Below are 55603 nucleotides of genomic sequence, written 5' to 3'. Positions count from 1 at the left end.
CGAACCTGCTGGGCTGCTGGATGACCGCGGCCAGGTAGGCGCCCTCCGACACCGACAGCTTGGCGACGTCCTTGCCGAAGTAGGCCTGGGCCGCGGCCTGGACGCCGTTGGCGCCCCTGCCGAAGTAGATGGTGTTGAGGTACTGCTCCAGCACCCAGTCCTTCGACTTGGACTGGTCGACCTTGATGGAGATCAGGATCTCCTTGAACTTCCTGGTGATCGAGCGTTCCTGGCTGAGGCCGCTGTAGTAGTTGCGGACCATCTGCTGAGTGATGGTGGAGCCGCCCTGCAGCTGCTTTCCCGTGACGGTGGACCAGACGGCGCGGGCCGTTCCCTTGAAGGACACGCCGCTGTCGGTGTAGAAGGACCGGTTCTCGGCGGCGATCACCGCGTCGCGCACGTGCTCGGGGACCTGCTCCAGCTTGACGTTCCTGCGGTTGACGCCCTGCTTGGCCAGCACGCTCTTGCCGTCGCGGTAGTAGATCACAGAGCCCTGGGCGGTGGCGTCCTTCTGGGTGCTGTCGGGGATGGGGGTCATCGCCCACGCCACCCCGAACAGGCCGATCATCGCGACGAGGCCGACCCCGAACGCGATGCCCACGTAGCGAAGGATCCGTCGCTTCCGCATGCCCTTGTCCCCACCGATCCGCACAAGCGCCCCCGATCGCAAGCTCAGCAAACCCCCGTCAGCTGGGCGGAAGGCCAAGAATAAACGATCGGTAACGATGCTAGGGCTTTCGGGCGCTCCGCCGCGGGACATCGGCGACCAATGGCAGAACTCGGTATGGGACGGGTGTGTCGAGCACGATGACCGACGAGGTTCGCAGAACACCCTGAACGTCAACGATCTGGTCGATGACCCGCTGCAGGTCGGAGTTGCTCCGCGCGACGACCCTGCACAGCAGGTCGCTGCCGCCGGTGATGGTATGGACCTCCAGCACCTCGGGGATGTGCGCGAGGCGGTCGGCGACCGGATCGTGCCCGCTGACCTGTCTGATCTCCATCGTCACGAACGCGGTCACGTCGTAGCCCAGCGCGGTCGGCGACACGTCGGGCCCGAACCCGGTGATGACCCCTCTGGCGATCATGCGGTCGAGCCTCGCCTGGACCGTGCCGCGGGCGACGCCGAGCCTCCGGGAGTACTCCAGCACGCCGAGGCGCGGCTCGGTGGCGAGCAGACTGAGCAGTTTGGCGTCCAGTTCATCGATGGTCATGGACAAATTGTCCACTGTTTCAAGTGACAGTTGCGCAGACCGTCCATGCAAATCAACAGTTACCTGTATGAGCGACGTGTTTCCGGTCAAAGGCATGGATGCCGTGGTGTTCGCCGTGGGCAACGCCAAGCAGGCGGCCCACTACTACTCCACCGCTTTCGGGATGAGGCTGGTGGCCTACCGCGGCCCAGAGAACGGCAGCAGGGACGAGGTGGCCTACGTCCTGGCCTCGGGCGGGGCGCGGTTCGAGCTCCGCTCGTCGGTGCGCCCTGGCACGGACATGGCCCGCCATGTCGCCGAGCACGGCGACGGCGTGATCGACCTGGCCATCGAGGTGCCCGACGTCGAGGCGGCCTATGAGCACGCCGTCGCGCAGGGGGCCCGCGGGCTCGCCGCGCCGTACACGATGGAGGACGAGGACGGCAAGGTGGTGATCGCGGCCATCGCCACCTACGGCGAGACCAGGCACACCCTCGTCGACCGCTCCAACTACTCGGGCGTCTACCTGCCCGGCTACCGCGCGGCCGAGCCGATCACACAGCCGCCCGCCAAGCGCTTCTTCCAGGCGGTCGACCACTGCGTGGGCAACGTCGAGCTCGGCAAGATGGACGAGTGGGTGGAGTTCTACAAGCGCGTGATGGGCTTCACCAACATGGCGGAGTTCGTCGGCGACGACATCGCCACCGAGTACTCCGCGCTGATGTCGAAGGTCGTCGCGGACGGCACGCGCAAGGTGAAGTTCCCGCTCAACGAGCCGGCCATCAGCCGGAAGAAGTCGCAGATCGACGAGTACCTGGAGTTCTACGGCGGCCCGGGCGTGCAGCACATCGCCCTGGCCACCAACGACATCCTCACCACCGTCGACAACATGAGGGCGGCCGGCGTCGACTTCCTCGACACCCCCGACTCCTACTACGACGACCCCGAGCTGCGCGCCAGGATCGGCAAGGTACGGGCTCCGATCGAGGAGCTGAAGAAGCGCAAGATCCTCGTCGACCGCGACGAGGACGGTTACCTGCTGCAGATCTTCACCAAGCCCGTGCAGGACCGCCCGACGGTCTTCTTCGAGCTGATCGAGCGGCACGGCTCGCTCGGATTCGGCAAGGGCAACTTCAAGGCGCTGTTCGAGGCGATCGAGCGCGAGCAGGAGCGCCGCGGCAACCTGTAGAGGTTCGCCTGGGCTGCACGCCCACTGGCACGGGCAGACGCTGGGCAGGAAGCAGTTCGGAATGCAGGTGGTCACCGACAGGGGCCGGCCGATCACGGTCGGGCAGGCGGCGGTCAGGCAGCTGGTCGCCGCCGTCTGACCGCCCTGTGCCGCTTGAGCCTCGTTGACGATGGTTGGATCCTGTTCGACCGGCGCAAGCAGGCCCTGCGCGACAAGGCGGCCAAGACGCTTGCTGTAGATGCCTGACCAGCGACGATTGCTCGCGTAGGCTTGTTACCCATGCGTTCCGCTCTGCTCGTACTGCTCCTGGGCGCGGTCGCCTGCGCCCCCTCCAACGTGGATGCGCTTCTTTCCGCCAACGCCGACGGAGACGCGACTCCCACTGCCACCGCCCCGACTCCCGCTCCCACGCGGTCGGGCCAGGAGTGGGGCGCGCGGGGCATCGGCGACCCCGACTTCCCTCTCGACGGCAACGGCGGTTACGACGTCTCGCGCTACCTGCTGAAGATGGGTTACAACCCCGCCACCAAGACCCTGACGGGGAACGTCTCGATCGAGGCGAAGGCCACGCAGTCCCTGCGGCGCTTCAACCTCGATCTGAAGGGCTTCGACGTGGGGAAGGTGAGCGTCGCGGGCAAGCCGGCGACGTTCACGCGCAGCGGCGACGAGCTGTCGGTGACGCCGGCCGCGCCCCTGGCGAAGGGCGGCTCCTTCACCGTCACGGTCACCTACGAGGGCGTTCCCCAGCCGGTCAAGGACTCCTCCAACCTGGGCACCTACGGGTTCATCCCCACCGCCGACGGCGCCTACGTCGTCTGCCAGCCCAACGGCGCCAAGACGTGGTTCCCCTCCAACGACCATCCCGCCGACAAGGCCCGCTTCGATTTCGAGCTGACCGTGCCCGAGGGCCTGACCGCCCTGGCCAACGGAGAGCTGACCAAGAAGCCGGTCACCAGCGGGGGCAGGACCACCTTCACCTGGTCGGAACGGCATCCGATGGTGACCTACCTGGCGACGATGACGCTCGGCAAGTTCGAACTGCGTGAGGGCAGGACGGCGAAGGGCGTTCCCAACCTGGCCGCCGTCGATCCGAAGTACCGGAGCACGCTCGACAACCTCCACACCGTCACGGGCGAGATCACCGACTACTGGAGCACAGTCTTCGGCCCCTACCCCTTCTCCTCCACCGGTGGCGTGGTCGACGACTTCGCCGCGGGCTACGCGCTGGAGAACCAGACCAAGCCGATGTACGGGGGCTTCAAGCCCGACGAGAGCATCATCGCCCACGAGCTGGCCCACCAGTGGTACGGCGACAGCCTGTCCATCAGGCGGTGGGAGGACCTGTGGCTCAACGAGGGCTTCGCGACCTACGCCGAGTGGCTGTGGTCGGAGCACAAGGGCGGGGCGAGCGCGCAGAGCCTGTTCGACGACTACTACGCCAAGCCGGCCGGCAACCCGATGTGGGCCTATCCGCCGGGCGACGCGAAGCCGAACGACCTGTTCAACGACTCGGTCTACACCCGCGGCGCCATGACGCTGCACGCGCTGCGCACGGCCGTCGGAGACACCTCCTTCTTCGCGCTGCTCAAGAAGTGGGCCCAGGACCACAAGTACGGACACGTCACCACCCCCCAGTTCGTCGCGCTGGCGGAGAAGACGTCGGGCAAGCAGCTCGACCAGCTCTTCGACGCCTGGCTCTTCAAGAAGGGGAAGCCGGCCCTGTAAGGGCTCCGTTGGACGGAGTATCTCGTCCGGCATGCCACGACGCGTTCCTCGCCGAGTCGGACGAGCTGGGCACCAAGGAGATCCCGCAGGCACGTCGGCAGGTGAACCGTCTGGATCGGCCCTTCAGCCGACGAAGACCTTGTAGCCCTCGTTCCCCAGCGCGCCGAGCACCTCGTCGGAGTGCGCCTGGCCGCGCGTCTCGACCTGCAGCTTGACCTCGACCTCGTCGACGTGCAGGCGCGCGTTGACCCGCTCGTGGGCGATGTCGATCACGTTGGCGCGCAGCTCGCCGAGCGTGCCGAGCAGCCGCGCGAGCGCGCCGGGACGGTCGGACATCCTGATCCGCACGGTCAGGTAGCGCCCCGCGGCGGCCAGGCCGTGCCTGAGCACCTTCGACAGCAGCAGCGGGTCGATGTTGCCGCCCGACAGCACGGCCACCACGGGCGGCTCGAAGGCGTGCGGGTGGGCCAGCAGGGCCGCCACGCCCACCACGCCCGCGGGCTCGACCACGAGCTTGGCGCGCTCGACGCACAGGACGAGCGCCCTGGAGATCTCCTCCTCCGACACCGTCACCACGCTGTCGACCAGGTAGTGGATCATCTCGAAGGGCAGCTCGCCGGGGCGGCCCACCGCGATGCCGTCGGCCATCGTGCCCGAAGGGTCCACGACGACGGGCTCGCCCATGGCCAGTGAGGCGGGGTAGGCGGCGGCCTGCTCCGCCTGGACCCCCACGATGCGCACGCCCGGGCGCAGCGACTTGACCGCCAGCGCCACCCCTGCGGCCAGCCCTCCCCCTCCGATGCCGAGCACGATCGTGCCCGCCTCGGGGAGCTGCTCGACGATCTCGAGCCCGATCGTGCCCTGACCGGCGATGACGTCGGGGTGGTCGAACGGATGGATGAACACCGCGCCGGTCCGCTCGGCGTGCTCCTTCGCCCTCGCGAGCGCCACGTCGACGCTCTCGCCGCCGAGCACGACCTCGGCCCCGTAGGCCTGCGTCGCCTCGACCTTGGGCAGCGGCGCCGCCTCCGGCATGTAGACCGTCGCCCGCGTGCCGACCAGGCCTGAGGCCAGCGCCACGCCCTGCGCGTGGTTGCCCGCGCTGGCGGCGACCACGCCCCTCCGCCTGTCGTCGTCGGTCAGCTTGGCGATGCGGACGTAGGCGCCGCGGACCTTGAACGAGCCGGCCCGCTGGAGGTTCTCGCACTTGAGATGCACGGGGCCGCCGACGATCTCCGACAGGATCCGCGACCGCAGCACAGGGGTCGGCACGACCACCCCGGCGAGCAGCTCACGTGCGGCCACCACGTCGTCGAGGGTCACCTGCGCGAACACCATGCGGCAAGTCTCCCACCACCGCTCCACCGCCCGATCCTGGCGAGCCCGAAGGCAGGCGTCGCGGATGTCCCGCTTGACCATACTTCGTCGGCCGAAGTATGGTCCTTCCCGTGCCAAGCGATCAGTCCGCTTTGCGATCGCCCCGCACGAGGTGATCCGGATCGCAGTATGCACCCCTGACCGGAAGCGCGCTCGACCACCTCGAGCGCGGTAAGGAGTTCTCCCTCATGTTCATCCCGAAGCGGACCTCCCTCCTGGCCGTGATCGACACGGAGCCCGGCCAGTGAGGCGCGCGACGGCGTTGCTCGCCCTCGCCCTGGCGGCCGGCTGCGGCGGCACCGCCACGCAGACGGCGGCGCCCAGGCCAGAGGCCCAGGGAGTCGAGCAGCGCAAGGAGGCCGAGATGGCCACCTGCATGAAGCAGAAGGGCTTCAAGTACGTCGCGTACGTCAGCCCGCCGACCCAGCTCAGCGACCAGCGGAAGAAGGCGTTCTCCGGCGACTACGAGTCCATGAGGGCCGAGCGCGCCAAGTACGGGTTCGGGCACTTCTCGTTCTACGTCTATCCCAAGGAGTACGAGAACAACCCGATGGTCAAGCCCGACAACCCAGACATCAACCCGAACTGGGCCATTCAGAGCTCACTCTCCGCGGAGCAGCGCAAGTCCTACCAGAGCGCTTCGGAAGCCTGCTACGCGACCATCATGAAGAAGATCACAGGGAAGGAGGTGAAGTCGATGATGGACCACTTCGAACAGGCCGACAAGGCGAAGACCCAGGCGCTGGCGCGCGAGCTCGACAGCGATCCCGCGCTGGCCGAGAAGGCCAAGGCCATGGCCGACTGCCTGATGGGCAAGGGCTACAGGGTGAGCAAGTCCAACCCCACCGCGATCGCCCAGCGGGGCTCGGCCGAGATCCGCGCCCAGGTGGTCCATCTGGGCAAGACCGACGACATGGACGACAGCAAGCTCGAACCCGGCAATTTCTACGAGCCGACGCTCACGGCCGAGCAGGCCAGGCCGTACCTCACAAAGGAGATCAAGGTCGCGCTCGACGACCTCGAGTGCGGCAGGGACTTCTACGCCGCCTACCTGCCCAGGGAGCAGGAGATCCACAGGAGGATCGACCTGGAGTACGGCATGGAGGGCACATCTTGACGATACTTCGCCGAACGAAGTACGTTTTGCGCTATGTCTAAGGGATCATCCGGTTTGAGTGAGCAGACCTACTTTGTCCTCGCCGCACTCCTGGACGGCCCGCTCCACGGACACGCGATCATCAAGAAGGTCGTGGACCTCTCGCAGGGAAGGATCACCCTGGCCGTAGGCACGCTCTACGGCGCGCTCGACAGGCTGGCCGCCAACGGCGTCATCACCGTCGAGCGCGAGGAGGTCGTCAACGGCCGCAAACGGCGCTACTTCAGGATCACCGACGAGGGCAGCGGCATGGTCGAGGCGGAGGCCAGGCGCATGCAGCAGGCGGCAGCCGTGGTCACGGGCCGCCGCAGCCTGGGGGCGACGTTCGGATGACCTCTCTCGAGCGGCGCTACCGCTGGCTGCTCAGGGCCTATCCCTGCGGCTATCGGGCCGACTACGGGGACGAGCTCCTCGACGTCCTGATGGACAACGCGAAGCCGGGCCAGGCGCTGCCACCTCTTCGCGAGGCCGTCGCGCTGGTCGTCGGCGGGCTGCGCACCCGCATCATCACGGCGGCACAGGGGCCCGCCTGGGTGGACGGGTTGCACCTGGCCGTCGTGGCGCTGACTCTGGTCAACCTCGCGGTGCTCATCCCCTACGCCACGAGCGTGCCGCTGTGGCTGGGGCTGTCGGCCGTCAGCCTCCTGCTGGTCCTGCGCGGCCTGCCGCGCCTGGCCCTGCCCTTCGCCGGGCTGGTCGCCTTCAAGATCACTGGGATCACCATGGGTCAGCCGTGGCTGGACGCGACGCTGCTGCCCGTCTTCCCCGACGGGCTGTGGCGGGGGCCGGCGCTGTACGGCAACGGCGGTCCCGTGGCCCCGCTGACCGCCAACCTCCTGATCGTCCTCGGCCTGGTGCTCCTGGCCACCAGGGGTGAGCGGCCGAAGAGCCGTTCGTGGTGGTGGCTGGCCGCCGTACCGCTGGTGGCGGGCGCCGACCCCGCGGGGCTCGACATCGTCGCGGGCTCGCCCATGGCGATGACGAGAGTCTTCCTCGAGGTCGCGCTGCTGAGCGTCGCGGCCTACGCGGGCCACCTCACCGCCGATCCCCGCTGGGCGATCGCGGCGGGGGCCTACCTGCTGCCCGCCAGCGCCGTCCTCGCCGAGAACCACCAGCTCCTCCAGCGACAGGATCTCGCTCACTGGGGACTCCTGATCGTCCTCACCGCCCTCGCGGCCGCCGTGCCGTTCCGAGCCAGGCGCCGCATTCTTCTCTGATCCCCGTCAGCGCCACGAGCTCTCTTCGCCATGCCCGAAAACAAGGAGTTCTGTCGTGAAGTCCCCCCGCAAGGTGCTGATCGGCACCGTGGCCTGCGTGATCGCGACCGCGGGCGTCGGCTGGGGCGTCAGCACCCGGCTGCGCTCACCCGCCGACGAGGCGGCGCTGCGCACGCCGCCGAAAGCCTCGCTGATCACCGCCCCGGTGGAGCGCACCAAGCTGGTCAGCACGGTCGTGGTCAGCGGCACCCTGGAGTACGGCTCACCGCTGCCCGTCACGCTGGCGGGCGTGGTCGGCGGCTCCGACACCACCCAGCGCGCCACCCGTGCGCCCCGCCCCGGCAAGGTCGTGGAGGGCGGGGTCCTCATGGAGGTCAACGGCAGGCCGGTCTTCGCCATGTCGGGCAAGGTGCCCATGCACCGCACGATCGGGCCTGGCGCCAAGGGCGCGGACGTCAAGCAGTTGCAGAGGGCGTTGCGCGGTCTCGGCCACGGCGCCAGGGTGACCGGCGTGTTCGACCGGGCGACCGTGGCGGCCGTCACGAAGTTCTACGCCAGGAAGGGCTACGAGGCCCAGCAGCCCACCCTCGAGTCGCGGCAGCAGCTCGACTCGTTGCGCAAGGCCGTACAGACGGCACAGGAGACGCTGGCCACCGAACAGAAGGCCCTCGACCAGGGAGGCGACGTCCGGCCGCTGAAGCTGAAGCTCGGCAACACCAGGGCCGACCTCAAGGCCGCCCAGCGCGCCTACGACGAGGCGAAGGAGCGCAGGTACACCACCGAGGACGACGCCAAGATCGAGGCCGCGGACGTCGCGGTGCGCACGGCGGAGGAGAAGGTCCTGCAGGCCGAGAACGACCTGGCCGCCGCGGTGAGGGAGAACAACACGCCTGACACCAGCTACCCCACGACCACGACCTCGCCGTCCGCCACGCCCGCGCCCGCGCCCTCACCGAAGGCCTCCGTCGACACGACCCTGCTTGAGCTGCGCGTGTCCAACGCGCGGGCCGACCTGGAAACCGCGCGCAGGGCCTACGGGCGGATCGAGGAGGAGGCGCGGCTGGCCAGGGAGAAGCGGCTGACCGAGCTGAGCAAGACGGTGCGCGACGCCAAGGAGGCCGTGGCCACCGCCGAGCAGGCGCTGCGACAGGCCCGCGCGCTGTCGCCGGTCAAGCTGAAGGTCGCCAACGCCCGGAAGGATCTCGCCGCCGCCAGGTCGCTGATGGCGGAGTACCAGAGGACGTTCGGCACCACGATCCCGCCCGGCGAGCTGGTCTTCCTGCCCAAGCTGCCCGCCCGCCTGCACAAGGCGGGGGTCAAGGCCGGCGAGAACGTGGACAAGGCGGTCGCCACCGTCACCAGCTCGTCCTTCGTGGTCACGGGCTCGGTGGAGTCCACCGAGACCGACCTGCTGAAGGAGGGGCTCGACGCCGTCATCGAGACCTCCTCGGGCAAGACCTACCCGGCCACGCTGACCGCGTTCGGCGAGAAGGCCGCGCTGTCCACCGACGAGGCCAAGCCCGCGGAGGGCGAGGAGGGGATGAGCTCGGAGCCCGTGCTGATCAGCCCTGTGTCGGAGAAGGGGCTCAAGGGCCTGGCGGGCACGGCCGTCACCGCGAAGGTGACGGTCGGCGCGACCGACACCGAGGTGCTGGTGGTGCCCGTGGCCGCCGTCATCACCTCGGCCGACGGCAAGGCCAGGGTGCGGGTCGAGATCTCGCCCGACAGGACGAAGGACGTGGAGGTGCGCACGGGACTGACCGCCGACGGCAAGGTCGAGGTGACCGGCGACCTCAAGGAGGGCGACAGGGTGGTGGTCAGCGGTGCCTGAGCCCGTCATCGCCCTCGAGGGCCTCAGCAGGGAGTTCCCGGCCGACCCTCCGGTGCGCGCGCTGTCCGACGTCTTCCTCGAGGTGCTGCCGAAGGACTACCTCGCGATCGTCGGCCCTTCGGGATCGGGAAAGTCCACGCTGCTCAACGTGCTCGGCCTGCTCGACACGCCCACCTCGGGCAGCTACCGCATCGACGGCATCGAGACCACGACCCTGCGCGACGGCGAACGCACCAAGCTGCGCGGAAGCAGGATCGGCTTCGTCTTCCAGTCCTTCCACCTGCTCGCGCACAGGAGCGTCGCGGAGAACGTGATGCTCGCCGAGGTCTACCGGAGCAGAGGAGCTCGGGAGCGCAGGAACCGCAGGGCCAGTGCGCTCGAGGCGCTGGAGCGCGTCGGGCTCTCCCATCGGGTGGACTTCCTGCCCGACCGGCTGTCGGGCGGCGAGCGGCAGCGCGCCGCGATCGCCAGGGCGCTGGTGGGCGGCCCCTCCCTGCTCCTGTGCGACGAGCCCACCGGCAATCTCGACAGCCGCAACACCGGCGCCGTCCTCGACCTGTTCGACGAGCTGAGAGAGCAGGGGCTGACGATCGTGGTCATCACGCACGAGACCGAGGTGAGCGACCGTGCCGAGCGCAGGGTCAGGATCACCGACGGCGTCCTGGTGGAGGAGTAGTGGACCTCCGTGACCTGCTGAACGAGGCCATGGCCGGCATGCTGGCCCGCCCCGTCAGGACCGCTCTCACCACGCTGGGCACCGTGCTCGGCATCACCACGCTCGTCATCACCCTCGGCGTCGCCGCCACCGCGGGCAACCAGATCGTCGGCAGGTTCGACGAGCTGACCGCCACGACCGTCACCGTCGAGGTGGCGGAGAACGCCAAGACCCCCGTCGAGTGGGACGCCGTCGACCAGGTCACCAGGTTGCGCGGCGTCACCTCGGCCGCCGCCGTCGCGGAGACCAAGAAGAGCGCCAACCTGAGCGTGCGCTCCAACAGGATCATCGACCCCACGCGGGTCACCGACCAGACGCTGACCGTCGTGGCCACCAGCACCGGCCTGCCGGGCGCGGTCAAGGGCAGCATGATCCAGGGCCGCTACTTCGACGCCGGCCATCTCGCCAGGCAGGACAAGGTCGTGGTGGTCGGCGAGCAGGCGGCGAAGATGCTCGGCATCACCCGGCTGGACAGGGCGCCCGCCGTCTTCATCGGCAAGCACGCCTACACCGTGATCGGCGTGCTCGGCGCGATGAAGCGCGAGAAGAACCTCGGCACCGCTGTCATGGTCCCTCCCACGATCGGCAAGCGGTTCGGGATCAAGGACGTCACGAGAGTGCTGATCAACACCAGTCTGGGCGCCGCCGACCTGATCGCCAGGCAGGCGCCGACCGCGCTCAGCCCCGGCAACGAGGCCGAGCTGCAGGTCATCGCGCCCCCCAGCCCGACCAGGGCGCGTGACGCCGTGCAGAACGACGTCAACGCGCTGTTCCTCATCCTGGGGCTGGTGTCGCTCGTCGTGGGCGCCGTGGGCATCGCCAACGTCACCCTCGTCACCGTCATGGAGCGCGTCGCCGAGATCGGCCTGCGCCGCTCCCTCGGAGCCGCGCGCCGGCACATCGCCGCGCAGTTCCTGCTGGAGTCGACGCTCACAGGGCTGACCGGCGGAGTGATCGGCGCCAGCCTCGGCATCCTCGCCATCGTCGCCGTCTCGGCGGCCAAGCAGTGGACACCCGTGCTCGACCTGCGGCTGGCCCTGATCGCTCCCCTCGCGGGGGCCTTGGTCGGCCTGCTGGCCGGGCTCTACCCCGCCCTGCGCGCCGCCAGGATGGAGCCGGTCGACGCGCTCCGGTAGCCTCGGCCACACCGAGCCAGGCCCAGTGGGCTCAACTACCCGGCGCTCCAGTAGCGTTCCTCGGCCAGGACGAGAGCCGCCGCTCCGGCGAGGCCGGCGTCCTGCCCGAGCTCGGCGGGGCAGACCCTGACCCTGCGCGCGAAGTCGAGGCGCGCGTGCCCGCGCAGCGCCTCCTCCAGCGGGCCGAACAGCAGCTCGCCCGCCTGCGACAGGCCGCCGCCGATGGTGACGAGGTCGAGGTCGCACAGCGCCGTGGCGGAGGCGATCGCCACGCCGAGGGCCGTGCCCGCCCTGCGCATCGCGGCCATCGCCACCTCGTCGCCCGCCGCGGCGTCGCGGGCGAGGTCACGCGCCGTCACCTCGCGATCCTCCCTGTACGGCCCCGCGTCGTGCGCGTCGCCGTAGGTGGCGGGCTTCCAGCCCTGCGCCAGCGCCCACGCGGTGAGCCCGGGGCCACGGGCGACGGCCTCCAGGCAGCCGTGGCCGCCGCACCCGCACGGCGGGCCCTCGGGATCGACCACGACGTGCCCGATGTGCCCCGCGTTGCCGGTGCCGCCGTCGATCAGCCGGTCGCCGAGGATGAGCCCGCCACCCACACCTGTGGACACGACCATCCCCAGCATGTTCGCGCTGCCCCTGCCCGCTCCCCGCCAGTGTTCGGCCACGGCGAGGCAGACGGCGTCGTTGTGCAGGCGCACGGGCACCGAGGGGAAGCGCTCGGCGAGCCTGGCGCGCAGCGGGAACCCGCGCCAGGCCGGCATGTTGAGCGGCGACACCTCGCCCTCGGGCCAGGCCATCGGCCCTCCGCAGCCGACGCCGACGCCCTTGACCTCTGCGGAGAAGGGCTCGACGAGGCCGGCCAGCATCTCCCACAGCGTCTCAGCCCCGCCGTCCCTCGGGGTGGCCGCCCGCTCGGCCGCGACCACCTCGCCGGCTGCGGAGACGAGCCCGGCGGCGAACTTCGTCCCGCCGATGTCGATCGCGAGGATCACGAGGAGAAGACCAGGATCGAGGCGGTGAAGCCGTGCACGTGGTTGTGGCCTGCCACGGGGCCCACCTCGCCCGCCGCGAAGAAGCCCGCCATGCCGATCGAACCGAGTGTGTCGCGCAGCGCGACCGCGTCGTGGTCGGCGCTGCCGAACATCGCCGAGCCCCTGCCGTTGCAGGCGAACAGCAGGGCGCCGTCGATCCTGCCGAGCTCCTCGCGGTGCGCGTCGAGCAGGTCGTAGAGGTCCTCGTCAGCGGTCGCCGCGTCGCGCACCTGGAAGCGCACGGTCCTGCCGATGTCGACCACGTCGCCGATGGCCACCGCCTCCCGTTCGGGGTCGATCCCGATGACCCCGCGGATGAGGAAGTCGCCCCGCTCGTGGTGCTCGGCGTACTCGTCCATCGCCACGCCGATCTGCAGCCCCGCAGCGACCAGCTCGCGGTCGTCCTCGTCCAGATCGCTGACGATGTCCTCCAGCCGCGCCAGCGCGGGCTGGCCTGCCAGCTCCAGCAGCAGGTTCTCCTCCGCGCTGGTGACCACCATGGTCGGCCCGATAGGCCTGCAGCCCTGACTGACCACGGTGCTGACCTTGACCCCGCCGCCCAGCAGCACCCCGATGGCGCCCTCGGTGTAGACCTCGCCCCCTGCGAACAGCCGCACGGAACCTCTGCCCTCGAGCCCGTTGGCCAGGCCGCCGATCAGCGGAAGGTCGCCGAGCACCTCGGAGGAGCGCTCGACGAAGGCGTCGGTGGGGAAGGTGTACGGATCGGCCAGCAGGATCGCCACCTGGTCGTCGGCCTGGCGCTCGGGCAGCCCGACGACCACGAACTTGTCCTCGGCGGTCAGCGTCTCCAGCTGGAACGTGGTCAGCCGCCCGCCGTCGAGCGTCGCCGCCCAGGCGCTCACCGACGGCGTCAGCTCCACGCCCTGGCCGTCGCCGATCACGCCTGTCGCGCTGCAGCCGATCACGTGCGCCGACGAGGCGACCGCCATGGCCCGCTGTCCCGCCCTCGCCACGTCGTCGGGGTCCTCACCGCAGATGAAGAAGCAGACCAGGTCGGCGGGTCCGCTCAGTCCTGCGAGCGCCTGGCGCACGGCCGTCTCAGCGGCCGCGCCGAGGTCGGATCCCACGGCGAGGCCGTCAGCGAATCGGCTCGTCAACAGCGCCACGTGTCTCGCCTCCCTTACACGTCGGTGGTGTCCCTCGGGCGGATTCTCCCCACTGCGAGCACAAGCACGCGCCCTTATCGTCACGCATCAGTCAAATCCGAAAGACATTCCCGCATTCCCCCAAGGCGACGTAGTCTCGAACCCGTGCATCAGCCTCGTATTCTCCGTGAGCTGCGAGAGAGCGGTCACGCTCATCGCAGCGTCAAGACCGAGGTCCGCGAGAACCTGCTCGCCAGGCTCCGCGCGGGCGAGCCGCGCTTTCCCGGCATCGTGGGCTTCGACGAGACCGTCCTGCCCCACCTCGAGCGCGCCCTGCTGGCCGGCCACGACCTGGTCCTGCTGGGCGAACGCGGCCAGGGCAAGACCCGGCTCATCCGTACGGTCACCGGCCTGCTCGACGAGTGGACCCCCGTGGTCGAGGGATGCGAGATCAACGACCATCCCTACGCTCCGGTCTGCGCCCGTTGCAGGCGCCTGGCCGACGAGCTGGGAGAGTCCCTGCCCGTGGCGTGGAAGCACCGCGACGAGCGCTACGGCGAGAAGCTCGCCACGCCCGACACCTCCGTCGGCGACCTCATCGGCGACGTCGACCCCATCAAGATCGCCGAGGGGCGCACGCTCGGCGACCCCGAGACCGTCCACTACGGCCTCGTCCCGCGCACCAACCGCGGCGTCTTCTCCGTCAACGAGCTGCCCGACCTGGCCGAACGCATCCAGGTCTCGCTGCTCAACGTGCTGGAGGAGCGCGACATCCAGGTGCGCGGCTACAACCTGCGCCTGCCGCTCGACATCCTGCTCATCGCCAGCGCGAACCCCGAGGACTACACCAACCGCGGCCGCATCATCACCCCGCTGAAGGACCGCTTCGGCGCCGAGATCCGCACCCACTACCCGCTGACCATCGAGGACGAGCTCACGCTCATCCGCCAGGAGTCGACGCCGGGCATCGGCGCGGACGTGCCCGAGCACCTGATCGAGGTCATCGCCCGCTTCACCCGCCTGGTGCGCGAGTCGACCGCCGTCGACGCCCGTTCGGGCGTGTCGGCGCGCTTCTCCATCGCCGCCTCCGAGACCGCCGCGGCCTCGGCCGTACGGCGGGCCGCCATCACCGGCGAGGAGCGGGCCGTGACCCGCGTCTGCGACCTGGCCACGGTCGTGCCCAGCCTGCGCGGCAAGGTGGAGTTCGAGGTCAGCGAGGAGGGTCGGGAGACCGAGATCCTGGCCCACCTGCTGCGCCGCGCCACCGCGGAGACCTTCCGCGGCAGGCTCGGCGGCATGGACCTCACGCCGCTGCTCGACAAGTTCGCGGCGGGCACCCAGGTGGAGTCCGGCGAACTGGTCCCCGCCGGTGAGCTGCTGCGCCGCATCGGCCCCGTCGAGGGGCTGGCGAAGGTGATGTCCAAGCTCGGCATGGGCACCGGCGAGGAGTCACCCGGCCACGCGGCGGCCGCGCTGGAGTTCGCGCTCGAGGGGCTCTATCTCATGCGCCGGCTGTCGAAGGACGACGTCGACGGAGTCGCCACCTATCGGACGTAAACATTCGCGCGATCTCCCGCGTCCTACTCGGTGACACCTAAATCCCGGGGGAGATCATGCGTCTGCTCGCACTGACCGCCAGCGCCTGTCTTTGTGCCGCCCTCAGCGCCACCGGCGCCGCCTCGGCCGCCGCCGTCCCTGCCGGCGCGCCCGGCACCGTGCCTGCCGCGGCGCCTGCCACCGTGCCTGCCACCGTGCCTGCCGACGTGCCAGCCGCCGCAGGCGCGTCCGCCGCCGCCAAGGTGGCGTACGGCTTCGCCTGGTCCGACGGCAAGGGCGTCCTGCGCGTCACGCCCGCCAAGGCGACGCTCGTCAAGGAGCACGGCATCCTGCGCTACAAGCTCAAGGCCGTCGCCGGCGCCAAGGAGGTCAGGCTCAACTACACCAAGTCCGCCTACAGCCGCGTCACGGTCGCCTGCGACCTGGTGGAGACCGAGGGCCGCGTGGCGCTCGACGCCAAGGGCCTGGGCAGGACGAAGTGCACGCCTGCCGACCTCGCCTTCACGCTGCAGCGCGGGCCCGCGCCCTTCAAGGTCGAGTACTCAGGCGCCAAGGCCGTCAAGGTCAGCGAGTTCCTGACCGACTGGGGCAACCCCAGAAGCGCGTTCGGCACCATCAAGCGGGTCAACGACACCACGGTCTCCTTCAAGGGGATCAAGCTGGGCTACACCCACGCCACCGGCTTCTACCGGGTCACCGCGAAGTGCTCCAGCGGCTGGCTGACCGGCAAGCCGGTCAACGCCTCCCGCGACGGCCTCGGGCAGAAGCCCTGCACGGCCGCCGACTTCACCAAGGTGCTGAAGGCGCAGAAGCATCCCGTGCTGGTCAAGGCCGACTACAACCCGCTCAGCGGCGAGCTGATCGAGGTGTGGGAGGTCTACGGCGACGCATAAGGGGCGATCCCGGGTTAGCGTGGGCGCATGGGCTACCGCTATGGCGAGTATCACGACGGGCCTGACCCGCTTGCTCCGCCGTACGACGTGCGGGCGGCGCTCGACGAGATGGGCGACGCCATCCTGTCGGGGTCGACGCCCGTCCACGCGCTGCGCGACCTGCTGAAGCGCGGGCTGCCCGGCGCCGAGGACCGTCGCGGCCTCGACGACATGCTCAGGGAGGTCAGGCGACGCCGGCGCGAGCTGCGCGAGCGCGGCAGGCTCGACGGCACGCTCGACAGGGCCCGCTCCCTGCTCGACAAGGCGATCGGGCAGGAGCGCGCCGAGCTGTTCCCCGACCCTTCCGACGACGCGCGGCTGCGCGAGGCCACGCTCGACAACCTGCCCGACGACACCGCGAGCGCCATCCAGGAGCTGGGCTCCTACGAGTGGCGCTCGGCGGCGGCCAGGCAGACCTTCGAGGAGCTGCGCGGCCTGTTGCGGCGGGAGGTGCTCGACGCGCAGTTCAAGGGGATGCGCGACGCGCTGGCCAACCCCGATCCCGCCGCGATGGAGCGGGTCAGGCAGATGATGTCGGACCTGAACGACATGCTGGAGCGCGACGCCCAGGGCGCCCACACCCAGAGCGATTTCGACTCCTTCATGTCGAAGTACGAGGACATGTTCCCTGAGCGGCCACGCACGCTCGAGGAGCTCGTCGACATCCTCGCCCGCAGGGCCGCCGCCACCCAGCGGATGCTCGCCTCGCTCACGCCGCGCCAGCGCGAGGAGCTCAACAACCTCATCAACCAGACGCTCGACCAGGCGGGGCTGTCGGAGCAGATGCGCCGCCTGGGCGACTCGCTCTACGCCCGCCGTCCCGATCTGGGGTGGGGCACCCCCGAACGGCTGACGGGCGAGGACCCCATGGGCATGGGCGACGCCGTGACAGCCCTGGAGGAGCTGGCCGACCTCACCCAGTTGGAGGCCGCCCTTCGCCAGGACTACCCTGGCGCGCGCCTCGACGACGTCGACGAGGCCGCGGTACGGCGTGCCCTCGGCCGCTCGGCCGTCGACGACCTGGAGGCGCTCAAGCGGATCGAGCGCGAGCTGGAGGAGCAGGGCTACCTGCTGAGGCGGCGCGGCAAGCTCGAACTCACGCCCAAGGCGGTGCGCAGGCTCGGCGAGACGGCGCTGCGCCGCGTCTTCGCCTCTCTCGACGCCGGGCGCAGGGGCGACCACGACCAGCGCGACGCGGGCTCGGCGGGCGAGCTCACCGGCTCGTCCAGGCCATGGCGTTTCGGCGACGAGCAACCGATCGACGTCGTCCGCACCCTCGTCAACGGCATCCGCCGAGGCGACGCCTCCCCCCGCGCGCACGAAGGCAGGGCCGCGCCGTCCTCCCGGGGGACCCTGGCCCGCGGGAGCGGCGCGAGGCCGCATTCGAGGGTGCGGCTCTCGGTGGACGACTTCGAGGTCAGCGAGACCGAGCGGCGCAGCGCGGCCGCCGTGTGCCTGCTCGTCGACCTGTCGTACTCGATGGCGCTGCGAGGCACCTGGGCCGCCGCCAAGCAGACCGCACTGGCCCTGCAGGCCCTGGTCGCATCGAAGTTCCCGCAGGACGCCGTCCAGATCGTCGGCTTCTCCAACTACGCGAGGGTGCTGCAGCCCGACGAGCTCGCCGGCCTCGACTGGGACATGGTGCAGGGCACGAACCTGCACCATGCCCTGCTCATCGCGGGCAGGCACCTCGACAGGCATCCCGACTTCGAGCCTGTCGTGCTGGTCGTCACCGACGGTGAGCCGACCGCGCACCTGATGCGCAACGGCCGCTCCGCCTTCGAGTGGCCGCCCTCGCCCGAGACGCTGGAGCTCACGCTCTCCGAGGTCGACAAGATGACCAGGCGGCGAGCGACGATCAACGTGTTCATGCTCGCCGCCGACGACCGCTTGAAGGAGTTCGTCGACGAGGTCGCCAGGCGCAACGGAGGCAGGGTCTTCTCCCCCAGCGCCGACCGCCTCGGTGAGTACGTCGTCAGCGACTTCCTGCGGCTGCGCAGGGCCCGCTAGACGATCGCCGGGATCGTGTAGGTGGCCAGCCGCTCGTCGAGGCCGTCGCCGTAGTCGCGGAAGGATCGGTAGTGGGGTCGGAGGTGACTGCCGCCCATGGCCTGCAGCACGGGCACGTCAGCGGGCTTGGGCAGCACGCCGCCGCCCAGGTAGCGGGGGTCGGCGAGCACCGTGCGCACGCCCTTCTCCCCTGACAGGAACCGGCCGTGGCGCCAGCCGCTCTCCTCGTCCCAGACCAGGGCGGCCCCTGAGACCAGCAGGATGGTGGCGTCGCGGGGATCGAACGGGTCGTCCCACCACTCGACGGCATCGACGGCGAGGGCTACTTCGGCGACGTAGGCGACAGGCATCGAGAGCCATTCGGGCGTGTACGGCCGCATGCTCATCCCTTCGATGGGGGAGGCTTTACCCCACTGTAACCATCTTCCTGTGGAAGAGGGCCGCCGAGGGATACCCGGACAGGCGCGACATGCCCACGAACTCGAACCCCTGCCGCAGGTAGTACTTGTGCAGCGACTCGTTCGTCTTCCAGACGTCGATGCGCAGCAGGCCGGGCCCGCGCGCCTCCGCCCAGTCGATGATCTCGGCGCCCATGCCGTGGCCCGCGTGGTCGCGGTGGACGACGAGCCTGTGCAGGTAGAGGGCGGGGGCGTCGGGCTCGTGCTCGGCCCACAGCTCCCTCTGCACCGCCGTGGTGAGGGTGACGGTGGCCGCGACACGGCCGCCGCGCTCCTCCACCCAGGTCAGGCGCTGCTCGATGCCGCCCATGACCCTGGCGTCCCTGGCCGCCCTGTCGGGCCACGGCCGCTGCCACTGGTCGGTGTCCTTGTCCGCGAGCCAGGCCGCGGCGTTCTCGATCAGGCCGATGATCGCCGGGAAGTCGTCCGGCGTGGCCTGGCGCAGGTGGATCATTCAGCTCCGGTCTCGATACTTCGCCGGGACGGACCCGATGTGGTAGACGAGGCGGTTGCGGTCGGCCGGATAGACGGTCACGGTGAGCCTGATGGGCCGCTCGGCGTCGAACGCGGTGCGCCACAGCACCTGGACCGACACCCCCGCCCCCGTCACGGCGAAGAAGGCGCTCTCGTCGGGGTAGGACATGCGGGCGGTCAGCTCGTCGGTGTAGCCGACCTGTGGGTGCCCGAGATCCTCGAGCAGCCTGATCGTGCCCCGCTCGATGTCACCCGGCCTGATGAGGTCGGTGCCGTCGGCGATGTCCATCGGGTAGTAGGAGGTCTGCAGCGACCACGGCGTGCCGTCCACGAAGCGCTGCTGGACCCTGGTGACCACCTTGGCGCCGACCTTGACGTCGAGCCTGAGGGCCACGTCGGCGCGGGCCTCCACGACGTCCACGTGCGGCCTGCCCACCTCGGGGCGGCGCCCGCGCAGCAGGACGGAGGAGACGTAGGCGTCGCCCGGCAGGTCGGCGGCGCGCCTGCCCTCCTCGTCCGACAGCAGCACGGGGAAGGTGTCGGGCCTGCGGCGCACGAAGGTGCCCTCGCCCTGGCGCTTCTCCAGCAGCTCCTGGTTCACCAGCTGGCGGATGGCCTCGCGCACGGTGTTGACCGAGAAGCCCGAGGAGTCCCGCAGCTCGATCTCGGTCGGGATCTGGTCGCCCGGGGCCCACCGTCCGTCCTCGATGGCCTTGCGCAGGCGGTCGGCCAGCTGCTGGTACTTCGGAGGCACCGGATCGCTCCTCTTTGAGTTCCGATGGTTTGGATGACACCAATCATTGGTATGACTGGGTTTACCCAACTGAATCCTACACCAAGGATTCCCTGCGAGAACGGACGCGGCAAGGAGGCCGCATCTCGGGACCGCGACCCCCGATATCCACCCCATACCGAGGGGAGGCCTCCATGTTGGAAGCAGCCATCATCCTGGCGCTGATCATCGCGAGCGGGGCGGCGGGCGTGTTCGTCGTCGTGGTGATAGGGATCCACCACGAGGACGGCAGGAGCTCGGCCACCGGCGCGCCACCAGGCCCGATCCACGCGGGCACCAGACGCATCCTCGGGTTCACCGTCGATCACACGGGATGCAGGTACGCGACCAATGACCAGCACGCACCCTTCGACTGCCCGACCTGCGACACGAAGGAACGAGCGACCTGACGCTCAGGCGTTGAGCACCGCGCAGTAGTAGCTGAGCGCGACGTCGAATCCGTCGCGGCAGTTGCGGTGGGAGCGGTAGCAGGGACGCCATGCCGAGCTGGCGCCGACCCCGGCGCGCGCGTCGGCCAGCGCTCCCGGCACCCGCTCCGGCCTGGGCAGCAGGCCGTGGCCGAGGTAACGCACCCCCGCCAGCTCGGTGTGCAGGCCGTGGCCGCCGGAGACGAAGGCTCCGAGGCGCCAGCCGCTCTCCTCGTCCCAGACCAGGGCACTGCCGTCACGCAGGCGAAGGGTGGCGTCACGCGGGTCGCAAGGACCCTCCCACCAGTCGGCCACCTCGTCGCCGAGCAGGTCGACGACCTGACGGACGTAGGAGAACGGCTGGCGCACCCATTCCTGTGAGTACGGCTCGACGTGCCTCACGGCCACGACGGCACCCCCTTGTGCCTGGAGAACAGAATGCCAACCATACCGGCGCTGAACTTATTCCATTGCCAGAGCGTCTAGTCATTACGGACGATATTCGGGGAAGGAGGAAGCCATGCTCGCCATGATTGTGCTGCTCGTCGTGATGGCCGTCGGCATCGCGGCTTTCGAGCTGTGCATGAGCTGCCCTCACGACCGCGAGGAGCCCCAGAAGGCGGGTCGTGAGTAATACCGGTGCGATCACCGGACGACTAATGTCAGCCCCATGAATAGCACGTTGCTCTGGCTGCACATCGCATTCGCGATCTTCGCCATCGGCCCGCTCACCGCGGTGATCATGGCCGCGCCGCGCGCGATCCGCGCCAAGAACGCCGCCGTCCTGCAGACCCTGCAGCGGATGACCCGAATCTACGGGATCGGCTCGCTCGGCGTGCTGGTCTTCGGCGTCTGGCTCGGCGCGAGCCTCGGCGTGCTGGGCCGCTGGTACATGTCCGCCTCGATGACCCTGTTCGTCGTCGCGCTCGTCCTGCTCTTCCTCGTCGAACGCGACCTTCGCGCCGCCGTCAGGGTCTTCGCCACCGAGACCCCCGCCGACGACGCGAAGGTCCAGAACGCGCGCATCGCGATGATCAGCGGCGTGATCGGCCTGATCTACCTCGTGATCCTGTTCTTGATGATCTTCCCCGGCGAGGGCTAGGACGCCACGAGGCCCTGCTCCTCGTCCTTCGGGCCGATCCGGAGGGGCAGGTGCTCTCATACGATGATGGGGTGCTCCCCCTTCTTCGTTCCCTGTGGGACGAGCCCCGCCCTGCCCGTCCCCCGCGGCGAGGCCGGCGCGACTGGGCCCTGGTGGGGCTGCTCGTGGCGCTCGCGGTGCTCGAAGGGGTGCTGCGGCCCGACCTGCCGTGGCGGACCGTCTCGGTGATCCTCACCGTGGCGCTGGTGCCCACCCTGTTGTGGCGCCGGAGCAGACCGCTGCCGATGGTCGCGATCGCCTTCGGCGCCATGAGCCTCGCGCCGCTCCTGACGGGCGGCGACTCCCCCGAGACCTACACCATGGTCTGCCTGCTGCTCCTGCCGTACTCACTGTTTCGCTGGGGGGCGGGGCGGGAGGCCGTGATCGGGTTGGCGATCATCCTCGGCAGGGCCTGCCTCTCGGCGGTCGTCGACCATCCGGGCGCCGGCGACCTGATCGGCGGGCTCGCCATCCTGTTCTCGGCCGTCGCGCTGGGGCTGGCGTTCCGGTACCGGGCCAGGGCGCGGAGACGCGAGCTCGATCACGTCAAACTGCTCGAACGTGAGCAGCTGGCCCGCGACCTGCACGACACCGTCGCTCATCACGTCTCGGCCATGGCCATCCGCGCCCAGGCGGGCATCGCCACCTCGGCGACGCGGCCGAGCGCCGCGACCGAGGCGCTCGTCCTGATCGAGTCGGAGGCCTCGCGCGCCCTCGCCGAGATGCGCGCCCTGGTCCGGGTCCTGCGCCAGGACCAACCGGCGGACCTGGCGCCGGGTCAGCGCATAGCCGACCTCGAGCAACTGGCCGGCCGAGCTCGCTCAGGCCCCTCCGTCGACGTGGAGATCCACGGCGACGTCGACGACCTCCGCCCCTCGGTCGGCACCGCGATCTACCGCCTCGCGCAGGAGTCGGTCACCAACGCCCTGCGACACGCTCGGCACGCCACCCGCATCGAGGTCCGCGTGTCCGCCGACGACACGTCGGTGCGGCTGCGCGTGAGCGACGACGGCGACCCCAGCCCTGTGCCCGCCGCCCCCTCTCAGGGGTACGGGCTCATCGGCATGGCCGAACGCGCCGACCTGCACGGCGGCACCTGCGAAGCAGGCCCGAACCCCGATCGAGGGTGGACCGTGACCGCCGTGCTTCCGAGGAAGGGGGCGGCGACATGAGCATCCGGGTGATCGTCGCCGACGATCAGGAGATCGTCCGCACCGGGCTCGCCATGATTCTCAACGCCCAGCCGGACATCGAGGTCATCGGCGAGGCCGCCGACGGGCGGCACGCCGTCGAGCTCGCGCGGCGGCTGCGCCCCGACGTGTGCCTGTTCGACATTCGGATGCCGGGCATCGACGGCATCGAGGCGACCCGCGCCCTCGCGGGACCGGCCGTCGACGACCCCCTGGCCGTCGTCGTCATCACCACCTTCGACCTCGACGAATACGTCTACGCCGCCCTGAGGGCCGGTGCCAGAGGGTTCCTGCTCAAGGACGCGGGCACCGCCCTGCTCTCCCAGGCCGTCCACGCCGCCGCCGACGGCGACGCCCTCATCGCACCGAGTGTCACCGCGCGGCTGCTCAGGACCTTCGCCGCGGCCGGATCCTCCGCCTCGCCCGTGCAACCCATCGAGGCGCTCACCGAGCGCGAGGAGCAGATCCTCGCCACCGTGGCGCGCGGGCGGACCAACAGTGAGATCGGCGACGAGCTGTACATCTCTCTCAGCACCGTCAAGTCCCACATCGCCAGCCTCATGGCCAAACTCGGCGCCCGCAACCGCGTCGAGATCGCCATATGGGCCTACGAGACCAACCGTGTCAGGAACTGAAGGCGGCCGGCCGCCTGCGGATGACCCCTTCGGCCACGACGAGGTTGATCGCCCAGCCTGCTCCCATGAGCAGCGCTCTGCCGAGCTCGTCCGGCATGCCGAAGAACATCAGCCAGGGCAGGTGGACCAGCACCTGCGTGCCCGCGCCCAGGCCGATCGCGTATCCACGGATCATCCAGGCGCGGTGCCTGGCGAAGTCGCGCCGCCGGATCGCGGCCAGGCCCGAGGCGATCGCCACGACCATGGCGGTGCCGAACAGGAGCCGGAAGGCGGCCAGGAGATCGCCGTCACCGACAGGGCGGGCGTAGAACAGCGTCATCCACAGGCCCGAGAGCGCGGCGACAAGTCCGCAGGGGACGAGAATCCGCCCGGCGACGCGATGCCAACCCGGCCTCCTGCGGCGGAAGCGGGGGGCGAACTGGAAGGCGCCCAGAACGCTGTACAGGGCGGCGCTGAAGATGTGCAGCACCACGGGCAGGGGCGCGGCGAAGAACCGCGCGTTTCCCGGCGTGACGTCGCCGCCCGCGAGCTCGGTCAGACGGACGCCTCCCGCGATCAGGGGAACGACGCTGAGCACGACCAGCACGGTGGGCAGGAGCCAGCCACCCCTGCCGCCTGCGGTGTTTCGTGGACGCGGAGGGTGTGCCGTCAGGCTCTTGTCGGTCATGAGGCGATCGTGACCGCTGCGAGGGTGACGGCTCATCAGTAGAACGGCCCGATCCGAACCGGCCGATCATCCATGAATCAGGCGTACTTTCGGCGCGCCTTCGCCGAAAGCCACGTGCGATGGCTCGGCCTGCCCGCTCGTCAGGGCAGGCCGCGCCACCATCCGCCTCGGGGGAAGGACCCTAGCCCAGCGCCTGGGTCAGGTCGGCGAGCAGGTCGTCGACGGTCTCGATGCCGACCGACAGCCGCACCAGGTCGCCGGGCACCTCCAGCGGCGAGCCTGCCGCCGAGGCGTGCGTCATCCTGCCGGGGTGCTCGATCAGCGACTCCACGCCGCCGAGCGACTCGCCCAGCGTGAACAGCTTCGTCCTGTCGCAGACGTCGACGGCCTCCTGCTCGCCGCCGTCGACGCGGAAGGAGACCATGCCGCCGAAGCGCTTCATCTGCTTGGCCGCCACCTCGTGCCCCGGGTGCTCGTCGAGGCCCGGGTAGAGGACCTGCGTGACGCGCGGGTGGGCGAGCAGCAGGTCGACCACGCGCTCGGCGTTGTCGCAGTGGCGGTCCATCCGCACGCCGAGCGTCTTCAGCCCGCGCAGCGTCAGCCACGCGTCGAACGGGCCGGCCACGCCTCCCATCGCGTTCTGGTGGTATGCCAGCTCGTCGCCCAGCCCCTTGTCCGCGGCGATCAGCGCGCCGCCGACCACGTCGGAGTGCCCTCCGACATACTTGGTGGTCGAGTGCACGACCACGTCGGCGCCCAGCGCCAGCGGCTGCTGCAGGTACGGCGAGGCGAACGTGTTGTCCACCACGAGCAGCGCGTCGTTCTCGTGCGCCAGCTGCGCCAGCGCGGCGATGTCGGCGATGCCGAGCAGCGGGTTCGTCGGCGTCTCGACCCAGATCAGCTTGGTCTTCTGCGTCATGGCCGCGGCCACCGCGTCGAGGTCGCCCAGCGGCACGGGGTCGTAGTGCAGCCCCCAGCGCTCGTGGACCTTGGAGAACAGCCGGTAGGTGCCCCCGTAGGCGTCGTTCGGGATCACCACGTGGTCGTTGGGCTTGCAGACGGTGCGCAGCAGGGTGTCCTCGGCCGCCAGGCCGGAGGCGAACGCCATGCCCCTCACGCCGCCCTCGACCGCGGCCAGCGCCTCCTCCAGCGCGGTCCGCGTCGGGTTGGCCGACCGGCTGTACTCATATCCGCCCCGCAGACCGCCCACGCCGTCCTGCTTGTAGGTGGACGTGGCGTAGATCGGCGGCACGACCGCGCCGGTCACCGGGTCGGGCTCCTGGCCTGCGTGGATCGCCAGGGTCTCAAAACCATTGCTCATGCCCCCCACGCTAGCCCAGGAAAAACGTGAAGCCCGTGATCCGTCCCCCAACCGATCACGGGCCTCATCGTCGTCACGTGCGGCTTGTCCCCCAACCGCCCACCCGTGACGGGTCTGGTGTCAGGCCGCCCTGCTCTCGTTCAACTCCTCGGCGGCGGGCCGCGGCAGCCGTACGATGTCGGCGTTGATGTGACGGCCGCTCGCGCCCTCGGCCGGCTCCCCGTTGATGCGGGATAGCAGCACCGGGTCGGCCAGCGCCAGCAGGACGGCGACGACGAGCCCGATGCCCAGGAACACGAATCCGATAGCGACCATTTCCTCATCCCCTTCGACGCTTCAAGCATGCGCGCCGCGACACCGGTCCCGAATCGACTGAAGGACTGGTCCCCGGATCAGGAGGTCGGCCGAATGGTGGATATGAGGGGTCCGACTTCCGGCCTAGGCTCGGGTGCCGTGGGGGACAACAAACGCTTCGTCTACTGGATCAGGCGGCTCAGCGAGATCGCCATGATCGGCTGGCTGAGCATGATGCTGCTGGTGGATCTGGCCGTCGCCGCAGGCGCGGGAGGGCCGCAGTTCCTGGTTCCCGTGTGCGGGGCCGTCGGCATCGTGGCGGTGGTGCTGCGCAGGCGCTACAGGATCGAGGGGTTCGCCGTCCTGATGGCCTGCTCCCTCGTCGTCTCCCTCCTCATCGGCGCGATCGACGTCGTAGGGGTCCCAGGCTCGGCGGAGAGCGGCGCGCTGCTCATTCTCACCATCGGCGTCCTGCGGCACGTCGAGCCCGTGCGGAAGGCCGCCACGCTGAGCCTGGTGGCGATGGGCGTGCTGATGGCCGAGGGCGGCATGCGCGACTATCACAACGGCGGCCTGGCCTTCTCCTTCATGCTGTTCATCGGCTGGGCCACGGCGGCGGGCGTCGGCGGCTACCTGCGCTTCCAGCAGGAGCGGCGCGTCGAGGCCATCCACACCGTCCGCCGCTCCGAACGTCTGGAGCTGGCCAGGGAGTTGCACGACCTGGTCGCCCACCACATCACCGGCATCGTGGTCCAGGCCCAGGCCGCCAGAACGGTCGCCGAGATGAAGCCCGAGGCGGTCACCCCCGCCCTCGACGCCATCGCCAACGCGGGGGTCGAGGCGCTCACCTCGATGCGCCGCCTGGTCAGCGTGCTGCGCGCGGAGGACGAGGCCGCCCGCACCCCCGGCACCTCCCTCGCCGACCTGCGCCTGCTCACCGAGCGCTTCAGCGCCGGCGGGCCGGGCGTCTCCTTCGAGGTCGGACAGGGCATCGCCGACGGCGCGCTGCCGCCCGAGGTCATGACCACCCTGCACAGGGTGCTGCAGGAGTCGCTCACCAACGTCCGCCGCCACGCCCCTGGAACCGGGTGGGTGGAGGTCGATCTGCGGCTCCACGAGCGCACCGTACGGCTGCGCGTGCGCAACTACGGCTCGGCCACCGACCCGCGCCTCTCACGGCTCGGCGGGGGCTTCGGGCTGGTCGGCATGGCCGAGAGGGTCGAGGCCCTCGGCGGCAGGCTGCTGGCAGGGCCCACCCCTGAAGGCGCGTGGGAGGTGTTCGCCGAGTTCCCCCTCGCCTGAGGCGTGGAGCCTGTCGTACTCCCGCTCGCCCAGCTCCGCGCGCGCCCTGGCGGCGATCCTTTCGACGTCGCCGCGCTCGGCCCTCGGGAGGGGCGCGCCCACCGTCCGCCTGATGGCGGTGGCCGTGCCGAGCAGGCGGGCGGCGTCACGGGCGGGCAGGGCGCCCGCGAGGCCCTCCAGCGCCAGCGCCACCGCTCGGGGGTCACCGCTCGCACCGGCCGACTCGTAGCCCTCCCTGTGCAGCGCCAGCGCCGCCCGCAGGTCGCCGCGCTGCTCGGCGGCGAAGCCCAGCTCCGCCAGGATCAGCGCGACGCCTGGCTGGCCGTCCACCTGCCTCAGCCAGGTCAGCCACGGCCGCAGCAGCGCCTCGGCCTCGTCCAGCCTGCCCTGTCGCCGCGCGCTGAGGCCGAGCCCGACCACCGCGTGCTCCTCAGCCGACTTGTACGAGTGCTCGACCGCCAGCCTCCTCGCCCGCTCGTGATACTCGTCGGCCAGCGCGTGGTCGCCCATCAGCAGGGCGGTCCTGCCCAGCACCGACAGGGAGAAGGAGATCTCCAGCCCCAGCTCCTCCGCCAGCCGCAGCCCTTCACCTCGCAGCCTCGCCGACTCCTCGTAGTCGCCGCGGATCTCGGCGAGCAGGCCGAGCGTGTCCATCGCCTCGCTCCTGCCCCACCCGTCGCCCAGCTCGTCGAAGAGGGCGAGGCTGCGCTCGCCGTCCTCCCGCATCGCGGCCAGGTCGCCACGGACGAGGGCCAGCCTGGCCCGCACGCAGAGCGCGGCCGCCACACCCCACCTGTCGCCTTGCCGGCGGAAGGCCGCCAGCGCCCGCTCCACCCTCACCCCGTGCACCGCGTGGTCGCCGTAGGCCCACCGCACGTAGCTCATGAACCAGTCGGCGAACGCCTGCCCCGCCTCGTCCAGCTCCTCGTACGGCGCCGCTTCCGCTTCGTCGCCCGTGGACAGCGTCATCACGGCGTGCCAGACGGCCGCCAGCGCCCGCTCCTTCGGCTCGCCCGTCCCTGACGTCAACGCCCTGGCGATCGCCGCGCTCGCCTCGCCCCGTCTGCCGCGCAGGTACCAGTACCAGCCCAGCGCGTTGACCAGCCGCAGCGCGTGAGTCTCGCTCTCCAGCGCGACGCGCAGGTTGGCGCCCTCGGCGTCGAGCCTGCGCAGCCACTCCCCCTGCTCGGGACCGCGCAGCCGGGCCCGCTCGGCCAGCTCGGTGTAGTACGCCGCGTGCCGCTCCCTGAGCACGTCGCTCTCGCCCGCCTCCGCCAGCCGTTCGAGCCCGTAGGCCCTGACGGTCTCCAGCAGCCTGTAACGCGGCCCTGGACTCACCAGGGACCTGTCGACCAGCTGCGCGATGGTGGCGACGACGTCCACGCCCCGCTCGGCGCAGACCTGCTCGGCGGCCTCCAGCAGGCAGCCGTCGGCATGGACGGCCAGCCGCCGCAGCACCACGCGCTCGGCCTCGGACAGCAGCTCCCAGCTCCAGTCGATGACCGCGCGCAACGTCTGCTGCCTGCCGGGCGCGCCCCTCCTGCCCGCGCCGAGCACCCTGAACCTGTCGTCGAGCCGTACGGCCAGCTCCCGCAGGCCCAGGGCGCGCACCTTGGTGGCCGCCAGCTCCAGGGCCAGCGGCATCCCGTCGAGCCGTTCGACGATGGTCGCGACGGTCTTCGCGTCGTCCTCGTCCAGCGCGAAGCCCGGATCGGCGGCCACCGCCCGCGCCGCGAACAGCCGTATGCCCTGCTCGGTCTCCAGCGGAGGCACGGGCCACACCCGCTCCCCTGGTACGGCCAGCGCCTCCCTGCTGGTGGCCAGCACGCGCAGCCCCCGTGCCGCGTTCAGGAGCGTGGAGACGAGGTCGGCGGCCCGGTCGATGACGTGCTCGCAGTTGTCCATGACGAGCAGCAGCCGCCTGTCGCGCAGCGCGGTGACGAGGCGTTCGACGGGTCCTGCCGATACGCCGTCGTCGCGCAGGCCCAGCGCCTCGATCACCGCCTGCACGGGGTCACCCGTCGCGGCCAGCTCGACCAGCCTGACCTCCTCCACCTGCGCGGCGCTCTCCACGGCGAGCCTCGTCTTGCCCACGCCCCCGGGGCCTGTGAGCGTGACGAGCCTGCTGGAGCCGAGGAGCGCGCGCACCTCGGCCACGGCCTCGTCCCTGCCGATGAGCTCAGTCATCGGCACCGGCAGCCGCACCCCTGACTCGAACCCCGGATCCTGGGTCGCCGGTTCTCCGGCCACCGTGTTCAGGAACGCCCGGGTGTGGGGCGGGGAGTCGAGTGAGGGGTCCTGGCGCAGGATCGCCTCGTAGAGCGCCGCCAGCTCCCTGCTCGGATCCACTCCCAGCTCGTCGGCCAGCAGCGCGCGCACCTCCGCGTAGCTGTCCAGCGCCTCGCTCTGCCGTCCGCCCCTGTAGAGCGCGCGCAGGTGCAGTCCCCTCAGCCGCTCTCTCAGAGGGTGCTCGCGCACCAGCTCGGCGAGCTCCACCGGCTCGCCGAGGGCCAGCCGTACCTCTGCCTGGTCCTCGAGCGCCGTCAGGCGCGCCTCCTCCAGCCTGGCGGCGGCGGGAGCGGCGAAGGCCGCGTCGGCGTGGTCGGCGTACGCGGGCCCTCTCCACAGCGCCAGAGCGTCGGCCAGCAGCCCCGCCCGCGCCTCCAGCGACCCTTCACGGGCCCGCCCGAGGAGGTCGGCGAACTCCTTGGCGTCCACCCGCGCCCCGGCCAGCCGGTAGCCGGAGGGGTCGCGCACCACCGCGTCGGCCGAGCCGAGCGCGCGACGCAGCTGCGACACCCTGGCCTGCAGCGTCCCCACCGGGTTGGCGGAGGGACGCGCGCCCCAGAGGTCGTCGATCAGCCGGTCCACCGGCACCGGACGGCCCTCGTGCACCAGCAGGTCGGCCAGCAGGGCGCGCACCTTCGCCTCGGGCACCCGCACCTGGACGCCCTCGTCCGTCCACACGGCCAGCGGCCCCAGCACCCCGAAACGCATGACCCGTAGCCAACCATAAGGATTCCCGAAGTACGGTCGCCGAGGCTGGGGGCATGACAACGCATGTGACTGTGATCGGCCTCGGGGCCATGGGCTCGACGATGGCCGAGATGTTCTTGAAGGCGGGCCACCAGGTGACGGTGTGGAACAGGACACCTGGCAAGGCGGGCGCGCTGGTGGCGCTCGGCGCGCACGAGGCGTCCTCGCCCGCCGAGGCCGGAGAGCTCCTGGTGATCAGTCAGCTGGACTACCAGGCGATGTACGACAGCCTTGGCGACGTCGACCTGCAGGGGAAGGTGCTGTTCAACCTCAGCTCCGACGCCCCCTCGGTCCTGCGCGAGGCCTCGGACTGGGTGGCCGCGCGCGGCGGGGTGCTCGTCACCGGAGGCATCATGGTCCCGCCGCCCGGCATCGGCCAGCCTGGCGCCTACACCTTCTACAGCGGCCCTTCCGAGGTCGTCACCCGCCACACGGAGACGTTGGAGGCGATCAGCGACGTCACCTACGTCGGCGCCGACCCGGGGCTGGCGATGGTCTTCTACCAGTCGCAGCTGTTCATGTTCTGGTCCGGGCTGACGGCGTACATGTACGCGAGCGCGCTGGCGGAGAGCGCCGGGGTTGCGCCTTCCCAGCTGCTTCCCTTCGCGCAGGAGACGTTCGGCGGGATCGCGGGCGAGGGGCCGATGGGGTTCCTGAAGTACCTCACGGCCGAGTTCGAGGAGCGGTCCTACCCCGGCGAGGCCAACAGCCTGCACATGCAGGCGGTGGGGATGGGGCACGTGGTGCACGCGTTCAAGGAGGCGGGGATCGACGCCACGCTGCCCGTCGCGCTGAAGAGCCTGTTCGACCGCGCCGACGCGGAGGGTCGCGGGGCCGAGGGCCTGGGCACCATCATCGAGTCCATCAAGAAGCCCTGACCACCCGTACGGCCCCGCCCCCGCCGGAGCGGGGTCGAGGTCCCTCGGAGCTCACAGCGGCGTCGACACAGCGCCCGGGGAGCAGGCCGAGGTTCGCCGCCTCTCCGTGGAGGCGAGACGCCCGTCCCCCAGGAACCCCGGCCCCGTGATCGCCCACGCGGTCTCATCGCGTGAGGGCGGTCACGGGGTCTCCTGGGAGTGGGCTTCCCGACGGGTCAGTGGTTGGCGAGGAAGGCGAGGAGGTCCTGGCGGGTGAGGAGGCCGGCGGGCTTGCCGTCCTCCAGCACCACCGCCGCGTCCGCCTTCTCCAGCGCCTCCACCGCCCGCGACACAGGCTCGCCCGCGCCGATCATCGGCAGCGGCTGCGACATGTGCTCGGCGATCGGGTCGTCGGAGCTGAGCTTGCCCCGGTACAGCGCCTCCAGCAGGTCGCGCTCCACGATGGACCCGACGACCTCGGCCGCCATCACCGGCGGCTCCTCCTTCATGACGGGCAGTTGCGAGACGGAGTACTCCCGCATGATGGAGATCGCCGTGCCCACCGACTCGTGCGGATGCGCGTGGACGAAGGACGGCATCGTGCCGCCCTTGCGCGACAGCACGTCCCGCACCAGCCCGCTCTCCGAGGGGGTGGTGAGGAAGCCGTAGTCGGCCATCCACTCGTCGTTGAAGATCTTCGACAGGTAGCCGCGCCCGCCGTCGGGCAGCAGCACGACGACCACGTCGTCAGGCCCGGCCTTGGCCGCCACCTGCAGCGCGGCGACCGCGGCCATGCCGCAGGAGCCGCCCACCAGCAGCGCCTCCTCGCGGGCCAGGCGCCTGGTCATGTTGAAGGAGTCCTTGTCCGAGACGGCGATGATCTCGTCGCAGATCGTCGTGTCGTAGGTCGCCGGCCAGATGTCCTCCCCCACGCCCTCGACCAGGTACGGGCGTCCCGTGCCACCGGAGTAGACCGAGCCCTCGGGGTCGGCGCCGATGATCTTCACCCGGCCGCCGGAGACCTCCTTGAGGTAGCGGCCCGTGCCGCTGATGGTGCCGCCGGTGCCGACGCCCGCCACGAAGTGCGTGATGCGGCCCTCGGTCTGCTCCCACAGCTCAGGACCCGTCGAGTGGTAGTGCGACTCGGGGTTCTGGACGTTGGAGTACTGGTCCGGCTTCCACGCGTTGGGAATCTCGCGGGCCAGCCTGTCGGACACCGAATAGTAGGACTCGGGGTGGTCGGGCGAGACCGCGGTGGGGCACACCACGACCTCGGCCCCGTAGGCCCTGAGCACGGAGATCTTGTCCTGGGCGACCTTGTCGGGCACGACGAAGACGCACTTGTAGCCCTTCCTCTGGGCCACGATGGCCAGCCCGACGCCGGTGTTGCCCGAGGTCGGCTCGACGATGGTGCCGCCGGGCCGCAACGCCCCCGACGCCTCCGCCGCCTCGATCATCCGTACCGCGATGCGGTCCTTCACCGAGCCGCCCGGGTTGAAGTACTCGACCTTGGCGAGCACCTGTGCGGGAAGGCCCGCCGAGACCTTGTGCAGCCTGACGAGCGGAGTGTTCCCCATGAGCTCGATCAGGGAATCGTAAACGCGCACTGAGGTGTTCACCTTCTTTGCAGAAGCTTGATCAGCTTGTGGATGGCCAGGGCCCCCAGGGGGTGGTGGGGCCTCAGCTAGGTTTCCTGATAACGCTACCGTCGCGACAGGTCGAGGGGGGCCGCCGAGTGATCTGGACTCCGGGGGTGGCGCGCACGGCGCGCAGGATCGCCGCGGCGGCCGCGGTGGGCGGAGGCGGTCTGACAGCTCTGGGCGCGACGGCGTACGGCCTGCTGATCGCCGAAAGCCTGGTCGCCAGGCGGGTGATCGGCCGTCCTCACGGCATGGAGGGCCCGGCGTCCGACGGCCTGTACGGTGACTTCCCCGGCGAGCCCGTCAGTCTCGTCATGCTCGGCGACTCCCTCTCCGTCGGCCTCGGCATGAGCAACCCCGAGGACACCCCCGGCGTACGGCTGGCGCACGGCCTGGCCTCCGTGGCCGAGCGCCCCGTACGGCTGGCCGTCGTGGGCAAGTCGGGTGCCGCCTCGGTCGAGCTGGGCGACCAGGTCGACCGAGGGCTCAGGGCGCGTCCTGACGTGGCCGTCATCTTCGTCGGCGCCAACGACGTGACCACGCAGACGCCGCCCGCGACCGCCGTACGGCATCTGGCCAAGGCGGTGCGGCGGCTGCGCGAGGTGGGCGCGGAGGTCATCGTGGGCACCTGTCCCGATCTCGGCACGGTGCGCCCGATCGGTCAGCCGCTGCGGTGGGTGACCAGGCGATGGAGCCGCCAGCTCGCCGCCGCGCAGACGGTCGCTGTGGTCGAGGCGGGGGGCAGGACGGTCGCCTTCGCCGACCTCCTGGGGCCGGAATTCGCCACAAACCCGGGCGAAATGTTCGGACCGGATCGTTTCCATCCATCTGACCGAGGTTACGCCCAGGCCGCTTACGCGGTGCTACCTTCTGTATGCGCTGCGTTGGGGTTGTGGCCTGAACCACATCCCAGGCGTGGCGAAGGTCTGCAAACGATTTACCTTGCGGCGGCGACGGCTGCGGAGGAGTCAGGCACAGAGGTCACCGCGACCAGGGTCGCAGGGCGGGCAACGGGGCCCCACGGTAGATGGGTCACGCTCTTCCGCCGGCGACCAGAAGACACCCTCCCCGGCTGAGCCGCCACTCCTCGCCCCCATTGGAGTGGAATAACCGTGCTCCGGCCCCTCGCGAAACCGGCCCTCGCCCTGGCCGGAACCCTTTCCCTGGCCGCCTGCTCAGGCAGCGACGCCGCCACGACAGCCTTCCCGACCTGGCGCAACACCGACGTCAACGTGGTCAGCCGCATGGCCACCGCCGCAGGCGTGGCCACGACCACCTCCATGAAGCCCGACGGCACGCTCGAGACCGTCGCCCTCGACCTGACCACAGGCAAGAAGCTGTGGGCCCAGCCCGCCACGATGGCGGGGCGGCTGCCGGGCATGGGCGTGCCGCCACCCGCGATCGTCGACAACGTCATCGTCTCGCTCGACCCGGCCAAGAAGGGCAGGTGGAACGCCGCCCTCGTCGCCCGCGACGCCCGTACGGGCAGCCAGAAGTGGGTCAGGCCGGTCCACTCGACCTTCGGCCCCCAGCGCTGCGGGCCCTACGTGTGCCTGTCGGAGCACACCGCGCTGTCGGCCGCCAGGGTGGTCGTGCTCGACCCCGCGACAGGCAAGCAGAAGTGGAAGCTCCCAGGCATCGCCGAGGTGGAGTGGTCCGACGCCAACAGGGTGCTGCTGCTGCGCCTGGCGGCCAACCCGATGATCGAGTCCTACGAGCTCAAGTCGGGCAAGCTCCAGTGGCAGCAGCCCGTCGAGCAGGCCCTGGGCTCCGGCATCGACATGTCGGGCGGCTGGGCGTTCGGGTCGACGGGCGAGAACCTCGTCGGCTACGTCGCGCCGTACACCAGCCCGCGCACGAAGAAGGTCTCCACCTTCGGGCTGTTCTCACTCAAGATCTCCGACGGCACCATCAACTGGATGCGCCCGTCCGTGGTCCGCGTCTATCCCAGTGGCAGCCCCGGCTTCGCGCCGGTGGTCCGCCCGGTCGACCAGCAGGGTCAGTACGGCGGCTTCGCCAGGCTCGACTCCGAGACGGGCAGGGTCATGGGCCAGATCACCGCCAGCCAGGTGCCCGGTTCGGGGTGGTGGCTGGCCTTCCCCCAGCGCATGGAGCGGCTGGGCTTCCTCAAGCACAACGGCGGCGGCTCCGCCTTCGACCTGACCACAGGCAACTCGGTGCCGGTCAAGGACCAGCGCGGCTGGTCCTTCTGCGTCACCGACCCCAAGCCCCTGCCGTTGAAGGGGCAGGCTCCCGGCTTCTACTCGGTGGCCGCCATCTGCGAGTTCGACCTGTCGAACGGCAAGCGGGTCGCGGGCGAGAGCGCGCCGCCGTCCTGGTTCACCGGCAGCCAGGACGGCTGGCGGCTCTGGCGTGACGAGAAGGGCGCCATCCACGGCATCAGGGACGGCGCCACCAACTCGCCCGGCATGTACGGATGACAGCGGCCGGGCGACCCGTGTCGCCCGGCTTTCACCTATCTGAAACAAAGTTCTGTTTTACCGGCCCCCGGGTCGTGGCAACGGCACTACCGAGGGGTAACCTCGCGATGGAGTGCTGACACGAACCCAGGAGAGCCCCATGCCCGAGGCAGTCATCGTCGCCACCGCGCGCTCGCCGATCGGCCGAGCCTTCAAGGGGTCGCTGAAGGACATCCGTCCCGACGACCTGACCGTCCAGATGATCCAGGCGGCGCTGGCCAAGGTGCCCCAGCTCGACCCGAACACCATCGACGACCTCATGCTCGGCTGTGGCCTGCCAGGCGGCGAGCAGGGCTTCAACATGGCCCGCGTGGTGTCGGTGATGCTGGGGCTCGACAACGTGCCCGGCACCACGGTCACCCGGTACTGCTCCTCGTCGTTGCAGACCACCCGCATGGCCTTCCACGCCATCAAGGCGGGCGAGGGCGACGTCTTCGTCTCTGCGGGCGTGGAGACGGTCTCCCGCTTCGCCAAGGGCAACTCCGACTCGCTGCCCGACACCCAGAACCCGATTTTCGACGGCGCCCGCGCCCGCACCTCCACCTTCGCCGAGGGCGGCCAGACCTGGCGTGACCCGCGTCAGGACGGCGCGGTCCCCGACATCTACATCGCGATGGGACAGACCGCCGAGAACCTCGCCCAGATCAAGGGCGTCTCGCGGCGGGAGCAGGACGAGTTCGGCGTCCGCTCGCAGAACCTCGCGGAGAAGGCGCTCGCCGACGGCTTCTGGCAGAAGGACATCACCCCCGTCACGCTGCCCGACGGCACGGTCGTCAGCAAGGACGACGGGCCGCGCGCCGGCACCTCCTACGAGGCCGTCTCGCAGCTCAAGCCGGTCTTCCGCCCCGACGGCACGGTCACGGCGGGCAACTGCTGCCCGCTGAACGACGGCGCCGCCGCCGTGGTCGTCATGAGCGACACCAAGGCCGCCGAGCTCGGCATCACGCCGCTGGCCCGCATCGTCTCCACCGGCGTCACCGGCCTGTCACCCGAGATCATGGGCCTCGGGCCCGTCGAGGCCTCCAGGCAGGCGCTGTCGAGGGCGGGGATGTCGATCTCCGACATCGACCTCGTGGAGATCAACGAGGCGTTCGCCGCCCAGGTCATCCCGTCCTACCAGGACCTCGGCATCGACCTCGACCGCCTGAACGTCAACGGCGGCGCCATCGCCGTCGGCCACCCGTTCGGCATGACCGGCGCCCGCATCACCTCCACGCTGATCAACAGCCTCCAGCACCACGACAAGACCTTCGGGCTGGAGACCATGTGCGTCGGCGGCGGCCAGGGCATGGCCATGGTCCTGGAGCGCCTCTCCTAACCCCCACGACCGGGGCCTGTGGCACGCGACCGGGGCCTGTCGGGGACAGGCCCCGCCGGGGAGTGCGGGCGAGGCGCCCTCACGGCCCTCGCTCCCCTCTGGGCGGCGTCCCCGGCCTCTGCTCCACCTGGGCGCCCTCACGGGGACCGCTGCAGGGGTTCGGCGTGCGCCGTGACGGTGGCCCGCCGAAGTCCCGCGGGCCGAGGCGCCTTCGCAGGACGGGACCCCGCGCTCACGCAGGCGCGGGGGCGGCTTGCCGTACGGGAGTAAAGACGGCGACTCCCGCGCCGGGTGGCTCGGAGGAAACGGGGGTATACGGCATGCCGTGCCGGGAAATTCGCCATAATGCCCGCGATGAAGATCGCACAGCGAGCCGCGGCCCTCGTCGTCTGCGCGAGCCTCGCGACGGCCTGCTCGGGCGAGCGAGACGGCGCAAGCGGGGGCGCCCTGGCGAAGGCGAGCCCGACCCACGCCCTGAACACCGGCGCGACGCCCGCCGTACCCTCTCCCACCCATCAGGCGCACGCCTCGCCCGAGAGCGGTGAGAAGAGCACCCAGGTCGTCCGGTCGCCCCGATGGAAGCAGGCCAGGAGCGTTCCGCTGCGGGACGCCTCAAGGCTGGTGGACGTGGTCGCGACAGGGCCGAACGCGGCCTGGGCGGTCGGCTACGAAGACGGCGCGGAGGACGACGAGGGCGCGCCCGTCATGCAGCGCTGGAACGGGCGGAGCTGGTCGAAGGTCCCGCTTCCCCCGCTGTCCGGGCCAGGGGGGTTCGACGCCACCGGCCCCGACGACGTCTGGTTCGCGGGCGCGTCCGAGGTCTCCCACTGGGACGGCAGGCGCTGGGCCGTGCGGCGCCCCTTCGGGATCTCCGAGGACGAGCGCTTCTCCGACGTCTCCGTCCACAACGGCCAGGTGTTGCTGATCGGTTCGGACGAGTCGGGCTCGTTCATCGTGTCCGGCCAGGACGGCACGTTCGAGTTCCAGTTCCCCGGGAGGGCGGGCGCGTTCAACGCGATCACCTTCCGAGCGGGTCACGCCTGGATCGTGGGCGCCAAGTCGCGGGAGTCGTGCGCGGGCCTGACCCCGATGATCCTGCACAGCAGGCAGGAGCACTCCTCCTGGGAGGAGATGCGCCTGCCCGAAATCCCCGGTGGCAGTCTGAGGGCGGTCGCGCAGATCTCCCCCACCGATGTGTGGGCGGTCGGGGAGATCATCAAGGGCGGCGGAAATGCCCACGAGGGTGACCCGTCGTCCTGCCCCGACACCTACGAGAACGCCGAGGACCAGCCCACCACGCCGCTGGTCCTGCACTGGGACGGCCGCGTCTGGCGGCAGATGACGGTGCCGCTGACGGAGGGCTCACTCACCGGCGTCACCGCCTTCGGGCCCGACGACGTGTGGGTCTCAGGACACGAATCCGTCTTCCTTCACTTCGATGGGCGGAAGTGGACCGCCGAGAGCGCCTCGGGCCGGGGCACCGTCAACGCGGTCGCCGCCATCCCAGGCACGAAGGACCTGTGGGCCGTCGGCGCGATCGACGAGTTGACCGACCAGGGTCAGGACTTCGTCCTCAGGCGTGACGGTCGGGGCCCGCGCGGTTGAGCGTGATCCTCAGCACCACCCTGCGCTCCCTCTCCATGGCGTCGCGGTACTCCGCCCAGTCGGGGTGCTCGCCCGAGATGCCCCGGTAGTAGGCGACCAGATGGTCCATCGCCTCGGGAAGCGAGACGACCTCGGCTGTGCCCTCGACCTGGATCCACTCGCCGAAGAACCCGTCGGTGAACGCGCACACGGCGACCTGCGGGTCTCTCCTGGCGTTCCTGGTCTTGGCCGCGCCCTCACGCGTGCTGATGATCGCGTGACCGTCGTCGTCGACGCCGACCAGCACCGGTGACATCTGCGGCCGTCCGTCGGCGTGCCTGGTGAGCAGGACGGCGTGGTGGTGGCGGGCCAGATAGCCGCGCGCCTTGTCGAGATCCATCACACCATGATGCGCGCCCGAGCCGAAAGATCGGCACGGGCGCGTGGGGGGATCTCGGGGGGTTTAGATGAACCCCATTCTGTTACGACGGTGCCGCTCGTGCTCGACGACGATGGCGGCGGCGTAGCCATGGGTCAGCCCGTGCTCCTCGGCGAGCCAGTGCGCTCGTTCATCACATCTGAGGAAGGATGGGCCGTTGTCGATGGCTTGGAACCACTCTGGGAGTTCGCGTCCCGTGATGGCCGGGACTCTGGCGATGAGCTTGATCTGCGTCTCCGGTGAGTGGTTCAAGGACATGGGCACCTCCACGGATGGATTAAGGTCCTTTGCTTGACACTGCAACACCTCACCGCGAATCGCAACCCCTCGGCGGCCAGCCTTTTGTCACGGCGCGTAGATCCCTCGTGGCGCATAGAAAAGACCCCGCCGGTTCACCAGCGGGGTCTTGACCTGGACGATCAGTCGTCGCCCGAGAAATAGCTGACGAACCGCAGCACCTCGAGGTAGATCCAGACCAGGCTCAGCGTGAGCCCGAACGCGCACTGCCACGAGTACTTCTCGGGAGCTCCCGCCTTCACCCCGCGCTCGATGTCGTCGAAGTCGAGGAGCAGGAAGAAGGTGCCGAGCAGGATCATCGCGGCGCTGAAGATCCAGCCGAGCGGGCTGTCGGTCCGCAGGCCGATGCCGCCCTCGACGAAGAACCCGGCCACGAGGTTGACCAGGACCAGCGCCAGCGCGCCGATCGCGGCCGCGATCACGAACTTGGTGAACTTGGGCGTCACCCTGACGATGCGCAGGGAGTAGACGGTCAGCACCGCCGCGAAGGCCAGAGCCGTGCCGATCACCGCCTGGAGCACGATGCCGTGGAAGGCCGACTCGTACATCCGGCTCAGCGCGCCCACGAACACGCCATAGAACAGGGCGTAGCCGAGGATCAGCGCAGGGTTGGTGCTCTGCTTGAACGAGGCGATCAGGCCGAGGACCACGCCGATGAGGGCCGAGATGGCCGCGACGCCCAGGCCGACCTCGAAGTACCACGAGGCGGCGCCGGCGACGACAAGCGTGCCGAGCGTGATGAACCCGCGGACCACGACGTCGTCGATGGTCATCGTCCTGGCGGCCGGCGGCGCGGGTGCGTAGGCCGGGCTGTCGTACATCCCCTGCAGATGCTCGGGGCTCGGGGTCCACCCTTGCTGTTGATGGGTGTATGGCGACCGGCTGAATACGGGGTTCTTGCTCTCCATCGCTGCCTCCACGCTGCGACCAATGTGATCAGAGTATTGGACCGGCTGTCACACAGGCCAAGTCACGCTGGGATCTATGTACATTCGAGACTTCCGCAGCGATCTCAACGAACGAGGTGCCACGCGGGTTCCCGGCTTGTGGCCGAGCTCGCCGGCAGGCACGGTCTGCAGGTCAGGGACCCTGCGGTGCTTCACGATCCCTACACTATGCGGTGGCCGGGGTCGCCGCCTTGATGTCGACGGGCCGGCCGCCGCCCGGTGCGGCGCTCGTGCGTGATGTCTCCGTCGCCTCCTCTCTCGCCGCCGAGGGCGCGCCCGTGGTGCCGCCCATCGACCTGATGCCCCCTGACCGCCTCTCTCACGCGGCCCTCGACGTCTCTTTCCGCCAGTTCGTACGGCAGGCGCCCCGGCCCCGCCGGCGTCGAGGCGGGCGGCTCCGGGTAATCCTGTGGACACCGGCCACGGCGGAGGTGTTCCCTGAGTTCGCGGGAAGAGCGCAGGCCGCACTCGAGGAATGGCCGGATGAGCACTCCACGTGACTACGACACCGACCCCGGCAGGTTCAGGGCCGGCGCGGGGCTCACCGCCCGTCATCTGACCGGTGGCATGTCGCTCTACGCCCTCCTGGCCGAGCGGTTGAGCCACGTGCCGCGCGTTCTCGACATCGGCTGCGCGGACGGCGCGCTCCGCGCCGAGCTGCCCCAGGTCGTGGGCGTCGACGCCGCCCTCACCCTGCTCCGCGACCACCCCGCGCCCCGGCTCATGGGCGAGGCCACGGCACTGCCCTTCGCCGACGGCTGTTTCGGCGCCGCGGTGGCGGTGAACATGCTCTACCACCTGCCCGACCCGCTGGAGGCGCTCCGTGATGCGAGGCGGGTGCTGGCGTCCGGCGGGGTGTTCGTGGCCGCGACGCCGAGCAGAGCCGACTCCCCCGAGCTGGCGGGGGTCTGGCGGCCCTCCCGCACGACGTTCGACGCCGAGGAGGCGCCGGAGCTGGTGGCGGCGGTGTTCGAGAGGGTGGAGGTGGAGCGGTGGGACGCTCCGCTGATGACGCTGCCCGACGCGGCTGCGGTGCGCGACTATCTGGTCACGCGATTCGTTCCGCGCGAGCGCGCGGAGAGCGCTTCCCGACAAGTTTCCACGCCCATCACCTTGACAAAGCGTGGCGCAATGGTGTGGGGGTTCAGAGGCCTTTAAGCGGGTCACATAACCCCATTCGGGACAACCTCATAAACCCTGATGAATGAGTTCAGTCAGGGGCGGCCACCTGGCCGGACGAGCGTCTTCGTCGCGGCCGGTCGCCGCCGGGAGGCCCCTGGGCGCCCCGCCTGCGGCCCCCTGACCGAGCGTCAAGAAGAAACGCCAGGTCAGGGGGTAAATTGGATATAAATTAGCGGTGCCCCCGGCGGGATTCGAACCCGCACGTCAACCCTTTTAAGGGGTTTGCCTCTGCCATTGGGCCACGGGGGCGCCGCAATCATACGAAACGGACCATGCTCACGAGGAGCACAACTTTGTATCAGGCGTAACAAGAGTGAGATCTGTGGTGAAGTGCCCGCGCTCCGGACACTCTGTCCAGGAAGAGCACACCGTCCAGATGGTCCAGTTGGTGCTGGATGCACCGGGCCTCGAAGGCGTCGGCCTCGATGGTGACGAGTTCGCCGCTGCCGGGCAGCTGGCCGCACACCGTGATCTGGGCGGCTCGCGGCACCTCGGCGAACAGGCCGCGCACCGACAGGCAGCCCTCCCTGCCCACGCGCCAGTGAGAGGCCTCGGCCAGGCGGGGGTTGACCAGCGCTAGCGCGCCCGCGCTCGACCGGCTGCGCGGGTGGCGGCCCGCGTCGAAGGCGATCAGCCGCCAGCTCAGCCCGACCTGGGGGGCGGCCAGCCCCGTGAGCATGCCCGCCTCGCGCAGGGTGGCCAGCAGGTCGGCGGCGGCCGAGACGACGAAGGGATCGGTCGGGTCCACCGGTTCGGCGGAGGCGGACAGCACGGGGTGCGGCGCGCCGAGCACGTCGCGAGGGACCCCGGTCACATCAGGTCCGATTCGCAGGGGCGGAAGGTGATCTCCGAGCCGAGCCCGGCCCCGACGACGGCCAGCCGGCGCATGAGGTCGGCCACGTCGACGGAGGCGGGCAGGTCGACGTCGGCGATGAGCACGTAGAGGCGGCCGCTCAGCCTGGTGCTCATCCCGGTGATGTTGCCGCCGACCGAGGCGAGCACGCGGGAGACGGACGAGATGATGCCGGGCCTGTCCGGCCCGTGCAGGGTGAGCACGTAGCCGAGGCCGGTGCCCACCCCACAGGGATCGCGGCGTCCCTCGACGGCGGCGGCCGTGACGACCAGCTCGCCAACCTGCATCCGCTCACGCAACTGCTCGGCGGACAGATCGCCCGCGACGAGGAGCATCATCGCGACGTGCCCGCCGAGCAGCGTCATGGTCGAGTCCTGGATGTTGACGCCGCAGTCGGCCAGCGAACCGGCCACCTCGGCTATCACGCCTGGCCGGTCGGTGCCGAGCACGGTCACAGCAGAGAGCCCCACCCCTGGATCTCCCCCTTCTCCTCGCGCGCGGAAGGAGGGTCCCGAAGCGTCAGCGGCGGTTGCTCGCGACCGCCGCCCTGAACTCGTCGCGCGGGTGCTCCATCTCGCCGAGAGACACGGTCTCCCGCTTGAAGAACAGCGCCAGCGTCCAGTCCGCGACGACGCGGACCTTGCGGTTCAGCGTCGGCACCCGGGACAGATGGTATGTGCGGTGCATGAACCACGCAGCCAATCCGCGAAGCTTGACCCCGTAGACGTTCGCCACGCCCTGGTGAAGGCCCAGTCCCGCGACCGATCCGACGTACTTGTGCCGATATTCGACCAGTTGCTGCCCGTGGAGCGTACGGACGATGTTGTCGCCAAGCACCTTCGCCTGCCGTACGGCGTGCTGGGCGTTGGGCGCGCAGTACTGACCGGGGTTGGTGACGTCGGGGACGCCGGCCAGGTCACCCGCCGCGAAGGCGTCCTTGGTGCCCGCGACGGTCAGCTGGGTGGTGGTCTTGATCCGGCCGCGCTCGTCGAGCGGGAGGTCGCCTTCGGTCACCACGGGGCTCGGCTTCACGCCCGCCGTCCAGACGAGGGTCTCGGCGTCGAACTCGGTGCCGTCGGACAGCACCACGTGGCCGCCGGTGGCCGACTCGAGACGCGTGTCGAGCTTGACCTCGATGCCGCGCTCGCGCAGCTGCTCCAGCGTCCACTTGCCCATCTCGGGGCCGACCTCGGGCAGCACCCTGTTGGTCGCCTCGACCAGGACCCAGCGCACGTCCGAGGGCTTGATGTTGCGGTAGTAGCGGGTGGAGTCCTTGGCCATGTCCTCCAGCTCGGCCAGGGCCTCGACGCCCGCGAATCCGGCGCCGACCACCACGAAGGTGAGCGCCCGCCTGCGGACCTCGACGTCGTCGGTGGACTCGGCGACGTCGAGCTGGTGCAGCACCCTGTTGCGCAGGGCGATGGCCTCGCCGACGGTCTTGAAGCCGATGCCGATGTCGGTCAGGCCGGGGATGGGCAGGGTGCGCGAGATCGAGCCCGCCGCCATCACGAGCAGGTCGTAGGGGATCTCTCGCGGCTCGCCCTCGCCGGGGACGAAGGTGACCTTCTTGGCCGCGTGGTCGACCTTGGTCACCATGCCGTTGAGGATCGTGGCCTTGGGGAGGACCCTGCGCAGCGGCGCCACGACGTGCCGGGGCGACAGGTTGCCGGCCGCCGCCTCGGGGAGGAAGGGCTGGTAGGTCATGTAGGAGTTGGGGTCGATGACGGTGATGCGCACGCTGCCGTTGCGCAGCTCCTTGCCGAGCTTGCGCTGCAGACGCAGGGCGGTGTACATCCCGACGTACCCGCCGCCGACGATCACGATGTGCTTGTTCACCTGAGGTCCCATCCTCGTGGTCACGCTTGTGAAACTATTCACAAGCATATGCCCACCACCTACGGCGAGGCCAATCCCTTCCCAGTGAGTCTGCCCACACTAAAATGCCCCAAAGGGCGTTTTGCGGGCTATTTAGCGATATTTGCCGCTCTATGGAAGATGTCGTCCAGCATCTGGGCGGTGACCCTCCCGGTGAACGTGTTCTGCTGGCTCGGGTGGTAGCAGCCGATCAGCGTGACCTGGCCCTCGCCGTACGCCACGGGGACCTCCACGCCGTGCCCGAACGGCGGCCTGCTGCGCGGCAGGCCGTACCCCGCGTCCTTCAGCGCGGGCCACATGGCCTGCCAGGCGTAGCCGCCCAGGGCCACCACCACGCGCACGCTGTCGGCGACCAGCTCGATCTCGCGCTGGAGCCACGGGTAGCAGGCGGCCTTCTCCTCCGGCAGCGGCTTGTTGGCCGGTGGCGCGCAGCGCACGGAGGCCAGCATCCGCGCGCCGACCAGCCGCTGCCCGTCGCCGGCGTGGACGCTGGTCTCCTGGACGGCGAACCCTGTGCGGTACAGCGAGGCGAACAGCCAGTCGCCGCTGCGGTCTCCTGTGAAGATGCGTCCCGTCCTGTTGCCCCCGTGCGCGGCGGGCGCCAGGCCCACGATCAGCAGGCGGGGCCTCTCCTCGCCCCAGCCGGCGACGGGCCTTCCCCAGTAGGTCTCCTCCGCGAAGGCCCGCCGCCTGACCGTCGCGACCTCCTCGCGCCACTCCACCAGGCGCGGGCAGGCCCTGCAGACCGACTCGCGGGCCGTCAGCTCGCCGAGCGTACGGCTGGCGGCCGCGAGCTCCCTCACCCCCTCGGCCGAGTGCGCCACGGGGGTGTCGGGAGCCGCGGGGTCGTCAGGCCAGCCGGTGCCGGGAGGTACGTAGCTCATGGCACCGATAGTGCCCGATCAGGTGCAGGTGATGGAGTACGGAACCTCGGCCGACCTGGCGGTGTTCGGGCTGGAGATCTCCACCCACATCCTCGCGTTCGTCACCGCGCCCGGCGTGGCGGTGACACCGAACCTGTGCGACACCTCGCGCTCCCCCGGGCCGCTGAAGGTCTCGGCCGGCGCGTCGAAGTGGCCAGGGGTGGACCAGTTCCACCGGTAGGCCACGGTCGTGGCCGCGCTTACCTTGATCGTCGCCCTCGCCGTGAGCCAGTAGTAGCCGTTCTCCCCCTGAGGGCACGGCCCGTTGTGGCCGGCCGGTTCGACCCGCACGCTCTCGACCCCCGCCACGGGAGCCGCCGACGCGCACGTCACCCTGTAGCGGACCCGGTCGGCGTCGCGGTTGGGCCCCCAGATCTCCAGCGTCATCGTGCCGCTGCCCGACGCCGTCGGCCTGAGGACGTGGCGCAGGCGCTCGCTCCGGCTCACCCGTACCGAGCCGTCGTCCACGGTCCTGCCGTCCAGGCGCCATCGGTAGCGCACGGTCGCGGGGCCGCCGGTGACGCGGACGACCCCGTCGAAGGTCACCCTGTGGTCGGAGCCGTCGCACCTGCCCCGCGAGTCGGCGTCGTCCACCGTGAGGGAGACCGAGGCCTCCGGCTCGGGCTCCTCCTCGGCGCACCCGTCGACGTCGAAGCGCGCCCTCGCCGAGGTGAACCTGCGCGGGCTGAGGATCTGCACCGCCTGCCACCCGCTGGCGCCGTCCTCGAACTCCTGCTCGTCGAAGACCGTCTTCGACTTCGTGCCGTGCCCGCGGAAGGTCAGGGTCCTGGTCGGCCCCCTGTCGCCGTCGCCGGTGATCCACCGGTACTTCACCTTCACCGTACGGCCCTGTGGACGCACCACGATCCTGGCGCCGAACCTCACCGCGCACCCGTCGGCGTCGGCCTCGACATTCCTGACCTGCACCGAGGGCGCCGCGCTCGCCGACGCGGCCCCCGCGGGCGCCACCAGGACCGCCGCCCCCAGCGTGAGCGCCCCCACCATCCGTGCCCAGCGCATCGCTCTCCCCTTCCTGTGCCGGGTTCCGAGCCTCCAGAGAACACCGGCGCCGGCCGAGGGGCTTGAGTAACGGATTACTCAGATTCCGGCCTGGAGGTGGCGGTGGGAGCCTCCGAGGGTCCCACTTCCGGGATGGCGCTGGGAGCGGCGGTGGGTGAAACCGTGGGGCAGGCCGCGGGGGCCTGCGTGGACTCGGGCGAGGACGATTCGAGCCGCAGGGGCAGCGGGTACCTGTTCAGCACCGGCTCGCCGCACGAGCGGTCCACGGTGTAGCCGAACATCTCCGGGTTCGTGGTGACGGGCCTGCCGTCCTGGTCGTAGAGGTAGACGTCGCTCAGCGGCGTGCCGTCCTTGGCGTAGGGCCTGATGTTGGAGATCTCGCCGACGGAGGCCATCATGTCGACCGTCACGGACTCCTGGTAGGCGAGCGGGGACGGGTCGGCGCTCCTGCTCAACGACTGCGCGCCGAGGAAGCCGAGCATCAGCGCGAGCGCCGCGAAGCCCGAGGCCAGCGCGGAGGTGATCCGCAGCCAGCGGCCCCTCGGCATCCTGCCCAGGACCACCGACAGCCAGATCACCCCCGCGACCAGCGCGAACTCACCCAGGGCGTCGGGCACCAACTGCGTGTCGCCCGCCGCCGAGATCAGCAGCATGGCCAGGGCGTATCCGCGCAGCACCCACCACCCCGGCCTGAGCTCGGGCAGGAAGGCAGTGAGCTGCCCGAAGGCCGGGTGGCCCGCCAGAGAGGCCCCCGCCGCCCCCAGACGGAACCTCGTGCGCCGCTCCTGCGGCCTGTCGCCGTAGGCCGCGCCCAGCTCGGCCGCGTATGCCTCGGGCGGCCCCAGCCGCTCCTCCAGCGGCACCTCGGACTCCGCAGCCACCTCTGCGAGGTGGTCGTCGAGGTCCTCCAACAGCTCGTCCCTGTACGGATGATCGGCCAGAGCCTCTCGTACGGCCTGCGCGTACTGTTCGGCGGTCATGACGGGTGCCTCTCCTTGAGCAGATCGGCCATGGTGGCGGCGAAGGCGGTCCAGGTCGCGGCCGAGGCGGCCAGTTGGTCGCGGCCGACGTCGTTCAGGCCGTAGTACTTGCGATGCGGCCCCTCGTCCGAGGCCACCACGTAGGAGGTCAGCGCGCCCGCCTTGAACAGGCGGCGCAGCGTGCCGTAGACGGACGCGTCACCCACGTCCTCGAGACCCGCCTCCCTCAGGCGCCGGACGACGTCGTAGCCGTAGCCGTCGCGCTCGTCGAGGACGGCCAGGACCGCGAGATCGAGCACGCCCTTGAGAAGCTGGGTGCTATCCACGCGATGCACACTACTGCGCAATGCACAGTAGTGGCAACAGAAAACCGGGCGGCACCATGAAGGTGCCGCCCGGCCTCAGTTCACCCGATCAGGCGCCCTTGGGGGCGTCCTTCTCGTCCTTCTCGACGGGAGCCGGTGCGGGGCAGTGGTCACCGTAGGTGGCCAGGCTGCTGTCCGACCCGACACCCGGGACGGTCGCCTTGGCGTGGATGCCGTTGGTGCCCGCAGCCGGGAGGCTGTAGGACACGGTCTGGCTGCCCGCCTTGTCGAAGTCGAGGGTGACGTTCTTCGAGAAGCCGCCCACCTCGCTCCACAGCTGGACGACGACGTTCTTCGCCGCGCCGTTGACCGTGATGGTCGCGGTGGCGTTGATCGTCGAGCCCTTGCCGTCCTTGCAGGTGCTCTGGTCGTGCACAGCCGAGACGCTGACCTTCACCGAGGTCGCGCCGGGCTCCGGCTTGTTGCAGGCCGCGTACGACTGCGAGGCCGAGTCACGGTTGTTCGGACCCGAGATCGCGATCGACACGGTGCCGCCCTTGGTGGCGTCACCGCTCAGCGACTGCTCGTTCAGCTGGACCGACTTGCTGCCCGCACCACCGAAGTAGGTGGAGCCGCTGTCGACGACCTTGCCGTTCACCGACCACACGTACTCGACGCGGCCGCGGCCGTTCGAGGAGATGGTGGCGTTGGCGCCGACGGCGCAGGTGTTGTGGTTGGTGCCGGTGGTGGGAGTGGACACCGAGACCTTGGTCTCGTGGTGGCCACCGTCATCCTTGCACCACACCTTGTAGCCGACGCGGTTGGACTCGGTCGCGCCACGGCCGAGGGTCTCAAGGACCGCCCAGCCACGGTGGCTGGAGCGCGGGGAGAAGCCGAAGCCCACCTTCCGCGAGTTCCAGACCTTGACCTTGCCGCCGTCGACGACGTCACCGTTGAGGATCCAACGGTAGTGAACCCAGCGAGGGCTGTTGACCCTGATCACACCGGTGAAGTCGATCTTGTCACCGGGGGTGCAGGGACCGACGTACTCGTCCGGGTGCGCCCACGCGCGGGCGGACACCTTGTCGTAGTCGGCCTCGCGCAGGCCGCCGTCGTCGTTGCCCTTGCCTTCACACGTGACCGAGAAGTAGCTCTTCTTCGACTTCACGCTCTTCGGGCCGAGGACCTCGAGGGCCTCCCAGCCCTTGACGTTGCCCTTGAAGGTCAGGGACTGACGGACGTTGATCTTCTTCACGCCGTTGCCCGAGACCTTCTTGGTCTGGACCTTGCTCTTGGAACCGTCGCCGTGCAGCCAACGCCACGCGACCGTCGTCTTGCCCTTGAGCTTGACGCCGATCGTCGCGGAGAAGTTGACCGTGGCCGGACACGAACCCTCGTAGTTGCGCACGGACGCCTTGGGCGTCGTGATCGCGATGGAGGGCTTGCCCGTGCTCTTGGCGCCGGCCGTCGAGGCCGTGCCTGCCTTGGCCGTGGTCGCCGCTTGTGCCGGAGCGGCGGCCAACCCCGTGACCATGGCGGCCAGCACCGCGGACGTGGCGCCGAAGGCGGCCACCCTGCGGGCCAGTCCTGAGGACTTCATGTGAGAGTGCTCCATTCCGTGAGGGAAAAGACGCGCTCGGGAACGGTCGCCACGCCGGCACCATCCTGTGCCGGACCATATGGCAAAGCCCCCGTAAAGCTTCTTTACCTAATCACAGAACAGAATGCACTCTCAACACACGCCAAAGGGGCCGAATGTCCCAAATCGTGGAAATTTCAGGAGATGGAGTAGGCGATTCCGTCCAGAATGTCGTGTTCGCTCACGACGACCTGCGGAAACGCGAAACGCCTGACGATGCGGTCGAGAATCAGCGCCCCCGCGCCAATGACGTCGACCCGGCCAGGATGCATCACAGGGACGGCCGCGCGCTCACCATGGGTCATGGCGAGAAGGCGGCGCGTCACATCGTGAACCTGTTGCGCGGAAAGAATCGAGTGATGAATCCGCTCCGGATCGTAAGCGGGCAGATCGAGCGCGATGCCCGCGATCGTCGTGACCGATCCCGCGAGACCGACCAGGGTGCGCGCCCGGCGTACGGGAACCTCCGCCTCGACCCTGTCGAGCGCCGCCTCGATGTCGGCCACCACCCGCTCGAGGGCCGCGGCCTCCGGCGGGTCGCCCGCGTCGCGCAGGTGGCGCTCGGTCAGCCTGACGCAGCCGATGTCGACCGACAGGGCGCCCTCGACCGACTCCGAGCCGACCACGAACTCGGTGGAACCGCCGCCGATGTCGACCACCAGGTACGGCGGGAAAGGCCCCTGGGGCACCCCGGTCTCGGCCGACAGGTGAAGCAGCCCCTTGGTCGCCCCCGTGAAGGAGAGCTCGGCCTCCTCGGCGCCTGAGACGACCTCGGGCTCCACGCCGAAGATCTCGCGCACCCCGTCGACGAACTCCTGCCTGTTGGCGGCGTCGCGGGTGGCGCTCGTGGCCACGACCCTGATGGCCGTAGCGCCGTGCAGGTCGATCAGCTTGCGGTACTCGCGCATCGCGGCGAACGTGCGCTCCAGCGCCTCGGGCGCCAGCCGTCCCGTCCTGTCGACGTCCTGGCCGAGCCTGACGATCTCCATGCGGCGCTCGACGTCGGCCGGCCTGTCGCCGTCGATGTCGGCGACCAGCAGGCGCACGGAGTTGGTGCCGCAGTCGACGGCCGCCACGCGGGTCATCCGGCCTCCTCCTCCGCACCCGTGGCGGGCGCGCCCGGCTCGTCGGAGACCCGCACGCAGGGCCCGTCGGCCCACCACTTCGGCAGCCGTTCGAGCGCCTCGGCGCCGAACGGGTTGGCCCCTGGCGCCGCCAGCTCGTGCGCCACCAGCGCGTGCAGGCACTTCACCCTGAGCGGCATGCCGCCGGTGCTCTGCATGTCGCGCGGCAGCGGGTCCATGCCCTCCTCCACGGCGGCCTTGTCGCGACTGGCGACGTAGTCGTCGTGGGCGGCCTGGTAGGCGGCGGCCAGCTCGGGATCGTCGGCGAGCCTGGCCTGCATCTCCTTCATCAGGCCAGAGCCCTCGAGCGTGCCGATCGCGGAGGCGGCCTTGGGACAGGTCAGGTAGTAGAGCGTGGGAAACGGGGTGCCGTCGGGCAGCCTGGGCGCCGTCTCGACCACGTCGGGGTTGCCGCAGGGGCAGCGGTGCGCGACCCCGCGCAGGCCCCGCGGCGGACGGCCGAGCTGCTGCTCGACCGCCGCGATGTCATGGCTTTCCATCGTCCTTCTTCTCTCCTGCGGCAGGCGCGGTGGAGGCCTTGACGCCCTTGCCGGTGTCGGCCGCCTCGACCGACTCCCACAGCGTCTCGTACCAGGGCGGCGTGGTGGTCGGCTGCTGCCGTGTGCTCGCCTGGGCGCGCTTGGCCTCCTTGTCGGCGACCATGTAGCACTTCTCGCCGGCGCCGCAGTAGTGCAGCCTGCGCCTGGCCTCACGCTTCTGGTAGTTGGGGTCGTGCAACTGCTTCTGCCGCTCGGTCAGCTTGCGCTGCTCCTCCTGCTCCTTGGCCTTGTCGGCCTCGAGCTGGGAGATCGCCCGCCGCTGGGCGACGTACTCGCGCACAGGGTAGGCGAGGCTCATGGCGATCGCGCACACGACCACCGCGAGGATCGCGGCCCTTCCCGTCAACTGCGGTCGTTTCGCCATGGATGCTCCCTCCGCCTCACTGCGCCCCACCGGGCCGCAGGAGTGCCCGCGCGGCCGGTGCGGGTTCGCGAACCCGTCCTGGCGGCCCCGTGTCAGGTGTCGGGGAAGGGCCCCCTCGACCTGACGCGGGGCCGTACAAGAAACTAGCGCCGGAAGCGGGGGAAAGCCGCGCGACCCGCGTAACGCGCGGCGTCGTCGAGCATTTCCTCGATGCGGAGCAGCTGGTTGTACTTGGCGACCCGGTCGGACCTCGCGGGGGCGCCGGTCTTGATCTGACCGCAGTTGGTCGCCACGGCCAGGTCGGCGATCGTGGTGTCCTCGGTCTCGCCCGAGCGGTGGCTCATCATGCAGCGGTAGCCGTTGCGGTGGGCCAGGTCGACCGCATCGAGCGTCTCGGTCAGCGTGCCGATCTGGTTGACCTTGACGAGCAGCGCGTTGGCGGTGCCCTCGTCGATGCCGCGCTGCAGGCGCTCGGGGTTGGTGACGAACAGGTCGTCGCCGACGAGCTGGACCTTGTCGCCGAGCGCCTTGGTGATCTTGTTCCAGCCCTCCCAGTCGCTCTCGTCGAGCGGGTCCTCGATGGAGACCAGCGGGTAGGAGGCGACCAGGTCGGCATAGAAGGCGATCAGCTCGTCGGCCGACAGGCCCTTGCCGTCGATGGTGTAGACGCCGTCGTTGTGGAACTCGGAGGCGGCGACGTCGAGGGCCAGCGCGACGTCCTCGCCCGGCGTGTAACCCGCCTTCTCGATGGCCACGAGGATCAGGTCGAGCGCGTCGCGGTTGGAGGGCAGGTTGGGCGCGAAGCCGCCCTCGTCGCCCAGGCCCGTCGCGTAGCCCTTCTCCTTCAGCACCGCCTTCAGCGCGTGGTAGACCTCGGTGCCCATGCGGACGGCCTCACGGAACGTGTCGGCCCCGATCGGCGCGATCATGAACTCCTGGATGTCCACGTTCGTGTCGGCGTGGGCGCCGCCGTTGAGGATGTTCATCATCGGCACCGGCAGCACGTGGGCGTTGGGGCCGCCGAGGTAGCGGAAGAGCGGCAGGTCGGCGCTGTCGGCGGCGGCCTTGGCCACGGCCAGCGAGACGCCGAGGATGGCGTTGGCGCCGAGCTTGGCCTTGTTGGGCGTGCCGTCCAAGTCGATCATGATCTGGTCGATGATCCGCTGCTCGTCGGCGTCGATGCCGAGGATCTCGTCGGCGATCTCGTCGGTGACGCCCAGCACGGCCTTCTCGACGCCCTTGCCGCCGTAGCGCTCGTCGCCGTCGCGGAGCTCCACGGCCTCGAACGCGCCGGTGGAGGCGCCGCTGGGGACCGCTGCGCGGCCTGTGCTGTTGTCGTCGAGGAGGACCTCGACCTCGACTGTCGGGTTGCCCCGGGAGTCGAGGATCTCGCGGGCGGAAACGGCCTCGATGGAAGCCACGTCAGGCGCTCCTAGAGTCGAAGGGCGGTTTGCCATACGAGCCTATCGAGCCCTACCAGCCGGTACGCCATCGAGGCTCCTCCGGCGTGCGCCGCCGCGACGACGGCGGGCCGCCGTCAGCGCGATTCCCAGGCCTCCACGCGCGCCCTGTAGGCCAGCGCGGCGCCCCGCAGCTCGGCCTCAGGGTCGAGCCCCGCCTCCTGCGCCCGCCGTACCAGGTCGAACAGCTCTCTCGCCACGCCCTGGCCGACCGCGTGAGCCAGCCCTTCGGGCGCACCCTCGGCCTCGGCCCTGCGGATGAGCTGGGCCACCAGCGACAACGCGGGCTGGCCCATCGGCACGCCGTCGAACAGGTCCTTGCCCGCCCGCTCGGTGGCCTTGATGGCCTCCCAGTTGGTGTTGACCTCGTCGGCGCTCTCGACGTTCACGTCGCCGAACACGTGCGGATGCCTGCGGACCAGCTTGCCGACGATCACGTCGGCCACGTCGTCGATGTCGAAGTCGTCGGCCACCCTGGAGTGGAAGGCGACCTGGAGCAGCACGTCGCCGAGCTCCTCACGCAGCCCGGTGCCCTGCTCGACCGCGTGCTGGACCTCGTAGGCCTCCTCGATCAGGTACGGCACCAGCGAGGCGTGGGTCTGCTTGCGATCCCACGGGCACTCGGTCCTGAGCCGGTCCATCACCGCGACCAGGTCGAGCACGCGCGCGCCCGGCAGGTCGTAGGAGCCGGGGACGACCTCGATCACCGGCGGGTCGTCGAGCGCGAGGGCCGCGTGGCCGACCGCCCGCATGAAGCCTTCGTCCTCGGCGGCCAGCCAGACCACCGTGTCGTCGACCGCCTGCCGTACCAGGGCGGCGTGATCGGGGGTGGTGACCACCTCGACCTCGATGCCCGCCTCGGCCAGGTAGGGCAGCTGCGGGTGGTCGGCCGAGGCGGTCAGCACCCTGCCCGAGGACAGCGTCCGCCAGGCCTGGTGGCTGAGGACGCCTGGCGCGACCCTGGGCGAGGTGGTGACGACGACGAGCGGCATCTCAGCCCTGGGCGGCGGAGGTCGGCTTGCCGAAACGGCCCGCGTCGACGAAGCCCTTCTGGGGGTCGAAGGTGCCATAGCGAGGGCTGTAGGTCACCTTGATCGCGGCGGCCTGCTCGATCAGCTTCTGCTGACCGCGCTGCCTGGCGGCCTCGTCGGTGCCGCCGCCGTACTGCTGCATCATCTTGTTGATGGCGATCGAGGTGCCGAGCCACTCGCGGGTGTAGGCGGGCGGCACGCCCTGGGCCAGGGTCTGCTTCTCGAGCGCGGCCAGGCCGCCCTGCGAGGCGATGAGCTGGTCGATCTCACCGTCGGTGACCTTGGCGCCCGCCTTGGAGGCGAGCTGCCTGAACTGCACGACGTTGACCATCTGCAGCAGCGCGTACTGCGTGACGGGCAGGCCCAGCTGCGACTGCGGGATATGCGCCTTGGCCAGAGCGCTCTCGAGCTGCTTGACGTTCGTGTTCAGATCGCTGGCCGAGATGCGCTCGTTACCGACGACGGCCGCGGATCCGGCCTGGACGGGCGAGGAACAGGCGCTCACCGCAACTCCGAGCGCGGCGACCGCGACGGCCATTCGAATCGACTTCACCCTTGCATCCCTTCGCGACGAAACGCGGCTTACTTTACCCTCGCCGGTTCCAGGAACATGACCTCGACCAGGTCCGAGCACCATTTCAGCAGTTCAAGGTCGCGCAGTGGCACCCCGCCCAGCGGCTTGGTCTTCGGCACCGGGACCAGCAGCGTCTGCGCGGCCGCCTTGTAGAGGGCCTTCTTGTACAGGCGGTCGAGCCTGACCTGCTGCGACTCCTTCAGCTCGACGGGGCCGAACTTGATGTTCTGCCCCTGGAGCGTCACGTCGGTCAGCCCCGCCCGGCGGGCCCTCAGGCGGAAGCGCGCGACCTCCAGGAGGTTCTCCACCTCGACGGGCGGCTTGCCGTACCTGTCGGTGAGCTCGTCGCGCACCTCGTCGATGTTGACGTCGGCGGTGATGGCCGCGATGCGCTTGTACGCCTCGAGGCGCAGCCGCTCGGAGGTGACGTAGTCGTGCGGGATGTGCGCGTTGATGGGCAGCTCGACCTTGACGTCGTGGTGCTCCTCCTGGACCTCCGCGCCCGACAGCTTGGCCTTCTGCTCCTGCACGGCCTCGGACATGAGCCTGACGTACAGGTCGAAGCCGACGCCCGCGATGAAGCCCGACTGCTCGGCGCCCAGCACGTTGCCCGCGCCGCGGATCTCGAGGTCCTTCATCGCGACGTACATGCCCGCGCCCATCTCGGTGTGCTGCGCGATGGTGGCGAGGCGCTCGTGCGCGGTCTCGGTGAGCGGCTTCTCCGGCGGGTAGAGGAAGTAGGCGTAGCCGCGCTCGCGACCGCGCCCGACCCTGCCGCGCAGCTGGTGGAGCTGGGACAGGCCGTAGTTGTCCGCCCTGTCGACGATCAGCGTGTTGGCGTTGGGCACGTCGAGACCCGACTCGACGATCGTGGTGCAGACGAGCACGTCGTACTCGCGCTCCCAGAAGCCGACCATGATCTTCTCGAGCTGGTGCTCGTTCATCTGGCCGTGGGCGACCGCGATGCGCGCCTCGGGCACCAGCTCCCTGATCCGCGCGGCGACCCTGTTGATCGAGGCCACCCTGTTGTGGACGAAGAAGATCTGCCCGTCGCGCATCAGCTCGCGCCTGATCGCCGCGGTGAGCTGCTTCTCGTCGTACGGCCCGACGAAGGTCAGGATCGGGTGACGCTCCTCGGGAGGGGTGAGGATCGTCGACATCTCGCGGATGCCGGTCAGACCCATCTCCAGGGTGCGCGGGATCGGCGTGGCCGACATCGCCAGCACGTCGACCTGGGTGCGCAGGTGCTTCATGGCCTCCTTGTGCTCGACGCCGAAGCGCTGCTCCTCGTCGATGATGATCAGGCCGAGGTCCTTGAACCTGATCTCGGGGCTTAGCAGCCTGTGCGTGCCGATCACCAGGTCGACCTCGCCCGACCTGAGCCCCTCCAGCGTCGCCTTCACCTCGCCGTCGGTCTGGAAGCGGGAGACGGGGCGCACCTTGACGGGGAAGCTGGAGAAGCGCTCGCTGAAAGTGGAAAGGTGCTGCTGCACCAGCAGCGTCGTCGGCACCAGCACCGCGACCTGCTTGCCGTCCTGCACGGCCTTGAACGCCGCGCGCACCGCGATCTCGGTCTTGCCGTAGCCGACGTCGCCGCAGACGAGCCTGTCCATCGGCACGCCGCGCTCCATGTCGCGCTTGACCTCGTCGATGGCCTCGAGCTGGTCGCCCGTCTCGGCGTAGGGGAAGGCGTCCTCCATCTCCCTCTGCCAGGGGGAGTCGGGCGCGAACGCGTGCCCGGGGCTCGCCATCCGCGCGCTGTAGAGGCGGATGAGCTCCCCCGCGATCTCCTTGACCGCCTTCTTCGCCTTCGACTTGGCCTTGGCCCAGTCGGTGCCGCCCATCCTGTTGAGGGTGGGCGCCTCGCCGCCGACGTAGCGGGTGACCTCGTCGAGCTGGTCGGTCGGCACGTAGAGGCGGTCGCCCTTGGCGTACTCGATGACGAGGTACTCGCGGGTGGCGCCCTGCACGGTGCGCTGGACCATCTCGACGTAGCGGCCGACTCCGTGCTGCTCGTGCACGACGTGGTCGCCGACCCTGAGCTGGAGCGGGTCGACCATGTTGCGCCGCCTGCTCGGCAGCCTGCGCATGTCCTTGGTGCTGGCCTTCTGCCCCACCAGGTCGAGATGGGTGAGGACGGCGAGCTCGGGCGTGACGAAGCCGTGCTCGATCAGCCCGGTGCTGACGTGCACGACCTTGGGCTCGGGCGCCGTGTCCAGGTATCTCGACAGGCGGGCGGGCACGTCCACGCCCTTGAG

At 70.1% G+C, this 55603-nt stretch carries 55 protein-coding genes, 1 tRNA gene and 1 pseudogene (2 of these 57 cut by a window edge); 24 read left to right on the top strand and 33 right to left on the bottom strand.

Annotated features, from left to right (window positions below; all coding sequences use genetic code 11):
• Positions 1-628, bottom strand: the 5' portion of a protein-coding gene (locus tag ABFX55_RS41425) for a transglycosylase domain-containing protein (RefSeq protein ID WP_346128893.1). Its footprint begins 1541 nt before the window's first position; the window shows 628 of its 2169 coding nt (coding positions 1-628); the start codon lies at positions 626-628; the stop codon falls past the left edge of the window.
• Positions 629-728: 100 nt separating this feature from the next.
• The gene (locus tag ABFX55_RS41420; protein ID WP_346128891.1) at positions 729-1214 is read right to left on the bottom strand and encodes an Lrp/AsnC family transcriptional regulator; all 486 of its coding nucleotides are present in this window, start codon (positions 1212-1214) and stop codon (positions 729-731) included.
• A 67-nt stretch (positions 1215-1281) separates the two neighbouring features.
• On the opposite strand from ABFX55_RS41420, the gene hppD reads away from it, so the two are divergent.
• The 3 genes from hppD to ABFX55_RS41410 all read left to right on the top strand — a co-directional run bounded on the left by hppD (position 1282) and on the right by ABFX55_RS41410 (position 4107).
• Entirely contained in the window at positions 1282-2382 is a 1101-nt protein-coding gene (gene hppD / locus ABFX55_RS41415) for a 4-hydroxyphenylpyruvate dioxygenase (RefSeq protein WP_346128890.1), read from the top strand.
• A gap of 13 nt (positions 2383-2395) precedes the next feature.
• Complete coding sequence (locus ABFX55_RS50075; protein WP_379479069.1) at positions 2396-2521, top strand: RDD family protein; 126 nt, start codon at positions 2396-2398, stop codon at positions 2519-2521.
• A 140-nt stretch (positions 2522-2661) separates the two neighbouring features.
• Positions 2662-4107: a M1 family metallopeptidase gene (locus ABFX55_RS41410; RefSeq protein ID WP_346128889.1), complete on the top strand. Its 1446-nt coding sequence runs from the start codon at positions 2662-2664 to the stop codon at positions 4105-4107.
• Positions 4108-4230: 123 nt separating this feature from the next.
• Here ABFX55_RS41410 and ilvA read toward each other — a convergent pair whose 3' ends face one another.
• Positions 4231-5445 (bottom strand): threonine ammonia-lyase, encoded by a 1215-nt coding sequence (gene ilvA, locus ABFX55_RS41405; RefSeq protein ID WP_183655254.1) that lies wholly within the window; start codon positions 5443-5445, stop codon positions 4231-4233.
• A 283-nt stretch (positions 5446-5728) separates the two neighbouring features.
• Here ilvA and ABFX55_RS41400 point away from each other — a divergent pair, with 283 nt between their 5' ends.
• From ABFX55_RS41400 to ABFX55_RS41375, 6 genes are read left to right on the top strand one after another with little or no spacing between them, the layout of a single operon-like run.
• Positions 5729-6601 carry a hypothetical protein gene (locus ABFX55_RS41400; protein ID WP_346128887.1) on the top strand — a complete coding sequence of 291 codons (873 nt, stop codon included), beginning with the start codon at positions 5729-5731 and terminating at the stop codon, positions 6599-6601.
• A gap of 54 nt (positions 6602-6655) precedes the next feature.
• On the top strand, positions 6656-6973 hold the full coding sequence (locus ABFX55_RS41395) for a PadR family transcriptional regulator (RefSeq protein WP_246452242.1): 318 nt from the start codon (positions 6656-6658) through the stop codon (positions 6971-6973).
• Positions 6970-7857, top strand: a complete 888-nt coding sequence (locus ABFX55_RS41390; protein ID WP_346128885.1) for a hypothetical protein — start codon at positions 6970-6972, stop codon at positions 7855-7857. The genes ABFX55_RS41395 and ABFX55_RS41390 overlap by 4 nt, the downstream gene beginning before the upstream one ends.
• Before the next feature lie 55 nt (positions 7858-7912).
• The gene (locus tag ABFX55_RS41385) at positions 7913-9688 is read left to right on the top strand and encodes a peptidoglycan-binding protein (RefSeq protein WP_346128883.1); all 1776 of its coding nucleotides are present in this window, start codon (positions 7913-7915) and stop codon (positions 9686-9688) included.
• A complete protein-coding gene (locus ABFX55_RS41380; protein ID WP_346128881.1) occupies positions 9681-10364 on the top strand; it encodes an ABC transporter ATP-binding protein in 684 nt (227 codons plus the stop codon). The genes ABFX55_RS41385 and ABFX55_RS41380 overlap by 8 nt, the downstream gene beginning before the upstream one ends.
• Positions 10364-11539: an ABC transporter permease gene (locus ABFX55_RS41375; protein ID WP_346128879.1), complete on the top strand. Its 1176-nt coding sequence runs from the start codon at positions 10364-10366 to the stop codon at positions 11537-11539. Before ABFX55_RS41380 ends, ABFX55_RS41375 begins: the two co-directional genes overlap by 1 nt.
• A gap of 35 nt (positions 11540-11574) precedes the next feature.
• Here the strand turns inward: ABFX55_RS41375 and ABFX55_RS41370 are convergent, their stop codons facing one another.
• Together ABFX55_RS41370 and ABFX55_RS41365 are read right to left on the bottom strand one after the other, a co-directional pair.
• Positions 11575-12531: an ROK family protein gene (locus tag ABFX55_RS41370; protein ID WP_346128877.1), complete on the bottom strand. Its 957-nt coding sequence runs from the start codon at positions 12529-12531 to the stop codon at positions 11575-11577.
• Positions 12528-13688 carry an FIST signal transduction protein gene (locus tag ABFX55_RS41365; protein WP_183660400.1) on the bottom strand — a complete coding sequence of 387 codons (1161 nt, stop codon included), beginning with the start codon at positions 13686-13688 and terminating at the stop codon, positions 12528-12530. The genes ABFX55_RS41370 and ABFX55_RS41365 overlap by 4 nt, the downstream gene beginning before the upstream one ends.
• A gap of 153 nt (positions 13689-13841) precedes the next feature.
• On the opposite strand from ABFX55_RS41365, the gene ABFX55_RS41360 reads away from it, so the two are divergent.
• The 3 genes from ABFX55_RS41360 to ABFX55_RS41350 are packed head-to-tail and all read left to right on the top strand — an operon-like array spanning position 13842 to position 18175.
• Positions 13842-15233 carry a sigma 54-interacting transcriptional regulator gene (locus ABFX55_RS41360; RefSeq protein ID WP_346128875.1) on the top strand — a complete coding sequence of 464 codons (1392 nt, stop codon included), beginning with the start codon at positions 13842-13844 and terminating at the stop codon, positions 15231-15233.
• Between the two features lie 56 nt (positions 15234-15289).
• Complete coding sequence (locus ABFX55_RS41355) at positions 15290-16126, top strand: hypothetical protein (RefSeq protein WP_346128874.1); 837 nt, start codon at positions 15290-15292, stop codon at positions 16124-16126.
• Positions 16127-16153: 27 nt separating this feature from the next.
• On the top strand, positions 16154-18175 hold the full coding sequence (locus tag ABFX55_RS41350) for a vWA domain-containing protein (protein ID WP_346128872.1): 2022 nt from the start codon (positions 16154-16156) through the stop codon (positions 18173-18175).
• Here ABFX55_RS41350 and ABFX55_RS41345 read toward each other — a convergent pair.
• The 3 genes from ABFX55_RS41345 to ABFX55_RS41335 are packed head-to-tail and all read right to left on the bottom strand — an operon-like array spanning position 18172 to position 19861.
• Positions 18172-18561, bottom strand: coding sequence for a DUF6292 family protein (locus tag ABFX55_RS41345; protein WP_346128870.1), 390 nt, complete (start codon positions 18559-18561; stop codon positions 18172-18174). The genes ABFX55_RS41350 and ABFX55_RS41345 overlap by 4 nt on opposite strands.
• 19 nt (positions 18562-18580) lie before the next feature.
• Positions 18581-19087 carry a GNAT family N-acetyltransferase gene (locus ABFX55_RS41340; RefSeq protein ID WP_346128868.1) on the bottom strand — a complete coding sequence of 169 codons (507 nt, stop codon included), beginning with the start codon at positions 19085-19087 and terminating at the stop codon, positions 18581-18583.
• A complete protein-coding gene (locus tag ABFX55_RS41335; RefSeq protein WP_183655220.1) occupies positions 19088-19861 on the bottom strand; it encodes a GntR family transcriptional regulator in 774 nt (257 codons plus the stop codon).
• Between the two features lie 173 nt (positions 19862-20034).
• Here ABFX55_RS41335 and ABFX55_RS41330 point away from each other — a divergent pair, with 173 nt between their 5' ends.
• Positions 20035-20289: a hypothetical protein gene (locus ABFX55_RS41330; protein ID WP_183655218.1), complete on the top strand. Its 255-nt coding sequence runs from the start codon at positions 20035-20037 to the stop codon at positions 20287-20289.
• Positions 20290-20292: 3 nt separating this feature from the next.
• On the opposite strand, the gene ABFX55_RS41325 is transcribed toward ABFX55_RS41330, so the two are convergent.
• Positions 20293-20715 carry a DUF6292 family protein gene (locus ABFX55_RS41325; RefSeq protein WP_183655215.1) on the bottom strand — a complete coding sequence of 141 codons (423 nt, stop codon included), beginning with the start codon at positions 20713-20715 and terminating at the stop codon, positions 20293-20295.
• Between the two features lie 262 nt (positions 20716-20977).
• On the opposite strand from ABFX55_RS41325, the gene ABFX55_RS41320 reads away from it, so the two are divergent.
• The 3 genes from ABFX55_RS41320 (at position 20978) to ABFX55_RS41310 (ending at position 23273) form a co-directional block, all read left to right on the top strand.
• Complete coding sequence (locus ABFX55_RS41320; RefSeq protein ID WP_346128866.1) at positions 20978-21409, top strand: DUF2269 family protein; 432 nt, start codon at positions 20978-20980, stop codon at positions 21407-21409.
• 71 nt (positions 21410-21480) lie between these two features.
• Complete coding sequence (locus ABFX55_RS41315; protein WP_346128864.1) at positions 21481-22620, top strand: sensor histidine kinase; 1140 nt, start codon at positions 21481-21483, stop codon at positions 22618-22620.
• Positions 22617-23273 carry a response regulator gene (locus ABFX55_RS41310; protein ID WP_183655207.1) on the top strand — a complete coding sequence of 219 codons (657 nt, stop codon included), beginning with the start codon at positions 22617-22619 and terminating at the stop codon, positions 23271-23273. The genes ABFX55_RS41315 and ABFX55_RS41310 overlap by 4 nt, the downstream gene beginning before the upstream one ends.
• On the opposite strand, the gene ABFX55_RS41305 is transcribed toward ABFX55_RS41310, so the two are convergent.
• The 3 genes from ABFX55_RS41305 to ABFX55_RS41295 all read right to left on the bottom strand — a co-directional run bounded on the left by ABFX55_RS41305 (position 23263) and on the right by ABFX55_RS41295 (position 25576).
• Positions 23263-23940, bottom strand: coding sequence for a DUF2306 domain-containing protein (locus ABFX55_RS41305; RefSeq protein WP_346128862.1), 678 nt, complete (start codon positions 23938-23940; stop codon positions 23263-23265). The genes ABFX55_RS41310 and ABFX55_RS41305 overlap by 11 nt on opposite strands.
• A gap of 181 nt (positions 23941-24121) precedes the next feature.
• The gene (locus ABFX55_RS41300) at positions 24122-25261 is read right to left on the bottom strand and encodes a cystathionine gamma-synthase (protein WP_346128860.1); all 1140 of its coding nucleotides are present in this window, start codon (positions 25259-25261) and stop codon (positions 24122-24124) included.
• Positions 25262-25381: 120 nt separating this feature from the next.
• Positions 25382-25576 carry a hypothetical protein gene (locus ABFX55_RS41295; RefSeq protein WP_346128858.1) on the bottom strand — a complete coding sequence of 65 codons (195 nt, stop codon included), beginning with the start codon at positions 25574-25576 and terminating at the stop codon, positions 25382-25384.
• 138 nt (positions 25577-25714) lie between these two features.
• Between ABFX55_RS41295 and ABFX55_RS41290 the strand changes: the two genes are divergently transcribed.
• Positions 25715-26857, top strand: coding sequence for a sensor histidine kinase (locus ABFX55_RS41290; RefSeq protein WP_346128856.1), 1143 nt, complete (start codon positions 25715-25717; stop codon positions 26855-26857).
• A gap of 1284 nt (positions 26858-28141) precedes the next feature.
• On the opposite strand, the pseudogene ABFX55_RS50160 reads toward ABFX55_RS41290, so the two are convergent.
• Positions 28142-29854: pseudogene (locus ABFX55_RS50160) on the bottom strand (AfsR/SARP family transcriptional regulator); the annotation flags it as partial.
• A 53-nt stretch (positions 29855-29907) separates the two neighbouring features.
• Between ABFX55_RS50160 and ABFX55_RS41280 the strand changes: the two are divergent.
• Complete coding sequence (locus ABFX55_RS41280) at positions 29908-30771, top strand: NAD(P)-dependent oxidoreductase (RefSeq protein WP_346128854.1); 864 nt, start codon at positions 29908-29910, stop codon at positions 30769-30771.
• Between the two features lie 215 nt (positions 30772-30986).
• On the opposite strand, the gene ABFX55_RS41275 is transcribed toward ABFX55_RS41280, so the two are convergent.
• Entirely contained in the window at positions 30987-32357 is a 1371-nt protein-coding gene (locus ABFX55_RS41275; protein WP_346128853.1) for a cystathionine beta-synthase, read from the bottom strand.
• Positions 32358-32485: 128 nt separating this feature from the next.
• Here ABFX55_RS41275 and ABFX55_RS41270 point away from each other — a divergent pair, with 128 nt between their 5' ends.
• From ABFX55_RS41270 to ABFX55_RS41255, 4 genes are all read left to right on the top strand, one after another.
• Positions 32486-33466, top strand: a complete 981-nt coding sequence (locus tag ABFX55_RS41270) for an SGNH/GDSL hydrolase family protein (protein WP_346128851.1) — start codon at positions 32486-32488, stop codon at positions 33464-33466.
• A 36-nt stretch (positions 33467-33502) separates the two neighbouring features.
• Complete coding sequence (locus ABFX55_RS41265) at positions 33503-34831, top strand: outer membrane protein assembly factor BamB family protein (RefSeq protein ID WP_346128849.1); 1329 nt, start codon at positions 33503-33505, stop codon at positions 34829-34831.
• A 139-nt stretch (positions 34832-34970) separates the two neighbouring features.
• Positions 34971-36188 carry an acetyl-CoA C-acetyltransferase gene (locus ABFX55_RS41260; RefSeq protein ID WP_346128848.1) on the top strand — a complete coding sequence of 406 codons (1218 nt, stop codon included), beginning with the start codon at positions 34971-34973 and terminating at the stop codon, positions 36186-36188.
• Positions 36189-36542: 354 nt separating this feature from the next.
• Complete coding sequence (locus ABFX55_RS41255) at positions 36543-37793, top strand: beta propeller repeat protein (RefSeq protein WP_346128846.1); 1251 nt, start codon at positions 36543-36545, stop codon at positions 37791-37793.
• Here ABFX55_RS41255 and ABFX55_RS41250 read toward each other — a convergent pair.
• The 3 genes from ABFX55_RS41250 to ABFX55_RS41240 all read right to left on the bottom strand — a co-directional run bounded on the left by ABFX55_RS41250 (position 37762) and on the right by ABFX55_RS41240 (position 39416).
• A complete protein-coding gene (locus ABFX55_RS41250; protein WP_346128845.1) occupies positions 37762-38172 on the bottom strand; it encodes a PPOX class F420-dependent oxidoreductase in 411 nt (136 codons plus the stop codon). The genes ABFX55_RS41255 and ABFX55_RS41250 overlap by 32 nt on opposite strands.
• Before the next feature lie 63 nt (positions 38173-38235).
• Positions 38236-38469, bottom strand: coding sequence for a DUF4287 domain-containing protein (locus ABFX55_RS41245; protein ID WP_183655175.1), 234 nt, complete (start codon positions 38467-38469; stop codon positions 38236-38238).
• Between the two features lie 161 nt (positions 38470-38630).
• Positions 38631-39416 (bottom strand): Bax inhibitor-1/YccA family protein, encoded by a 786-nt coding sequence (locus ABFX55_RS41240; protein WP_346128843.1) that lies wholly within the window; start codon positions 39414-39416, stop codon positions 38631-38633.
• Positions 39417-39685: 269 nt separating this feature from the next.
• Between ABFX55_RS41240 and ABFX55_RS41235 the strand changes: the two genes are divergently transcribed.
• Positions 39686-39955, top strand: coding sequence for a hypothetical protein (locus ABFX55_RS41235; protein ID WP_346128842.1), 270 nt, complete (start codon positions 39686-39688; stop codon positions 39953-39955).
• Positions 39939-40613 carry a class I SAM-dependent methyltransferase gene (locus ABFX55_RS41230; RefSeq protein WP_346128841.1) on the top strand — a complete coding sequence of 225 codons (675 nt, stop codon included), beginning with the start codon at positions 39939-39941 and terminating at the stop codon, positions 40611-40613. Before ABFX55_RS41235 ends, ABFX55_RS41230 begins: the two co-directional genes overlap by 17 nt.
• A 200-nt stretch (positions 40614-40813) precedes the next feature.
• On the opposite strand, the gene ABFX55_RS41225 is transcribed toward ABFX55_RS41230, so the two are convergent.
• The 16 genes from ABFX55_RS41225 to mfd all read right to left on the bottom strand — a co-directional run.
• Positions 40814-40886, bottom strand: a tRNA-Leu gene (locus ABFX55_RS41225).
• 49 nt (positions 40887-40935) lie between these two features.
• Positions 40936-41451 carry a peptide deformylase gene (locus tag ABFX55_RS41220; RefSeq protein WP_346128839.1) on the bottom strand — a complete coding sequence of 172 codons (516 nt, stop codon included), beginning with the start codon at positions 41449-41451 and terminating at the stop codon, positions 40936-40938.
• Positions 41448-41960, bottom strand: coding sequence for a glycine cleavage system transcriptional repressor (locus ABFX55_RS41215; protein ID WP_346128838.1), 513 nt, complete (start codon positions 41958-41960; stop codon positions 41448-41450). Before ABFX55_RS41215 ends, ABFX55_RS41220 begins: the two co-directional genes overlap by 4 nt.
• Before the next feature lie 49 nt (positions 41961-42009).
• Positions 42010-43338 carry an NAD(P)/FAD-dependent oxidoreductase gene (locus tag ABFX55_RS41210; RefSeq protein WP_346131396.1) on the bottom strand — a complete coding sequence of 443 codons (1329 nt, stop codon included), beginning with the start codon at positions 43336-43338 and terminating at the stop codon, positions 42010-42012.
• 116 nt (positions 43339-43454) lie between these two features.
• Complete coding sequence (locus tag ABFX55_RS41205) at positions 43455-44249, bottom strand: uracil-DNA glycosylase (RefSeq protein ID WP_346128836.1); 795 nt, start codon at positions 44247-44249, stop codon at positions 43455-43457.
• A gap of 18 nt (positions 44250-44267) precedes the next feature.
• Positions 44268-45308 carry a hypothetical protein gene (locus ABFX55_RS41200; protein ID WP_346128835.1) on the bottom strand — a complete coding sequence of 347 codons (1041 nt, stop codon included), beginning with the start codon at positions 45306-45308 and terminating at the stop codon, positions 44268-44270.
• 74 nt (positions 45309-45382) lie between these two features.
• A complete protein-coding gene (locus ABFX55_RS41195; RefSeq protein WP_346128833.1) occupies positions 45383-46288 on the bottom strand; it encodes a DUF1700 domain-containing protein in 906 nt (301 codons plus the stop codon).
• Entirely contained in the window at positions 46285-46614 is a 330-nt protein-coding gene (locus tag ABFX55_RS41190) for a PadR family transcriptional regulator (protein WP_346128832.1), read from the bottom strand. Before ABFX55_RS41190 ends, ABFX55_RS41195 begins: the two co-directional genes overlap by 4 nt.
• 88 nt (positions 46615-46702) lie before the next feature.
• Positions 46703-48193 (bottom strand): hypothetical protein, encoded by a 1491-nt coding sequence (locus ABFX55_RS41185; protein WP_346128830.1) that lies wholly within the window; start codon positions 48191-48193, stop codon positions 46703-46705.
• A gap of 176 nt (positions 48194-48369) precedes the next feature.
• Positions 48370-49317, bottom strand: a complete 948-nt coding sequence (locus ABFX55_RS41180; protein WP_346128829.1) for a Ppx/GppA phosphatase family protein — start codon at positions 49315-49317, stop codon at positions 48370-48372.
• Positions 49314-49856: a DUF501 domain-containing protein gene (locus ABFX55_RS41175; RefSeq protein WP_346128827.1), complete on the bottom strand. Its 543-nt coding sequence runs from the start codon at positions 49854-49856 to the stop codon at positions 49314-49316. The genes ABFX55_RS41180 and ABFX55_RS41175 overlap by 4 nt, the downstream gene beginning before the upstream one ends.
• Positions 49843-50280 carry an FtsB family cell division protein gene (locus ABFX55_RS41170; protein ID WP_346128826.1) on the bottom strand — a complete coding sequence of 146 codons (438 nt, stop codon included), beginning with the start codon at positions 50278-50280 and terminating at the stop codon, positions 49843-49845. The genes ABFX55_RS41175 and ABFX55_RS41170 overlap by 14 nt, the downstream gene beginning before the upstream one ends.
• Positions 50281-50423: 143 nt before the next feature.
• Positions 50424-51701: a phosphopyruvate hydratase gene (gene eno, locus ABFX55_RS41165; protein ID WP_346128824.1), complete on the bottom strand. Its 1278-nt coding sequence runs from the start codon at positions 51699-51701 to the stop codon at positions 50424-50426.
• 116 nt (positions 51702-51817) lie between these two features.
• On the bottom strand, positions 51818-52732 hold the full coding sequence (locus ABFX55_RS41160; RefSeq protein ID WP_346128823.1) for a nucleoside triphosphate pyrophosphohydrolase: 915 nt from the start codon (positions 52730-52732) through the stop codon (positions 51818-51820).
• Position 52733: 1 nt separating this feature from the next.
• Complete coding sequence (locus tag ABFX55_RS41155) at positions 52734-53324, bottom strand: SurA N-terminal domain-containing protein (RefSeq protein ID WP_346128821.1); 591 nt, start codon at positions 53322-53324, stop codon at positions 52734-52736.
• A gap of 29 nt (positions 53325-53353) precedes the next feature.
• Positions 53354-55603, bottom strand: partial view of a transcription-repair coupling factor gene (gene mfd, locus ABFX55_RS41150; protein WP_346128819.1) — the 3' portion only. 1239 nt of this gene lie beyond the right edge of the window; the window shows 2250 of its 3489 coding nt (coding positions 1240-3489); its start codon lies off the right edge, out of view — the gene reads right to left on this strand; it ends in the stop codon at positions 53354-53356.

Origin of the sequence: Nonomuraea roseola (assembly GCF_039535395.1) — a bacterium.
GTDB classification, from domain to species: domain Bacteria; phylum Actinomycetota; class Actinomycetes; order Streptosporangiales; family Streptosporangiaceae; genus Nonomuraea; species Nonomuraea roseola.
This window is presented reverse-complemented; position numbering and strand designations above follow the sequence as displayed.

What these genes read in the sequence shown, in the direction of transcription:
- ABFX55_RS41420 (WP_346128891.1), bottom strand. Translation starts at nt 1,214, where the DNA reads ATGACCATCGATGAACTGGACGCCAAACTGCTCAGTCTGCTCGCCACC.
- hppD (WP_346128890.1), top strand. Translation starts at nt 1,282, where the DNA reads ATGAGCGACGTGTTTCCGGTCAAAGGCATGGATGCCGTGGTGTTCGCC.
- ABFX55_RS41410 (WP_346128889.1), top strand. Translation starts at nt 2,662, where the DNA reads ATGCGTTCCGCTCTGCTCGTACTGCTCCTGGGCGCGGTCGCCTGCGCC.
- ilvA (WP_183655254.1), bottom strand. Translation starts at nt 5,445, where the DNA reads ATGGTGTTCGCGCAGGTGACCCTCGACGACGTGGTGGCCGCACGTGAG.
- ABFX55_RS41390 (WP_346128885.1), top strand. Translation starts at nt 6,970, where the DNA reads ATGACCTCTCTCGAGCGGCGCTACCGCTGGCTGCTCAGGGCCTATCCC.
- ABFX55_RS41355 (WP_346128874.1), top strand. Translation starts at nt 15,290, where the DNA reads ATGCGTCTGCTCGCACTGACCGCCAGCGCCTGTCTTTGTGCCGCCCTC.
- ABFX55_RS41350 (WP_346128872.1), top strand. Translation starts at nt 16,154, where the DNA reads ATGGGCTACCGCTATGGCGAGTATCACGACGGGCCTGACCCGCTTGCT.
- ABFX55_RS41345 (WP_346128870.1), bottom strand. Translation starts at nt 18,561, where the DNA reads ATGAGCATGCGGCCGTACACGCCCGAATGGCTCTCGATGCCTGTCGCC.
- ABFX55_RS41340 (WP_346128868.1), bottom strand. Translation starts at nt 19,087, where the DNA reads ATGATCCACCTGCGCCAGGCCACGCCGGACGACTTCCCGGCGATCATC.
- ABFX55_RS41330 (WP_183655218.1), top strand. Translation starts at nt 20,035, where the DNA reads ATGTTGGAAGCAGCCATCATCCTGGCGCTGATCATCGCGAGCGGGGCG.
- ABFX55_RS41320 (WP_346128866.1), top strand. Translation starts at nt 20,978, where the DNA reads ATGAATAGCACGTTGCTCTGGCTGCACATCGCATTCGCGATCTTCGCC.
- ABFX55_RS41310 (WP_183655207.1), top strand. Translation starts at nt 22,617, where the DNA reads ATGAGCATCCGGGTGATCGTCGCCGACGATCAGGAGATCGTCCGCACC.
- ABFX55_RS41305 (WP_346128862.1), bottom strand. Translation starts at nt 23,940, where the DNA reads ATGACCGACAAGAGCCTGACGGCACACCCTCCGCGTCCACGAAACACC.
- ABFX55_RS41300 (WP_346128860.1), bottom strand. Translation starts at nt 25,261, where the DNA reads ATGAGCAATGGTTTTGAGACCCTGGCGATCCACGCAGGCCAGGAGCCC.
- ABFX55_RS41295 (WP_346128858.1), bottom strand. Translation starts at nt 25,576, where the DNA reads ATGGTCGCTATCGGATTCGTGTTCCTGGGCATCGGGCTCGTCGTCGCC.
- ABFX55_RS41280 (WP_346128854.1), top strand. Translation starts at nt 29,908, where the DNA reads ATGACAACGCATGTGACTGTGATCGGCCTCGGGGCCATGGGCTCGACG.
- ABFX55_RS41260 (WP_346128848.1), top strand. Translation starts at nt 34,971, where the DNA reads ATGCCCGAGGCAGTCATCGTCGCCACCGCGCGCTCGCCGATCGGCCGA.
- ABFX55_RS41255 (WP_346128846.1), top strand. Translation starts at nt 36,543, where the DNA reads ATGAAGATCGCACAGCGAGCCGCGGCCCTCGTCGTCTGCGCGAGCCTC.
- ABFX55_RS41250 (WP_346128845.1), bottom strand. Translation starts at nt 38,172, where the DNA reads ATGGATCTCGACAAGGCGCGCGGCTATCTGGCCCGCCACCACCACGCC.
- ABFX55_RS41245 (WP_183655175.1), bottom strand. Translation starts at nt 38,469, where the DNA reads ATGTCCTTGAACCACTCACCGGAGACGCAGATCAAGCTCATCGCCAGA.
- ABFX55_RS41240 (WP_346128843.1), bottom strand. Translation starts at nt 39,416, where the DNA reads ATGGAGAGCAAGAACCCCGTATTCAGCCGGTCGCCATACACCCATCAA.
- ABFX55_RS41230 (WP_346128841.1), top strand. Translation starts at nt 39,939, where the DNA reads ATGAGCACTCCACGTGACTACGACACCGACCCCGGCAGGTTCAGGGCC.
- ABFX55_RS41210 (WP_346131396.1), bottom strand. Translation starts at nt 43,338, where the DNA reads ATGGGACCTCAGGTGAACAAGCACATCGTGATCGTCGGCGGCGGGTAC.
- ABFX55_RS41205 (WP_346128836.1), bottom strand. Translation starts at nt 44,249, where the DNA reads ATGAGCTACGTACCTCCCGGCACCGGCTGGCCTGACGACCCCGCGGCT.
- ABFX55_RS41200 (WP_346128835.1), bottom strand. Translation starts at nt 45,308, where the DNA reads ATGCGCTGGGCACGGATGGTGGGGGCGCTCACGCTGGGGGCGGCGGTC.
- ABFX55_RS41195 (WP_346128833.1), bottom strand. Translation starts at nt 46,288, where the DNA reads ATGACCGCCGAACAGTACGCGCAGGCCGTACGAGAGGCTCTGGCCGAT.
- ABFX55_RS41185 (WP_346128830.1), bottom strand. Translation starts at nt 48,193, where the DNA reads ATGAAGTCCTCAGGACTGGCCCGCAGGGTGGCCGCCTTCGGCGCCACG.
- ABFX55_RS41180 (WP_346128829.1), bottom strand. Translation starts at nt 49,317, where the DNA reads ATGACCCGCGTGGCGGCCGTCGACTGCGGCACCAACTCCGTGCGCCTG.
- ABFX55_RS41175 (WP_346128827.1), bottom strand. Translation starts at nt 49,856, where the DNA reads ATGGAAAGCCATGACATCGCGGCGGTCGAGCAGCAGCTCGGCCGTCCG.
- ABFX55_RS41170 (WP_346128826.1), bottom strand. Translation starts at nt 50,280, where the DNA reads ATGGCGAAACGACCGCAGTTGACGGGAAGGGCCGCGATCCTCGCGGTG.
- ABFX55_RS41160 (WP_346128823.1), bottom strand. Translation starts at nt 52,732, where the DNA reads ATGCCGCTCGTCGTCGTCACCACCTCGCCCAGGGTCGCGCCAGGCGTC.